The organism is Streptomyces callyspongiae (assembly GCF_047200695.1).
GTDB lineage: Bacteria > Actinomycetota > Actinomycetes > Streptomycetales > Streptomycetaceae > Streptomyces.
This window is the reverse complement of the sequence record NZ_JBJZOM010000025.1, coordinates 1-55,748: the sequence shown is the minus strand read 5'-3', so window position 1 is coordinate 55,748 and position 55,748 is coordinate 1. Positions and strand designations below refer to the sequence as shown.

Here is a 55,748-nt window from a genome sequence, read left to right as displayed (position 1 = left end):
CCTCCGGGTCCCACTTCTCGCGCACCACCACCACGGGGCTGCGCGCGTGGGCGGCCAGTTGGACACCGGTGGAGCCCAGCAGGAGTCCGGTGAAGGCGTTCCGGCCGCGGTCCCCCACCACGACCAGCGAGGCGCTGCGGGATTCCGCTTCGAGCACCGTCAGTGCGTCGCCCGAGGTGGCCACTGGGGTGATGCCGAGGCCCGGTTCGACGACGCGTGCGCATTCCGCGGCGTCGGCGGCGACGACTTCGGCCTGCTTCCGTGCTGCCTGGGGTTCGGTGAGCGGCGGCTGCAGGGCCGGAGGGTGGTACGCGTGCACGACACGCAACGGTGCCCCGTGCAGGCGTGCCTCCCGTGCGGCGGCCTCCACTGCGACGATGCTGGGATGCGAGCCGTCCGTTCCCACGACGACCGGACCGTTCATGGCGTCTCCTCACCTCGGCGAGCCGTGCCACGGGGCTCGGGACGTGCCCGGCCCCTGTCGCGGGGGCGCGGTCGCTCAGGGTTGCGCCCCCGCCGCAGGTGCATCGTCAGCCGCCGGCGGTGTCCCGGCACAGGGGCCGAACGGGCCCTGTGCCGGGACGCTCGGCCGTCGCCGCCCTTCCGTACGCCGTGCCGTGCCGTGCCGTGCCGATCGTGACGGAGGGTCCCGCCCGGTGCTCAGGCCACGCCGTCCAGTCCGCCCCCCTTGGCCTGGTCCACCAGGGAGGCGAACTGGTCCGCGCTCATCTGCACGCGCTGCCCGAAGTCGTCGGTGAGCACCACCCGGCGATCCGCCGGAGCGGACTCGTCGACGAAGAGCTGCGGGCATCCGCAGTCGCACTGGCCGCAGAACGTTGCCACGGGTTCCGCCCCGGTGAGGTCTGCCATGTCCGGTCACCGCCCCTTCTTCTCGCTGTGGAGCGGTCCGCGCCGCCCGTCGGCAGCCCTACCCGGGCGCGAGCGCCGTCAGCCGCGGGTCCCGCGTCGCACGGGAGCACGACCCGCGCACGCGCCGGGGCCGCACGCAGGCGTGAAGGGCATGTGCGCGCGCCGTGCGGGGACGGGAGAACCGGTTGCGGGCCACCCGGGGAAACGGCACTTCCGGGGGCGTGTGCGAGCAGGGCGGACGCCAGTGGCTAACATATGAGCACCGCCTAGCTCGAAAGATTGTGTGACTGTCACCGTGGACTCGTTCACCAACTGGAAGAACCGCGAAGAGACCGCCGAGTCGATGATCCCGATCATCGGGAAGCTGCACCGGGAGCGGGACGTCACCGTCCTGCTCCACAGCCGCTCCCTGGTGAACAAATCGGTGATCAGTATCCTGAAGACTCACCGATTCGCCCGGCAGATCGCCGGCGAGGAACTCTCGGTCACCGAGACGCTGCCCTTCCTGCGCGCCCTGACCACACTGGACCTGGGTCCGTCGCAGATCGACATCGGCATGCTCGCGGCCACCTACAGGACCGACGACCGCGGCCTGACGGTGGAGGAGTTCACGCAGGAGGCCGTCGCGGGCGCCACCGGTCCGCACAAGATCGAGCGCAGCGAGCCGCGGGACGTGGTGCTCTACGGCTTCGGCCGCATCGGCCGCCTGCTGGCCCGGCTACTGATCGAGAAGGCCGGTTCGGGCAACGGCCTGCGGCTGCGTGCCATCGTGGTCCGCAAGGGCTCGGGCCAGGACATCGTCAAGCGGGCCTCGCTGCTGCGCCGCGACTCCATCCACGGCCAGTTCCAGGGCACGATCACCGTCGACGAGGCGACGAGCACGATCGTCGCCAACGGCAACGAGATCAAGGTGATCTACGCCGACGAGCCGGCGGCGGTGGACTACACGGCGTACGGCATCAAGGACGCCATCCTCATCGACAACACCGGCCGGTGGCGGGACCGCGAGGGCCTGTCGAACCACCTCCGCCCCGGCATCGCGAAGGTCGTCCTGACCGCCCCGGGCAAGGGCGACATCCCCAACATCGTCCACGGCGTCAACCACGACACCGTCAAGCCGGACGAGCAGATCCTGTCCTGCGCCTCCTGCACCACCAACGCGATCGTGCCGCCGCTGAAGGCCATGGCGGACGAGTACGGCGTGCTGCGCGGACACGTGGAGACCGTTCACTCCTTCACGAACGACCAGAACCTGCTGGACAACTACCACAAGTCGGACCGCAGGGGGCGTTCGGCGCCGCTCAACATGGTCATCACCGAGACGGGTGCCGCCTCCGCGGTGGCGAAGGCGCTCCCGGACCTGGACGCGACGATCACGGGCAGCTCGATCCGGGTGCCGGTGCCGAACGTCTCGATCGCGATCCTCAACCTGCAGCTCGCCCGCGGCACGAGCCGCACCGAGGTGCTCGAGCACCTCCGGGAGGTCTCGCTCACCTCGCCGCTGAAGCGCCAGATCGACTTCATCAGCGCACCGGACGCGGTCTCCAGCGACTTCATCGGCTCCCGCAACGCGTCCATCATCGACGCCGGCGCCACCAAGGTCGACGGCGACAACGCCATCCTCTACCTCTGGTACGACAACGAGTTCGGCTACTCCTGCCAGGTCGTCCGCGTCGTGCAGCACGTCTCGGGGGTGGAGTACCCGACCTTCCCCGCGCCCGCGGCCTGACACCGCGTCCGCCCTGCCCGCCCGGAGCCCGGCGGGCAGGGCCGCACGGGTGCCGGAAATACGGCGGACCAGGGGAGATTTCCGGCGCGGACGTCACCCCGGGACGTGGCGCCGTGTTGAATGGGACGCATGGACGCGCAGGCCTGGGAGAAGTTCGCCGTCAGCCTGGCCGACATGGCCCGTGTGCTGCTGGCACAGGACTCGGTGGAGCACACGCTCGACGAGATCGTGCGGTACGCCGTGGAGCTCGTGGACGGCTGCGAGCACGCCGGGATCCTCGTCGTGGAGAAGCCGGACCGGGTCCGCACGCTGGCCGCGACCGGCCCGCTCGTGCACAGCTCGGACCGGATGCAGCAGGAGACCGCGGAGGGCCCCTGCTTCGATGCGGCCCGTCAGCCGCACGAGGCCTACCGGGTCCTGGACATGACCACCTCCGTCGAGCGGTGGCCGCGGTACGCGCCGTACGCCCGGGAACTCGGCGTGGGCAGCATGATGGGGTTCCTGCTCTTCACCGAGGACGACGACCTGGGCGCGCTCAACCTCTACGCCACGCGGCCGCGGGCCTTCACCGAACACTCCGAACGCGTGGGCTGGCTCCTCGCCTCGCACGCGGCCGTGGCCTTCTCCAGCGCACGCAGCCACGCGCAGCTCGAGGCCGCACTCGCTTCGCGGAACGACATCGGTGAAGCGCTCGGCATCGTCATGGAGCGGTACAGGGTGGGCGAGGACGAGGCGTTCGCCGTGCTGCGCAAGAGCTCCCAGGACCACAACATCAAACTCCGCGACATCGCCCGCAGCGTGGCCCGGACCGGCGAGATCCCGGGGGCCCGCTGACGCCGCTCCGGCACGGCCCGGATTCCCGGGATTCCCGGGCGTAAGGCGCGCAGGGTGTGGCACTCGTCGGCCATGGACGCACTGGACGTGGGTGTTCGGCTGGCGGTGCAGCGGGACTATCTCATCGGCATCGCGCCGTTCGTGATCGGGCTGCTCATCGTGGGAGCGCTGATCCTCGGCGTCGGGATCGGCATGCGGCAGAGAAGCCGCGGCGACTCGCGCGCCTCGGAGTCGGGTACGCCGGGACCCGGACGACCGAAGGTCTACGAGGAGGGGCGCGTGAGTCCGTCCGAGATGCCGCGCGACGGCCGCCGCCGCTACCCCTACGAGGTGTCGGACTCGGGTTCGGTCGAGTCGGAGTCCGAAGCGGAGGGCCAGGTGCGACGCCGGCGCTGGGACCCGGGAGGCAGCGGCGGCTTCGGGAGCGGCGGGCCGGGCCACACCGGAGGCTGATCGGTGAGCCCTGCACCGGACCCCTCGGCCCGCCCTGCAGGACCGGGCCGCCTCGGCGGGGCGGCTCCGCTCAGCGCGCGGCCGCCCGCTCCAGGCGCAGCTTGCGGTGGCTCCACGCGAGGAGCACGAACAGCACGATGCCGGAGACGATGAGGCTGGCTCCGGTCGTCCAGCCGCTGAACGGCAGACGAGGCACCAGGCCCCAGGCGACGCCCGCACCGATCAGCGAGAGGCCGACCACGATCGAACAGGCGATGCGCCACCAGGAGGACACGCTGTCCTCAGCCGCCTGCATGGCGCGGGCGCGCACCGGTGCGACGTGGCGATGCAGCGAGGGCACAGCCCGTGCGAGGAGCACCATGCCCGCGAAGACGAGCAGCAGTCCCGGTCCGGGCAGCACGAGCAGGGCGATGCCCACGGCGACCAGCGTTCCGCCGAGGACTGCCAGCAGGGCCCGCAGGACCGGGTGGGGAGTGTCGTTCGCCACGTCTTCTCTTCCGTTCCTCACGTCCGCACGCCCGCCCCGCGACCGCGGCGCCGGGTGCCCTGACCAGATGTCGGCGGACAGGGTACCGGGAAGCCGGGGCACTGGATCGGCCGCCCCCGGATGTGCCGGGGAAGGAGGTGCGCGATGAGCCGCACCGGACTGCTGGAACGCCTGCCTCCCGAGGAGCAGCGGCTGCTCGCACCACTGCCGGAGAGCGGTCCGCCGACCGCCCCGATGCTCGCCACGCCGAGCGACCGGAGGGACTTCGGTCCGGGCTGGCTGTTCGAGCGGAAGCTGGACGGTGTGCGGGCGCTGACGGTCCGGGAGGAGGGGAGGGTGCGGCTGCTGTCGCGTTCCGGGCAGCCGTTGAACCGCACGTACCCGGAACTCGTCGAGGCCCTGGAGGGCCAGGCGTGCGAGGACTTCGTCGTCGACGGGGAGATCGTCGCCTTCAGCGGCCGCCGGACGGACTTCGCGCGCCTGCAGCGGCGGATGCAGATCACCGATCCCCGCCGGGCGCTCGCGACGGGGATCGACGTCACCTACTACCTGTTCGACCTGCTCGCACTCGACGGTCTGAGCACCACCCGTCTGCCGCTGCGGGTCCGCAAGTCCCTGCTGCGGCGGGCCCTGCGTTTCGCTCCGCCGCTGCGGCTCACCCCGCACCGCAACCGGGGCGGCCCGGAGCTCCTGGAGCAGGCCTGCGCCCGGGGGTGGGAAGGACTGGTCGCCAAGCGGGCGGAGGGCCGTTACCGGCCGCGCCGCACGCCCGACTGGCTCAAGCTGAAGTGCACCCGTGGTCAGGAGTTCGTGGTCGGCGGCTTCACGGAGCCGACGGGCAGCCGTGCCGGGTTCGGGGCGCTCCTGGTCGGCTACCACCGGGAGGGCCGGCTCCGCTACGCCGGCAAGGTCGGTACGGGCTACGACCGGGCGACGCTGTCCGCGATGCGCGGGGCGCTCGACGCGCTCGAGGCGGAGACCTCGCCGTTCGCCGAGACCGTCGGTGAGCCCCGGGTCCACTGGGTCCGGCCCCGGCTCGTGGCGCAGGTGGCGTTCACGGAATGGACGCGGGACGGCATGCTGCGGCACCCGCGCTTCCTCGGCCTGCGCACGGACAAGGAGCCGGCCGACGTCGTCCGCGAGACGTCCCTCCGGCCCGTGCCGGTCTCCCCGGCCGCGGAGGGGCGGAAAGGCCGGGACGGGCCGGTTTCGGCCCGCCGCCGCAGGTGACCCGGGGAAGCATGACCGACCCGACCCCGTCCGGCCGCCCTCCGACGCCGGACTACCACGCGCTCTCCGTGGGGGACATCGCGTACCGGGTCCGGTCGCTGTCCGCCGCGGAACTGGAACGGCTCCTGGAGTACGAGCGGTCGCACGCCGCCCGGGCTCCCGTGCTGGACCTGCTGTCGGCCCGGCTGGCCCAGCTGGAAGCCATGGGAGAAGGCACCACGTCGCCCCACGGCAGCGGGAACCCCCGCGGCCGTTCCGGCACGGGTGGGAAGGCGCACCGTCCGTCGCGCGGCGTCCCCCAGCGGTCCGGTCGGCCCGAGGGGGACGAGAAGCGTTGACCCGGGATCCGCTGCGCACGCCTCCGGTAATCGCCCCTACGAGTATGCGGCCCGCACCCGGTGTGCGGGACCGTCGGGATGGACGGCCATGAACAGCGGGTACACGGGCTCCGACGATTTCGGCCGGGACGCGCTCGGCGAATTCCTGGCACGCTACTTCGGCACGGGTGGCTCCGGGTCGGGCGGAGGCCCCCGGCCGGACCCCCGCTACCACGACTTCATGCGGCTCATGAGCGAACCCGCCCGGGACCTGCTCACGCAGGCGGCCCGTTTCGCCGCACAGCACGGCGACGCGGACCTGGGCACCGAGCATCTGCTGCGCGCGGCCCTGAACATCGAACCGACACGCACCATGGTCGGCCGTTCCGGGACGGACCCGGACGCCCTGGCCGCGGAGATCGACAGCCGCGCGGGCGGCGGCCCGCCGCGGAACTCCATCGCCGTGAGTCCGGCGGTGAAGCGGGCGCTGATCGACGCCCACGACATCGCCCGATCGCGGGGCGCCTCCTACATCGGTCCGGAACACCTGCTGGTGGCCCTGGCCGCGAACCGCGACTCGACGGCGGGACAGTTCCTCGGAGCCGCGCGTCTCGACGCACCGGGCGGCTCCCGACCGGCCGGGTACGGGCCGCCGGGCTACGACGGGACGGGGATCGGCGGGCCGCGGGCCGGCGCGGGAACCTCCGAGGGCGGGCCCGGGCGGGGAGCAGGGCAGAGCAGCACCCCCCAGTTGGACACGTACGGCACCGATCTGACCGACGCCGCCCGTCAGGGCCGCGTCGATCCGGTGATCGGCCGGGACGACGAGATCGAGCAGACCATCGAGGTGCTGGCCCGCCGGGGGAAGAACAACCCGGTACTGATCGGTGAGGCGGGCGTGGGCAAGACGGCCGTGGTGGAGGGGCTCGCGCAGCGCATCGCCGACGGCGACGTACCGGACAGCCTGCTCGGCCGACGGGTGGTACAGGTCGACTTCTCCGGTGTGGTGGCGGGAACGCGGTACCGCGGCGACTTCGAGGAGCGTCTGGGCGCACTGATCGACGAGATCCGTGCGCACTCGGGCGACCTCATCGTCTTCATCGACGAGGTGCACACCGTCGTCGGTGCCGGCGGGAGCGGCGCGGAGGGCGGCTCGATGGACGCCTCCAACATGCTCAAGCCTCCCCTGGCCCGCGGCGAGCTGCACGTCATCGGTGCGACCACGCTGGAGGAGCACCGACGCCACATCGAGAAGGACGCCGCGCTGGCCCGCCGCTTCCAGCCCATCCTGGTCTCCGAACCGTCCGTCACGGACGCGGTCGAGATCCTGCGAGGGCTGCGCGACCGCTACGAGGCGCACCACCAGGTGCGGTACCGCGACGAGGCGCTCGACGCCGCGGTCGAGCTGTCGGACCGCTACCTGACCGGGCGCCACCTGCCGGACAAGGCCATCGACCTGATCGACCAGGCCGGGGCCCGCGTACGGCTGCGTTCCGTCACCCGTGGTACCGACGTGCGGGCGCTGGAGCGCGAGGTCGAACAGGTGCAGCGGGACAAGGCGCAGGCCGTGGCGGCGGAGGACTACCAGCGGGCGAAAGAGCTCAAGGACAGGTTGGGCGATCTCCAGCGGCAGATCGCCGAGGGACGCGGAAGGGCCCCGACGGGCGATCGCATCACCGAGGTGACGGTGGAGGACATCGCCGACATCGTCTCGCGGCAGACGGGCATTCCGGTCAGCAGCCTCACGCAGGAGGAGAAGGACAGGTTGCTTGGACTGGAGGCGCGACTGCACCGGCGCGTGGTCGGACAGGACGAGGCCGTCACCGCGGTCTCGGACGCGGTGCTGCGCTCCCGTTCGGGGCTGTCCAGCCCGAACCGGCCGATCGGGAGCTTTCTGTTCCTCGGCCCTACGGGAGTGGGCAAGACCGAGCTGGCCCGGGCGCTGGCCGAGGCACTGTTCGGCAGCGAGGACCGCATGGTCCGGCTGGACATGAGCGAGTACCAGGAGCGCCACACCGTGAGTCGTCTCATCGGCGCCCCGCCCGGCTACGTGGGGCACGAGGACGCCGGGCAGCTCACCGAGGCGGTGCGCCGCAACCCGTACTCCCTCCTGCTGCTGGACGAGGTCGAGAAGGCGCACCCGGACGTCTTCAACATGCTGCTGCAGGTGCTGGAGGACGGCAGGCTGACCGATGCGCAGGGCAGGACGGTCGACTTCACCAACGCGGTCGTCGTCATGACCTCCAACCTGGGGTCGGAGGCCATCGCGGGCCGCGGCACCGCTCCCGGCTTCGGCACCGGCGGGGAGGAGTCGGAGGAAGCGGCGCGGCGCGATCGGGTGTTGAGGCCGCTGCGCGAGCACTTCCGTCCCGAGTTCCTCAACCGCATCGACGAGATCGTCATCTTCCACCAGCTGTCCGCCGACCAGCTGCGACGGGTCACGGACAGGCTGCTCGACGAGACCCGTCAACGGCTGCGGGCCCAGGAGATCGAGATCGACTTCTCTCCCGCCGCCGAGGAGTGGCTGGTCGAGCGCGGCTATCAGCCCGAGTACGGCGCGCGCCCGCTGCGGCGCACCATCCAGCGGGAGGTCGACAACCGGCTGTCGCGCATGCTGCTGAGCGGGGAGATCACGGCCGGCTCCCGGGTGGAGGTCGAGGTGGCGGACGGCGAACTGACCTACCGTCCGCACTCCTCCTCCGACTCCTCCGACGGCAACACCTGACGGGCGCGGCACCGTGCCACGGAGATGAGGGCGTCCGTGGCACGGTGCCGCGAGGGCATCCCTCAGCCGATCAGGGCTTGTCAGGGCTTGGCCGTCAGGCGGGTGGCGAGTTCGCGTGCCCTGCCGCCGTGCGGCAGGCGCGAGGTCAGCGGCGGGGTGGCCATGCCGCTCGAGGTGCGCAGCCCGAGCAGGAACTCCTGGAACGCCTCGGTGCTGGTGCGCAGTGGACGCCAGTTGAGCTCGTCGCGCGCGCGGCTCCAGTCCATCAGCGGCAGGCGCAGGGCGGCGTCGAAGAGCTGGGGCGACGCCGGCAGCAGGCGGGTCAGCCAGGCGCCGTGGATCGCGGCACGGACGGCTCGGGCCGGGATCCGCACGGTGCGGGCCCGCAGCACCTCGGCGAGGACGTGTGCGTCGACCACCGGTTCCGAGGCCAGGTTGAACGCACCGCGGGCCGTGCCGGTGACGGCGTCGAGGAACGCCTCGGCCACGTCGTCGGTGTGCAGGAACTGCATGCTCAGGCCCGGCACGTCCGGCACCAGCGGAGCGGTGCCGCTGCGGACGAGGCGGCTGGGCAGCAGTGGTCCCAGGAACAGCCTGCGCTGTTCGGAGGCCGATTCCTCCTTGAACATGAACGCGGGCCGCATGCGCACCACGCGGATCCAGGGATACTTCTGCTCGTAGCTGTCCAGGTACCGCTCGAGGTAGGCCTTCTCGCGGGTGTAGGCGGCCTCCGGCCAGCCGTGGGTGGGCCAGCTCTCGTCGACCCTGCGCAGCGGATCGTGGACCGGTCGCGGCGAGTAGGCGCCGATCGAGGAGGCGTGCACGACCGAGGCGGTGCCCACGTCCGCTGCGGCCCGGAACACCCGCAGGGCGCCCAGCACGTTGGTGCGCCAGGTCAGGGCGGGCCGGTGCGTGGGCTGGAACAACCAGGCGAGGTGGACGACGACGTCGACCGAGCGGAAGATCTCCGCCAGGTCGGTCTCCACCCCTTCGCGGGTGACGTCGCACGGGATCCATCGGGTCTTCGGCGGCTGCCAGTCGGGGATCCGCCGCGCGAGTCCGAGGACCTGCGCCACGCGCGGGTCCTCGGACGCCGCTCGCACGATGCTGGTGCCCAGGTTTCCCGTGGCTCCCACGACGGCGACCGTGTGGCCCTCACGGGGACGCGCGCTGCCCTCGTCCATCCTGCTGCCTCCCTCGCTGCCGGGTGTCTTCGGCCTGCGGCCCGGCGGATGTGTGCCGCGCCTCCGGTCCGGGCGCCGTCACCCCGTGGGGGCGGGCGCCCGGGTGCGCCGCCGTTCCGCGTCCACCCGTTGATGTATGCGCTCGCAGGTGCGGTGGATGAGGCGCGACACGTGCATCTGCGAGATGCCGAGTTCCTCCGCGATGCGACTCTGCGTCATGTCGCAGAAGAAGCGGAGGTAGAGGATGCGCCTCTCGCGCTCCGGCAGTCGCGAGAGCTGCGGCTTCACCGCCTCCCGGTACACGACCAGGTCGAAGCCCGTCTCGAGGACGCCGAGGGTGTCCTGCAGCGAGTAGCCGTCGTCGGCGGCGGAGAGCTCTGCGTCCAGGGACAGCGCACTGTAGGAGTCCAGCGCCTCCATCCCCAGCAGGACGTCCTCCTCGCTCAGCCGGCTGTGCTCGGCGATCTCCGCGACCGTGGGTGAGCGTCCGCCCAGTGTGAGGGTGAGTTCTCTGCGGCTGGCACGGACCTGGGTGCGCAGTTGCTGGACGCGCCGCGGTACGTGCAGGTCCCAGGTGTGGTCGCGGAAGTGGCGCTTGATCTCTCCGACGATGGTGGGCACCGCATAGCTCTCGAACGCCGAGCCCCGCCCCGGGTCGTAGCCCGCCACCGCCTTGACGAGTCCGAGGGCGGCGATCTGCTGCAGGTCCTCCAGCGACTCCCCCCGGTTCCGGTACCGCCCTGCCAGGCGATGGGCCATGGGGATCCAGGCCTGCACGACCTGCCGTCGCAGCTCCTCCTTCTCCGGCCCGTCGGGGAGGGCGGCGATGGCGGCGAACGCCTCACCGGTGTCGGGGGCGTCGTCGTGCGGATGGCGTGCACGCTTGGTGCGGAAGGGGGTCGTGCTCATGACTGCGCTCTCCCGGTTCGCTGCGGCGTGATAGAGCGGTCACCGCGGGAGCCGGACCGGGTACGTCCGGGGCGTTCACGGCGCTTGTCCGTGCCCTCCCGCGGATGTGCCTACAGGTCCGAAGCACTGCGTTCACGCTACCCGTCCGGAGGACAGCGCGCGATCCGGGCGGCCCCGGGCAGCGGGAGCCCGCTCCCCGCGGGCGGGGCGCCCGGGTACCTCCGCCGCCCGTACCCGAAACGGGCGCCGGAGCGGACGTACTCCCGGGGCCCACGAGGGACTGACCAGTGCTGTGACCTTCCCGGGCACAGCACTAGAGTCGGGGGCATGGCTGCTGAAGAGGGCACCGTGCGGGTGGACAGCTGGATCTGGGCCGTACGGCTCGCGAAGACGCGGTCCGCAGCGGCGTCCGCCTGCCGGGGCGGTCACGTGCGCGTCAACGGGGAGCGGGCCAAGCCCGCCCAGCACGTGAGGCCCGGGGACGAGGTACGGGTGCGCCAGGCCGGGCAGGAACGGATCGTCGAGGTCACGCGGCTGCTCCGGAAACGTGTCGGCGCCCCGGTGGCGGTGGAGTGCTACATCGACAGGAGTCCTCCCCCACCGCCGCGCGTCGACCCGTTCCGTGCCGGAGTGCGGGACCGCGGCGCGGGCCGGCCGACGAAGCGCGACCGGCGCGAGATGGAGCGGCTGCGCGGGATGCGGGACTCATCCCGGTAGGCGCCGCTCAGTCCGGCAGCCCGGTGACGCGCAGCGTGAGGTTCAACCTGCCGCCGCGCAGCCCGGTCGCGGGGTCAGCGGTACCGCGCCGGACACGGGGTACGCCGTGGTGGGCGAAGCGGGAGGGGCCGCCGAACACGAAGAGGTCCCCGGAGGCGAGTTCGACGTCGGTGTACGGCCGGCCACGCGTCCCGGTGTTGCCGAAGCGGAAGACGCAGGTGTCACCGATGCTGAGCGAGACGACGGGCGCGTCGGACCGCTCGTCGCGGTCCTGGTGCATGCCCATCGTGGCGCCCTCGCCGTAGAAGTTGACCAGCGCCGCGTCGGGAACGTAGGCGGCCCCGGTGCCCGCGTCGTCGTAGGCGTCGGCGACGGCGCGTTGTCCGAGCGCCACGAGCCAGGCAGGCAGGGGTGCGACCCGCTCGCGGTTCACGTCGTCCGCGGTGCGCGAGTACCGGTAGGGCTGCCAGTGCCAGCCGAGGCACACGGTCTGCACGGACATCACGCCGCCGCGCGGCAGCCTGGTGTGCCTCATCGGCACCGGGCCCCGCGCCCAGCGCCGTGCCGCGGCCACCAACTCCCGCTGCTCCTCGGGTGGGAGCCAGTCGGGGACGTGCACCGCGCCGGGGGCGACGGTGGCGCGCGGGCGGGGGAACAGAGGTGTCACGTGGTCCATCCTGCCGCGCGGTTGCCGTGATCGCCGCAGGTGGCGGGTGCGGGAGGCCGGTCACCAGGTCAACGGCTCGTCCCGGCGCTCGGGCACCGCCGGTTCGAGCACCTCCCGCAACCGCTCCATGTCCTGCGGAAGGTCCCGTCGCCAGCCGAGGGTCACTATCGGAACCAGCAGCAGCATCCCGCCGTAGAGATGGATGTCCACCGTCATGCGGAGCGTGGTGCCGCGCTCCCCAGGGCGCACGCGGAAGACGTAGCCGACCGACTGGATGCCCAAGGGGGTCCACATGGGCTGACCGCGGAACCCGATCAGGGACGGTGCCCGGTAGACGCTGCATTCGAGGTGGTGGAAGCGGTGACGGCCCGGGAACCGGTACCGGTACCGCGCGCCCTGGTGCGCAGGGCGGGGGCGCTCGTCGCCGAGTTCGGCGACGCCCGAGTTCCAGCGTGGCATGTTGCGTGCATCGGCGAGGAAGGCGAAGACCTCGGGCGGCTCCGTCGACAGGTCCTGCGTCACCGAGAACGTCGGCATCGTCTCACCTCCGGCTGCGACGCGTCCGGGTCACCGGCTGCGTGCTGACGGCCTTGGTCCCAGGGTCTTCGCCCGAACGCCGTACCTCACGTCGGCGGGAGCCGATCGGGTGAGGAGGCGGACCGTGTGCTGCGGTTCTCCCCTGACAACGACATACCCACCCAGAGCACCACAGGCACATCCCCGAACGGGACTTCGGCTCCGGATCACTCTCCCGGTGGCGGTCCGGACGGGGTCAGCACGCGCGCGAGGTCGTAGCCGACCGGCTCCTCCAGCTGCGCGTAGGTGCAGGAGGCGGGATCCCGATCGGCGCGCCAGCGGCGGAACCGGGCGGTGTGGCGGAACCGGTCGCCCTGCATGTGGTCGTAGGCGACCTCGCACACCCGCTCGGGGCGCAGCGGCACCCAGGAGAGGTCCTTCGTGCCGGTCCAGCGACTCGGGGCGCCGGGCATGCGGCTCGTGGCGTGGGCCTCCTCGTGCTGCCAGTCGGCCCACGGGTGCCCGGCCACCGACGGCATGCGCAACGGCTCGAGCTCCCGGACCAGTTCCTCGCGGCGCCGCATCGGGAAGGAGGCGCAGACCCCGACGTGCTGCAGCACTCCCGAGGAGTCGTGGAGCCCCAGCAGGAGCGAACCCACCACGGGCCCGCTCCTGTGGAAGCGGAAACCGGCCAGCACGCAGTCCGCGGTGCGCTCGTGCTTGACCTTCGTCATCAGCCGCTGGTCCGGCCGGTAGAGGAGCGACGGACGCTTCGCCATGACACCGTCCAGTCCGGCCCCCTCGAACTGCTCGAACCATCGCCGGGCGGTGTCGACATCCCGCGTCGCGGGCGCAATGTGGACGGGCGCCGCGACGTCGCGCAGCTCACGGAGGATCAGCGCACGACGCTCCTCCAGAGGAGTGTCCAGCAGCGCCCGGTCCCCGAGCGCGAGTACGTCGAAGACGACGAAGGATGCGGGAGTGTGCTGTGCGAGCATCCGGACCCGGGAGTCGGCGGGATGGATGCGCTCCAGCAGAGCGTCGAAGTCGAGCCGCCCGCCGCGGGCGACGACGATCTCACCGTCCACGACGCAGCGCGGCGGCAGTCGGCTCCGGAGGGCGTCCACGAGCTCGGGGAAGTACCGCGTCAGCGGTTTGGCGCTGCGGCTGCCGATCAGGATCTCGTCGCCGTCCCGGAAGACCAGGGCCCGGAACCCGTCCCACTTGGCCTCGTAGTGCGAGCCGGGAGGAATCTCCGCGGCGGGCTTCGCGAGCATCGGTTTGACGGGCGGCATCACCGGGAGGTCCATGGTGCGCAATTGTCCCGGCGGACGGCCGCGCCCGCCTGGCGGCGCGGCCGCGCCCACGGCGCCGGACCGGGTTAGCGTTCTGGCATGGGCGAGGCACGGGAGCTGGACGTCGGTGGACGCACGGTGCGGATCACCAATCCGGACAAGGTCTACTTCCCCGAGCGCGGGTTCACCAAGCTGGACGTGGCGCGCTACTACCTGGCCGTCGGGCCGGGAGTGCTGCGCGCGCTGCGCGACCGGCCGACGACCCTGCAGCGTCACCCCGACGGCGTCACGGGCGAGTCCTTCTTCCAGAAGCGTGCCCCCCGCGGCATGCCCGACTGGATCCCCACCGCCCGGATCTCCTTCCCCTCCGGACGCCACGCGGACGAGATGTGCCCGACGGAGGAGGCTGCGGTGGTGTGGGCGGCGAACCTGGGCTGCCTGACCTTCCATCCGTGGCCGGTGCGGCGCGACGACACCGAGCACCCCGACGAATTGCGCATCGACCTGGACCCGCAGCCGGGGACGGACTACCGGGACGCGGTGCGGGTCGCCCGGGAGCTGCGCCCGCTCCTGGACGAACTCGGGCTGTCCGGCCGGCCGAAGACCTCGGGGGGCCGCGGCCTGCACGTCTTCGTGCCGATCGTGCCCGAGTGGACGTTCGCCGAGGTGCGGCGTGCGGCGATCGCCCTCGCCCGCGAACTGTCCTGGCGGCATCCGGAACGCGTCACGGCCGCGTGGTGGAAGGAGGAGAGGGGGGAGCGGATCTTCGTCGACTACAACCAGACCGCCCGCGACCGGACCATCGCGAGCGCCTATTCGGTGCGCCCCCACCCCCGGGCGCTGGTGTCGGCCCCGCTGGACTGGAGCGAGACGGAGGACGCGTCTCCGGAGGACTTCGACCTGGCGACGATGCCCGGGCGGTTCGCACGCCTCGGTGACCTGCACGCCGACATGGCGGAGCGTCCTTGCCGGCTGGACGCCGCGCTCGAACTCGCGGATCGGCACGAGCGGGACCGGGGTGCCGGCGACATGCCGTATCCGCCGGACCACCCCAAGGCACCGGGCGAACCCCGGCGGGTGCAGCCGAGCAGGGCCCGCGACCGGCGGCGGGACACCTGACGGCGGAATCTCTCAGCTTCCCCTGACCACCAGGGAACCGAGGAGTTCGCGCGTCGCGTCGGTCACTTTGTCCACTGCTGCACCGAATGCGGCCTCGTTGTGCGAGGCCGGCGAGCGGAAGCCGGAGACCTTCCGGACGTACTGCAAAGCGGCTGCCCGGATGTCGTCCTCGGTTACCGACTCGGCGTACGGGGGACGAAGTGTCTTGATCGATCGGCACATATCACGACCGTATACGGACGGAGGCCGGAATGACCCTGCTGATGGCGGACGAAGTACGGGATGCGATGGAGCACGGGCGTCCCGTGGTCGCACTGGAGTCCGCACTCCTCGCACACGGCCTGCCGCGCCCCGGGAATCTGGAGACGGCCCTCGAACTGGAGGACCTGGTACGGGAGGGCGGGGCGGTTCCGGCCACTGTCGCCGTCCTCGACGGGCGCGTGCGGGTGGGCCTGGACAAGGCCGAACTGGAGCGCGTGGCCACCGACGAAAAGCTGCGCAAGCTCGGCCACCGGGACCTGGCACCGGCTCTTGCGGACGGCGCCTGCGGCGCCACCACCGTGTCCGCCACGGGCTTCGTCGCCTCGAGGACCGGGATCAAGGTCCTGGCCACCGGCGGTCTCGGCGGCGTCCATCGCGGCTGGTCGCAGTCCCAGGACGAGTCGGCGGATCTGCGCATGCTGGCCTCCACCCGGATCACGGTGGTGTGCTCGGGGGTGAAGTCGGTCCTCGACGTGCCGGCGACGCTCCAGCGCCTGGAGACCCTCGGCGTGACGGTGATCGGGTACGGCACCGACACCTTCCCCGGGTTCCTCATGACGAGTTCCGGTCGGCCGGTGGGCTGGACCGCGCACGATCCCCGCACGGTCGTCTCGGCGATGCGCGCCCAGGAGACCCTGGGCGGCCCCTGCTCGGCGATGGTCGTCGCGCATCCCGTGCCGGAGGATCGGCAACTCGCCCCGGACGTCCACGACCGCGTGCTGGCCGACGCGCTGGCCGCCTGCGAGCGGGCGGGCGTCACCGGCCCGGAGGTCACGCCCCACCTGCTCGACCATCTGATGCGCCACACCGGCGGTGCGGCGCTGGAGGCCAACCTGGCGGCCCTGCGGGGCAACGCTCGCCTCGCCTCCCGCATCGCGGCGCTGTGGACGGCGACGGCGCACACCTGACGCCCGGCGCGGCCGGCCCGGGCGGCTTCGCCACCGGGCGCCGGTGGCGCACGGCTCACCTCGCCCGGTTGCGCCACTCGGGCTCGACCCGGGCCCAGGCACGTTCCCAGGCCTCGGCCCGCTGCCGATCGAGGCGGGAGCGGACGCCGGCCCGGCCGGCACCCACCGGAGCGACGAACGCGCCGGCCGCGAGAGCAGCGCACAGCGCGGCCTCGACCTGCGAGACGACCGGACCGCCGGGCGGAGCGGTCTGCTCGCCGTCCGGAGCGATCCACACCGGCACGGAAGTGCCGGCGCGGCTGCCGTCCGCCACCTCGGTGGTGCCCCGGCGCACTGAACCGTCAGGAGCCGTCCACCGGATCGGGACTCTGGTGACTTCCGCGTTCGGCGCCTGGTACGCCTGGTGCAGGGCCTCACGCCGTTCGCGGTCGGCGTCGTCGAGCAGCACAGCGGGGACACGCTGCCGTTCGGCGCGCTGCTCCCGGGCCGCGTCCGTGGTCGCGGTCCACGTCAGCACCGCGACCGCGAGGCCGCCGAGGGTGCTGAGCAGGAGGGCGAGCAGCACGACCCACGCCTCCACCCGGTCCGAGGTGCGCCGGAGAGGGTTGGCGCGCCACCGCCACAGCCGTACGCGGGGCGTCGGCGCCATGACGCCCACCCCCTTCCGTCGCGGCCGGGGCCATCCCTGCCCGACGGACGGGTCCCACGGCCGGGGCGTCCCACACGTTCCGGGATGCGACCGACGGTGGCGTCGGCGCGCCCGAGGTCAGCCATTGTGGTCGCAGTCCAGCGTGTCCCCGGTGGCGGGAGCCCCCTCGACACTGCTGCGGTCGTGCACCACGGGCACGACGCGTGCGCCGTCGCGACCGGGCCGGACCTCGATGACGCCCGGGTGGCCCTCGGTGGGGCGCAGCCGGGCATCCGGGAGGGCGGCGGCCAGCGAGGCGGCCCGGCGTTCCTGTCCGGGCGCGAAGACGATCCGGGTGCGGCGGGGAGCAGGGGTGCCCGCGGTGCCGTACCGGGGTGGACGGACGTCGAAGCCCTGTGCGCGGAGGTCCTGTTCCAGTCGTGCCGCCTGCTCGCTGCGGGAGGAGGCCGTGGCGACCCGGACACGGACGTCCGCGGGATCCCAGCCGACGGGGGTTCCCGGGCCGGGCAGCGCGTACGCCTCGCCGTCGGTCAGCGGCCGGTCCTCGCGCAGGGCGGCGAAGAGGCGCTCGGCCCGCTCGGCATCCCACACCAGAGTGGACCCCCACCCGGGCACGGCGTGGTCGAAGTCGGCGATGGGCACGGTGGCGAACTCGGTTCCGGCGCTTCCAGAACGGCGGAGAGCGCGGCCGAGTGCCACCAGGTCACCGGTGGTCAGTTCCTCGTCCGCCCGCAGGGTGCCGAGGACGTCGCCCGCGGTCCGGGCGAGTGCCGCCGGGTCGTCGAGCAGGCCCCGGTCGGCGAAGGTGTCCGCGAGTTCGGCGAGCATCCGCTGCTGGCGCCGGACCCGTCCCAGGTCCCCCGACGGGGGGATGTGCCGGGCCCGCACGTACTGCAGGGCGTGCCGCCCGTCGAGGTCGTGGGTGCCGGCGGGCAGGTCGAGACCGGCGTTGGCGTCGTGGAGCGGCTTCGCGGTGCACACCGTGACGCCGTCGATCCGGTTGACGGCGTCGACGAACGTGGCGAAGTCCGCTTCGAGGTAGTGGTCGACCCGCACGCCGGTCGCCTGCTCGACGGTGCGGACGGTGAGGGCCGCGCCGCCGAGCCGGTGTGCGCTGTTGATCTTGCCGGCCTCGGGTCGGGCTGCGCGGGACTGCTGTACGTGCCCGGTCCGGTAGGCGAAGCGCACGTAGGAGTCGCGCGGCAGGGAGACGGTGCTGACCCGGTCGCCGTCGGCGGAGACGTGCAGCAGCATCAGCACGTCGGTGCAGTCGCAGGCGTCGTTGCCCACGTGGAGTCGGCGCCTCTGCTGTTTCGTGAGGACGGAGCGGCTGTCGAGGCCGGCGAGCAGATAGGTGGTGCCCGGGCCGTCGGCGGGGCGCCGGTCCGCAGCGGCGAAGACGTCGGTGCGCGGTACGGCCAGCGCAACCGGCAGCCGGCTGCCGCCCTGCGTCAGCCCGAGGGTACCGGCGGCGAGTCCGGCGCACACAGCACCGCTGACCAGAGCACGGCGGAGACGGGCACGGCGAAACACGGACACGGCAGGACCTCCCGCTCGACGGCGACGCCCGCAGACTAGGCAGCCGTGACGGTGCGACGGCCGCGGGCGCGCCGCCCGGAGGGTCCCCGCTCACCCGCCCGGATCACCGGAGCGGGCTGCTCCCGGCCGAGCCACCGAGTCCGCCCGATGCGGTGGGTTCGTGTCGAACGGCTCCCCGGAACGCGGCGGGAGCGCTACGGTGAGTGCCCCGCGGGGGTGGGTCCGTGTCCTTCGCGCAGAAGAGGTTCCCCATGGGCGTGACGCCGGAGGTTTCACCGGCACGGCACCTTCAGGTCCTGCTGGCGCGCGTGCACAATCCCCGCGCCGTGCCGGGCCGCGTACGGGCGCGGCTGTCGGACGCGCTGCTGTGCGAGGTGGAACCGCAGGGGACGGCGCCCGGGGCGGTGCGCCACGGCACCAATCGGCACACCTTCCTGCTGGCCGACGGCAGCGTGGAAAGCCTCTGGGAGCGCTGGCAGTTCGACGCCGACCACCCGGCCGGCGGCCCTCGGTTCGAGGTCCGACTCCGCGAGGAGGAGTTTCGCGCCCCGGGAGGCCGCCACTCCGGGGAGCACGCGCCCTCCGCCGCCGTGCGGCGGCGCCCGTGGTCGTGCCGCGGTTCCTTCGATCATGCACGGCGCCTGTTACGGCGCGCCGCCAATCCCGGTCGGCCGGGTGAGGAGACGCTGCGGACACTGTCCGGCGCCTGCGGCCACGCCATCACGCAGCTCCCGGGGCTGCGCGGCTGCCCTCCGGCACGTCACCCGTGGTGCACGCTGTACGAGCACGCGTTCCTCCTCTCCGACGGGGCGGAGGTCTGCCTGTACGAGCTGGAGCACGATCTGACCCTGGACGGAGAGCTGGTGTGCGAGGTCTATCCCGACGTCGCGGGCGCGGGGAGGGCAGTGGACCGCCACGCCCGCGCGCGCAGTGTCGAGCCGTGAGCGGGCGCCGCCCCAACGTCGTAGTGGTGCTGACGGACCAGCAGCGCTGGGACACCACCGGCGTGCACGGCAATCCCACGGGCGCGACCCCGGTGTTCGATCGGATGGCACGCACCGGCACCCATGTGGAGCAGGCGATCACCCCGCAGCCGGTATGTGCTCCCGCCAGGGCCTCGCTGCAGACCGGTTGCTTTCCCACGACGACCGGCGTCTTCCGCAACGGACTGGCCCTCGATCCCGCACTGCCGACGCTCGCGACCTGCCTCGGCGGTGCCGGATGGGCGACGGGGTACCTCGGAAAATGGCATCTGGCCGGTGAGGCGGGCGGGCACGGCCCGGTGCCGGAGGAGCGCCGCGGGGGCTACCGGCACTGGCTGGCGAGCGAGATCCTCGAATTCACCTCGTCCGCCCACCGCACGGTGCTGTACGACGAGCGGGGCGAACCGGTCCGGCTGCCCGGCTACCGCTCGGACGCCCTGATCGACGCCGCCGTACGGTTCGTCGCCGATCACCACGACGAGCCCTTCCTGTTGTTCCTCTCCCTGCTGGAGCCCCACCACCAGAACGCGACGGACGACCACCCCGCGCCCGAGGGGTACGCGGAGCGTTTCGCGGGGCGCTGGGTGCCCCCCGACCTCGCCGCGCTCGGCCCCTCGGCGCCACAGGGCGGCCCGTACCGTCACCTGGGCGGCTACCTCGGGCAGATCGCGCGCGTCGACGAGGGCGTCGGAAGGCTCAGGGACGCGCTGCGGAGCCTCGACCTGCTGGAGGACACCATCATGGTGTGGACCTCCGACCACGGCAGCCACTTCCGGACGCGGAACGCCGAGTACAAGCGCAGCGCGCACGAAGCGGCCGTCCGGGTGCCGCTCGCGCTCACCGGACCGGGCTTCGACGGTGGCGGTGCGATCCGCCGCCCCGTCGGCACCCTCGACCTCATGCCCACCCTCCTCGACGCCTGCGGGGTCGCGGTACCGGAGACGGTGCAGGGGCGGTCGTTCCTGCCCCTGGTGGGGGGCGGAACCGATCCCGGCCGCCCGGAGGAGGTGTTCCTCCAGATCAGCGAGTCGCAGGTGGGGCGGGCCGTCCGAACCTCGCGGTGGAAGTACGCCGTGACCGCCCCCAAGGCGCACCCGTGGCGCGACAGCGGCGCCCGCCGTTACGTGGAGTCGGAGCTGTACGACCTGGCCGCCGATCCGTACGAGCTGGACAATCTGGCCGGGCTGCCCTCGCACCGGTCCGTGGCGGACGAGCTTCGGAAGGCTCTGCTGCGGTGGATGGAGCGGGCCGGGGAGGCGGCGCCGGTGGTGAAGGACGCGCCGCGCCGCCGGCGCCCCGGCCGGCGAGCGGAGCCGCAGGTCGGGGAGCTGCCGTGGGAGGGCATCCGCTTCGGGCACCGCTGAGCCCTCCCAGCAGCCCTGCGCATCAGTGGCGGGCCGGGCCGCGGCGTTCGCGGCGGCGGCGCCGCAGGACGGCGATCAGGTCCAGCAGCGAGAGGAACGCGAGGATCGCGCAGACGATCGCCAGAACGCGCAGCGAGTCGCTGCTGGGCACGTCCCGCGGACCGCTCTGCTCCGTCCAGTACCAGAACAGGCCGGTGCCGGCGAGGAACAGCGGCACGAAGACGGAGGACAGCAGGAGGCGCAGCCCGAGCGCGCTGCGTGCCGTCGCCGGCTCCGTGCCGGTCCGCTCCCGGCGTCGCCCGACCCAGCCGGACCGGGACCGGGGCACACCGGGCGGGGGCGTTCGGCCCCCGCGGTCGTGTTGCCCTCCGGTGTTCCGCACGGTGCGCACCTCCTCTCCGGGACCTCCGGTGTCGTCCGGGTGCCCGTGCGCGCCGCGGGTAGTCCCCCGTCCCCTCGGAAACCGCCACGTCTCCCTCCCGGCCGCCGCGGGCTCGCGGCCCCGGAGAGTCGGAGAGTTCTTCAGGGGGCGGACGCCCGTCGAACCCGGTGCCGACGTCGCGTCATACCGGATGCGTACGGTGGTGCTTGAGGGGGCGTCACGCGTGTGGGGGCATCCGGCCGGGGGAGTCCGTCGCGGCAGGAGCAGGATCCGCACGGAGTTCCGTCCCGGGGGGATCCGGTTTCTCCGACTTCGTGACAAGATCCAGTCGTTGAGATGATGATTCCTCGCCACCGTCGACGACGGTCACTAGCCTCTGACCCGGATCGGCGCCGAAGGAGAGCTGGAGACCTTGATGGAACGTCCCGCCTGGGCCCCACAGGGGATAGACCTGACCGTACCGAGTGTGTCGCGGATGTACGACTACTACCTGGGCGGCTCCCACAACTTCGAAGTGGACCGTGAGGCGGCGCGGCGCGCGATCGAGGCATGGCCGGGTCTGCCGAAGGTCATGAAGGCGAACCGCGCTTTCATGCGTCGCGCCATCCGGTACGCGGTCGAGCAGGGCGTGACCCAGTTCCTCGACATCGGCTCCGGGATCCCGACCTTCGGCAACGTCCATGAGGTCGCGCAGCAGGAACACCCCGACGCGCGGGTCGTGTACGTGGACAACGACCCGGTGGCCGTCGCCCACAGCCGCGCTGTGCTGCAGGACAACGACGCCACCGACGTGGTGTCGGCCGACTTCCGCTCGCCGGGCGACATCCTGGAGAGCACCGAGGTGGCGCGGCTGCTGGACCTGGACAGGCCCGTGGCGCTCATGCTGGTGGCCCTGCTCCACTTCATCGAGGACGCGGACGAACCGTACCGGGCCGTGGCAGCCCTCCGCGACGCCCTGCCGGAGGGGAGCGTCATGGTGATCACGCACGCCTCCGGAGAAGGCGAGTACCGCGTCGCGGACCGTGGCGCCGGGACCTCGGACGTCTACCGGCGTTTCGGATCCGCACTGCTGATGCGCACCAAGGACGACGTGGAGCGCTTCTTCGACGGCTGGGAACTGGTGCCGCCGGGCCTGACGTCCATGCCGCGGTGGCGACCGGACGGGCCCGTCGAAGAGGACGACCCCGTGGTCTTCAGCGGCTTCGCCGGCGTGGGCCGCAAGGCGGGACTCGGCGGGTGAGTTCCGCGCCGCAGCTGGGAGAAACCGCCGCCGACGGGCTGCGGCGCTTCGCGACGATCTGGAGCCGCGCCATCTACCCGGCGACGGCCACATCGATGACGCGCGCGGAGTTCGAGGTCCACCTCCGGCCCCTGGCGACGCGGTTGGGCGAGGCGCTGCACGCACACCCCTTCTCCCCCGCCGCGGGCCGCGAGGTGGGCGAGGCACTCGTCGCGGCGCACTGCACCGATCCGGAAGCGCTGCCGCACATCCTCGGGGTCGTGGAGTCGTACCTGGTGCTGTACAGCACCGCGGGGGAACCGTTGCCCGTCGAGGAGGGCCGGGCCCGCTGCGCCCGGCTCCAGCACGCGATCGCCTCCGGGTTCTCACGCGCCCTGCGGGAGCGCACCCGCGCGGAGCAGGAGGCCCTCTCGCGCGCGGCGCTGGCCGCCCAGGCCGCCGTCGAGGAGGCGCTGCACGCCAGTGAGACGCGGTTCCGTGCCGTCTTCAAGGACGCGACCATCGGCATCGGGCTCGCCGACATGGACGGGCGTGTCATGGACGTCAACGGGGCACTGGCGCGGATGTTCGCGACCTCCGAGGCGGAGATGCGGCGCCGGAACGTCAGCGAGTGGGTGCATCCCAGTGACGCTCCCGAGGTGTGGCGGATGCACCGCGAGCTGGTGCAGGGCGAGCGCGACCACTTCCGGGTGGAGAAGCCCTACCAGCGCCCGGACGGCACGGTGCTGTGGACCAACCTGACGGTGTCGCTGCTGCGGGACGCCGAGGGCAGGCCGAAGTACCAGCTGGCCCTGCTCGAGGACATCACCGAGCGCCGGCTGCTGCACCTGCGGCTGCGGTACGAGGCGACCCACGACGAGTTGACCGGCCTGCCCAACCGGGCCCTGTTCGCCGAGAGACTGGAACGACTGCTGTCCGGGGGCGGTCGCCGCGGAGCGGCGGGCCACGGGCGGTCCGGTGCTCCCGGCGACGGCGACACCGAGGCCGCCTTCGGCCTGTGCTATCTCGACATCGACGGATTCAAGGCCGTCAACGACAGTCTGGGGCACTCGGTCGGCGACCAGTTGCTGGTGTCGGTGGCGGAGCGGCTGCAGTCCTGCGCCTCCGCTCCCCACCATCTGGTGGCCCGTATCGGCGGGGACGAGTTCGTGGCGCTCATCGGCAACCCGTCCGGGCGGGAGGAGGTCGTGGAGGTGGCGCGGCAGGCCCTGGCTGCCCTGGCCACGCCCGTCACGGTCGACGGCCGGGACCTGTCGGTGCGCGCCAGCATCGGCATCGTCGAGGGCCGCAGGGGCGAGTTGAGCCCCGCCGAGGTGATGCGCAGCGCGGACATCACGATGTACCGGGCCAAGGATGCGGGCGGAAACCGCTACGAGCTGGCCGACCCCGTGTCGGACGCCCGGGCGATCGACCGGCACAGTCTCACCAACCACCTTCCCGGCGCCCTGGAGCGCGGCGAGTTCTTCCTCGAGTACCAGCCGCTGATACGGATGAGCGACGGTCGGCTGAACGGCGCGGAGGCGCTGGTGCGCTGGGAGCATCCGGTGCACGGGAGACTCGGGCCGGACCGGTTCATCCCCCTCGCGGAGCACACCGGACTGATCGTCCCGTTGGGCCGCTGGGTGCTGGAGGAGTCGGTGCGGCAGGCCTGTGTGTGGCGCGACCATCCCGTGCTCGGGGCGTGGGACGGGACGCTGCGCGTCAACGTCAACCTCTCCCCGCGGCAGCTGCACCACCCCGACCTGGTGAAGGACACCATGGCGGTGCTGGAGGCCTCGGGCATCACCCCCGAGGCGCTGTGCCTGGAGGTGACCGAGAGCGCGCTGATCGGCGCCGACGAGGACGAGCTGAAGCCGCTGCGGCAGCTCGCCGAACTGGGCGTGGACATCGCGCTGGACGACTTCGGAACCGGCTACTCGAACCTGGCCAACCTGCGCCGGCTGCCCGCGACCACGCTGAAGCTCGACCGCTCCTTCACCCAGGGGTTGCAGCGGCATCCCGCGGACGAGACGGACGTGACCTTCGTGGGAGGCATCATCTCCCTGGCGCACTCCCTCGGGCTGCGGGTCACCGTGGAGGGTGTGGAGACCGAGTCCCAGGCCCGGACCCTGCGCGAGCTGGGCTGCGACACCGGGCAGGGCTGGTACTACGCCCGCCCCACTGCCGCGGACGATCTGGTGGCCGCCTGGGCGGCTGCTTCCTGAGGGAACTCCGCCGGGACCGCTGCCGCGGGCACCGGAGGCTCCCGCGCAGGGGGTGAGGGGCCGGTGGCGGTACGTGGCTGCCGCCGGGAGGCGGACCGAGTCCCGGGCGGGTGCCGTAGGGTCGGCAGGACCCGACGACAGCCACCCGGCCCGGAGGAGAGCACGTGACGGAGCAGCCGAACGAGCCGCAGCTCACCGGAGTGCGCAACTTCCGCGACGTCGGCGGGTTGCCCGCCGCCGACGGCCGGCGGGTCCGGCCGGGGGTGCTCTTCCGCAGCGGCCATCTGGCGCACGCCACCGCCGAGGACGTGGCTTTCCTCGGCGGTCTCGGGCTGCACACCATCTTCGATTTCCGCAACGCGGCCGACCAGGCGCTGGAGGGCCCCGACGCGGATCTGCCGGGCGTGCGGAACCTGAACGTGCCCCTCACGGACCCCGCCGAGGGTGCGGAGTTCTGGCGAATGATCCGCGAGGGGGACATGGCGCAGCTGCGCGCCGCGCTGTCCGAGGGGCAGGGCGAGGCCCGGATGCGGTCCTCGTACCGCGCCCTCGTCCTGCAGCGCACGGCGGAGCACAGCCGGGTGCTGCACGCCGTCGCCGAGGACAGTGTGCCTGCGCTGATGCACTGCGCCGCGGGGAAGGACCGGGCAGGGCTGACGGTCGCGATCACCCTGCTGGCGGTCGGGGTGGACGAGGAGGCCGTCGAGGCGGACTACCTCAGCTCCAACTCGCCGCACCGCCGCTACCGGATCCACCGGGCGAAGCACGCCGAGGGCGGACTGTCGCCGGAGGTGCGGGAGCTGCTGGCTCCGTTGTTCGACGCCCGCGCCGCGTACCTGGCTGCCGCCTACGACACCATCCGGGAGACCTGGGGCGGCGTGGACGCCTATCTCCGGGAGGGGCTCGCACTGTCGGACGGCACCCGCGAGCGGCTCCGGGAGCGGCTGCTCGAGGGCTGACGGCAGGGGCCGCGCGAGACACCGCGCCCGGGTTCAGCGCTTCGCGGCACCCGCCGTGTCCCGCATCGCCCGCAGCGACTCCTTCAGCGATCCCATCGTCGCGAACACCGCCGTCGGCTCGTAGCCGCAGTGCGCCATGCAGTTCGCGCAGCGGGCGTCCCGGCCCCGTCCGTAGGCCTCCCAGTCCGTCTCCTCCACCAGCTCCCGGTACGTCGTCACGTAGCCGTCGCTCATCAGATAGCACGGGCGCTGCCATCCGAACAGCGAGTAGTTCGGGATCGCCCAGGCGGTGCAGGGGAAGTCCGCCCGGCCCTCCAGGAAGTCGAGGAAGAGGGGGCTGTGGTTGAGGCGCCAGCGGCGGCGGTTGCCCCCGGCGAACGCCTTGCGGAAGAGTTCCCGGGTCTGCTCGACTCCCAGGAAGTGCTCCTGGTCAGGTGCCTTCTCGTAGGCGTAGGCGGGAGAGATCATCATCTCGTCCACGCGGAGTTCGTCGTTGAGGTAGTTCAGCACGTCCACGACGGTCTGCGGGGTGTCGGTGTTGAAGAACGTGGAGTTGGTGGTGACCCGGAAGCCGCGGCGCTGGGCCTCCCTGATCGCGGCGACGGCCTCGTCGAAGACGCCCTCCTTCGCGACGGACTCGTCGTGGCGCTCCCGCAGTCCGTCGATGTGCACGGCGAAGGCGAAGTACGGCGAGGGGGCGAAGCCGTCGAGCTTCTTGCGGAGCAGCATGGCGTTGGTGCACAGGAAGACGTACTTGCGACGCGCGACCAGCTGCCGCACGATCTCGTGGATCTGCGGGTGCATGAGAGGTTCGCCGCCCGCGATGGAGACCATGGGGGCACCCGACTCCAGCACGGCGCCGACCGCCTGCGCCACGGGCATGCGCTGTTTGAGGACTCCTGCCGGGTGCTGGATCTTGCCGCATCCCTCGCAGGCGAGGTTGCAGGCGTAGAGCGGTTCGAGCTCGACGATGAGGGGGAACTTCTCCCGCCCTCGGAGCTTCTGCTGGGCGAGGTAGGTGCCGATGCGGACGGTCTGACGGAGCGGCATGGCCATGGCGGCTCACCTCCGGGGGAGCTGCAGGGATCGGTGCCAGGCGAGGAGTGCCGGCAGGAGCGTGCTCAGAACACGGAACGCCGATATCCCTCCCCCGAGGGTGCCGACCCGCAGCAGTTCGTGGCCGGGAGCGTCCACCACCACCCGTACGGCCGTCACCGGGCGCTGGGGAGCGGTGTCCGCGGCCGTGCCGAGGGTGGCCGCCGACTCCATGTCGACGGCGAGCGCTCCGCTCCGGCGCAGGGCGGCACGCTCGGCGCCCCGCACCACGTGGTCGGTGCCGGCGAGCGTTCCGGTGTGCAGGGTGCCGAGCGGGGCCAGGGCCTCCGTGAGCGCGGCGGTACCGGTACAGGGCACGACAGTCCCGCCGTCCCGGACCTCCTCGGCGAGCACCAGGTCGCCCGGGCGCATCCCGGGCACGAGGCCCGCGCAGAATCCGGTGGCCGCCACAGCGGTCCGGACGGAGGCACCCTCCCCGGACACCCCGGACTCCCCGGAGAGCGCGCGGAGCACACCGCGCCGGGCGGCCCGCGGCCCCATGCCGGTGCGGAGGATCCGCGTGCCGTCCTCCGGCCGCGCTCCCCGTCCCAGGGCGAACCGCTCGATGCGGAGCGCGCAGGTCACGAGCAGGGGCCCCGGCTCGGTGCGGTGCGGTGCCGTCATGCGGCGGTCCGGGACTCCGGGGTGCCGTGCAGGTACCGGCCCAGGGCGTTGAGCGGGAAGACCTGCCGGTAGAGGTGGTAGTTGATGGAGAAGTCCCAGGGGAAGCCGGTTCCGGTGAAGTACGGCTCGTCCCAGGAGCCGTCCTCGTTCTGCGTGGCAGCCAGCCACCGCACACCGCCACGGACCGCCTCGGAGTCGCGCTCGCCCGCGGCGAGCAGGGCCAGCAGCGCCCATCCCGTCTGGGAGGCGGTGGAGGCGCCGCGTCCGACCCACTCCGGTCCCCGGTAGGAGCGCAGGTCCTCGCCCCATCCGCCGTCCTCGTTCTGTACCGTCTCCAGCCAGTCGACCGCGCGGCGCACGGCGGGATGCTCCTGCGGAATCCCGGCAGCCGTCAGGGCGGGTACGACGGCCCCTGTGCCGTAGAGGTGGTTGACGCCCCACCTCCCGAACCAGGAGCCGCTCGCCTCCTGTTCGGCGAGCAGCCGGCGGACGGCTCTGCGCGTCGCCGGGTGTCCCGCGTGTCCCTCCGCGGCCAGCATCTCCACCACGTGGGCGGTGACGTCCGCCGACGGCGGGTCGATGACCTCGCCGAAGTCGCAGAACGGCAGACGGCCCGGCAGGCTGCTGGTGTTGTCCGCGTCGAAGGCGCCCCAGGAGCCGTCCCGCGACTGCATCCCCAGGCACCAGCGCACCGCTCGGGAGACCGCCGCGTCCACCCGTGCCGGGTCCGGGTGCCGCAGCCGCCGCAGGGCCAGCACCACTTCCGCGGTGTCGTCGAGGTCCGGGTAGGTCTCGTTGTGGAACTCGAAGGCCCAGCCCCCGGGCGCCAGCCGGGGACGGCGAACGGCCCAGTCCCCGCGGCGGGTGACTTCCTCGCCGAGCATCCAGTCCGCGGCCTTCAGCAGTGCGGGATGGTCGGCGGGCAGCCCCGCGTCGGCGAGGGCCAGCGTGGCCAGGCAGGTGTCCCACACCGGTGACTGGCACGCCTCGACCATGCGGACGGAGCCGTCCGGACCGTCCCGCAGCACCGCGAAGCGGTCCAGCGAGTCGAGGCCGGCGCGGAGCACCGGGTGGTCCAGGTCGTAGCCGAGGAGGTGGAGCGCGATGACCGAGTAGACGGCCGGGGGCTGGATGCCGCCCCAGCAGCCGTCGTTCTCCTGGCGCTCCACGATCCAGCGGCCCGCGGCGCGCAGGGCGGCCCGCCGCAGGGGCCGCACGGCGACGTCCCGGTAGGCGTGCAGGGCGCGGTCGATGCGGTGGAAGACGCCGTCCCAGGTGAGCCCCGACGGGCTGCGCCCCGGGGCCGGGTACGGGTCGGCGGGGTCGCTGTGCAACTCGTCCAGTGCGAACGGCCCCGGCCGTACGGGGCGGTGTGCGGAGACCACGGTGAGCGGAACGATGGTCTGCCGTGCCCAGCTGCCGAAGTCGTAGATGTTCAGCGGAAACCAGCGGGGCAGGTAGATCATCTCCGGCGGGAGCTCCGGCAGGTCCTCCCACCGCCACCAGCCGAAGAGCGCGAGCCAGATCCTGGTGAACACGCGGGTCGCGGCGATACCGCCCTGCGCGCGCACCCAGTCCGACGCCGAGGACATGTGCGGCGCGTCGGGGGCGTCACCGGCCAGGCGGAGGGCGACATAGGCCTCCACGGTGGTGGACAGGTCGCCGGGCCCGGCGTGGAACGTCGCCCAGGTGCCGTCCGCGCGTTGCCGGGAGCGGATCCAGCGCGCGCTTCTTTCGGTGGTGGCGCGGTCCCGGATGCCGAGGAACTCGCGCAGCAGGAGGTCCTCGGCATCCATCGTGACGTTGGTCTCGAGGTCCCCCTTCCACCATCCCTCGGCGTGCTGCCGGGCCAGCAGGTGTTCGACCGCCCGTGAGGCGGCCGTCGCGGCCGCCTCACGCACGGGGGTGCCGTGGATATGCGCGAGGCTCCCGGCAGTCGGCGCACTGCTGCCGGGCCCGGCTGTGGTGGTCATCGCTTCACCTTCCTCACCCTTGCCTCACGACCACGAAGTCGGCGAGCGCGGTGAACTGCTCGCGCACGTCGTGCGGCATGTCGACACGGTCCAGTGCGGCGATCGCTCCGGCATGCTGGCGACGCGCCTCACGGGCGGTCCATGCTCGGCCGCCCGCCTCCTCGATCAGGGCGGCCCGCGCGGCGAACTCGGCCTCGTCGAAGTCCTCGAAATCTGCCTGGCTCTTCTTCGCGTCGGCCGTCATGATCTCCGCGAGTTTCCGGGCTGCCTCACCCGGTGCCGCGAGAGCGGCGGAGACGGGCAGGGACTTCTTGCGCTGCCGCAGATCGCTCCAGGCCCGCTTGCCGGTGGCGGCCGGGTCGCCCCAGATGCCCAGCAGGTCGTCGACGGCCTGGAAGGCCAGCCCGAGGTGGAAGCCGTAGTCCTCCAGCGCGTCCGCGGTGGCTTCGTCGGCTCCCCCGAGCACGGCACCGATCGCGGTGGAGCAGGCCAGGAGTGCCCCGGTCTTGTTGCCCTCCATGCGCAGGCACTCCTCCACCGTCACCTGCTCGCGGTGCTCGTAGGAGATGTCCTGCGCCTGACCGTCGATCAGCTTGCGGCTGGCTCCGGCGAGGCGCCGCGCGGCCCGGCCGGCCTCCGCGGTGCCCGGCTCCAGCAGTATTTCATTGGCGAGGGCGAACAACGCGTCGCCCACGAGGACGGCCTGGGCCGGTCCGTGCACCTTCCACACCGTGTCCCGGTGGCGGCGCTGCTCGTCGCCGTCCATCAGGTCGTCGTGGAGCAGTGAGAAGTTGTGCACCAACTCGACTGCGACGGCTCCCGGGAGGGCCGCCTCCGCGGGCGCGCCGACCGCTTCTGCCGCCAGCAGGACCAGGGAGGGCCGTACGGCCTTGCCGCCGTCGGACTGCGAGGCGGCGCCCTGGGCGTCGATCCACCCGAAGTGGTAGGCGGCGACGGTGTCCATGGGCGGTGCCAGCCGGTCCACGACGGTGCGCAGCATCGGCGTGGCAAGGGTGCGGCCACGCTCGAGCAGCGCGTCGACCCGCGCCGTGTCCTCGGGAGCCGGTCCCGCCGGATCCGTCCCGTCCGCCCGGACTCCCCCGGTCGCCGCCGTCGCGGCGTCTCCTGCGCGTTCGGTGGTGGCGCTCATGCCACGGCCCTTCTCTCGATGCGGTGCGATGTTTCGGCGTCGCGCGGACATCCTGCAACCTCGAGAGCCGTTCGTGCAGCGGTAATGCCGCTCCGTACGGCACTCTCCATGGTCGCCGGCCAGCCAGTATCGGTCCAAGCACCGGCGAGGTGGACACCGGGCAGGTTCGTACGGCTTCCCGGCCGCAGCCGGGCCGTCCCCGGAGCGGGCGCGAAGGTGGCCCGCCGTTCCCGGGTGACGAAGAAGTCCCGTACCCGTGCGCCGTGCGCCGCCGGCAGCAGGTGCTCCAGTGCGGGCAGGTAGCGGCGGCGGAGCACGGAGACGGGGCTGTCGATCTCCTGATGGGCGGCCGACTGGGAGAGCGCGAGGTACTGCCCCTCTCCTGTGAGTCCGGAGGGGGCCGTGCGGTCGAACACCCACTGCACGGGGCTTGCCAGCGCAGCCAGGAAGGGCTGGTGGAGCACCCGGCGGTCGTACACAACGTGGATGTTGAGGATGGGCGAGGACCCGAGTCCCAGGATGCGGTCGGGCTCCGTAAGCGCGCCTTTGGGGAGGAGCCGGTGGGCCTCGGTGTGCGGGACGGCGAGGATCACGGTGTCGGCCGGTACTCCGGTGGCGCCGCCTCCGGCCGTGGCGGCCGACACGCGCCAGCCGGTCGAGCCGGCCGAGCCGTCCGTCGGCGTGATCGAGTGCACCCGGGTCCGCAGGTGGGTGCGTACACCTGCCCGGTCCAGAGCCGCGCGGGCGAGGGTGTCGTGGAGGGTTCCGAGGGGTGTCCGGGCGACGCCGATGTCGGCCGCGCCGGGCGCGGACAGCAGGCCGGTACGGAGCACCATGACGGCGAGTGCCAGGGAGGCCTGCGGGGCGCGGGCGTTGAGTGTGGCCAGGCCGATGAGGTCCCACAGCGCCTCGACGGCACGCGGGGTCTGGCGCTGCCGGTGCAACCAGCTCGCGAAGTCGGTGCCGTCCAGCCCCGTGTCCGCGGGATCGAGGCTGTGGAGAGCCAGTGCCGCGCGGGCGGCGCCGGCACGCTCCGCGTGCGTCAGGTGCGGATAGCGGGCGAGTCCGGCGGCCAGGTGGAGCGGGACGGGCAGCCGGGTCCGGCGGATGCGGCCGAGCCTGCCTGTCGCGGCGTCGAGTACGGGAACGTCGAGGCGCCGCTGGAGCGGAGCCTGCTCCGAAGCGCCGATGCGTTCCAGGAACCACTGGTAGGCGGTGCAGCAGCGCAGGTGGACGTGCTGGCCGTTGTCCACGGTCAGCGATCCCGCGGCCGAGTCGCGCCGGAAGGAGAAGGCGAGTCCGCCCAGCCTCGGCCGGGACTCCAGCAGCGTGACGTCCGCCCCGGCGTCCGCCAGGCGCAGAGCGGCCGTGGTCCCCGCGAGACCGCCGCCCACGACCACGGCTCGCCTGCGGCGGCCGGGCGGCGTGGTGCTCGGGGGGTGCTCGTCAGTCACCGGGCCGCCTCCAAGGGGGCGGTGCGCCGGGCGGCGTGACGGGCGTCGCTTCCTGCGAGGCCGCGCAGTGCGACGTAGGCCTTCTCCCGGGAGGGCAGGGAGACACGGCCGCGGAGCACGGCGAGCGGATCGCGGGAGATGCGGTCGAGCAGGCGGTGGTAGATGCCCGCCATGGCGGCGACGCAGGCACCGGAGCGGCGGTCGAGCATGGGCAGCAGACGATACCCCTCGTCGAAGAGTGTGCGGGCGCGACACACCTCGAAACGGACCAGGCCGGCGATGTCGGCGTCCGGCTGCGGCGGGTGGGAGAGGAGGCCGCCGGAGCACCCGAACTTCTCGAGGTCCTCGGCGGGCAGGTAGGAACGTCCGCACCCGGCGTCCTCCCGCACGTCGCGGAGAATGTTGGTCAACTGCAGAGCCAGTCCCAGGGTGTCGGCGTACTCGGCGGCGCGGGCGGCCTGCCGGGCGCCGTCCGCGCCCTCGGCGACCGCGGGCGGTCCCGGGCCCGTGGCGGTGCCGAAGACACCGAGCGAGAGGCGTCCCACCGCACCGGCGACGCAGCGGCAGTACTCGCGCAGTTCCTCCCAGGAGCCGTAGGCGCGGCCCCGGACGTCCATGAGCACGCCGTCGATCAGCTCGTCCAGTGCGGAGAGCGGCACGGGATACCGGTGGGCGGTGTGTCCGAGTGCGACCGCCACCGGGTCGGTGTCGTCCTCGTCCACCAGACCGGCGCGGACACGGTCGAGCAGGGCGCGCGCGTCCGCGAGTCGGGCCTCCTTCTCCTGCCGTGCCAACGGCCCGTCACCGACGTCGTCGACGCGGCGTGAAAAGGCGTAGAGAGCGGACATGGCGCGCCGCTTCCCCGGCGGCAGGAGGCGGATGCCGTAACTGAAGTTCCGCGCCTGCGCCCCTGTGACGGCCTCGCAGTACGTGTACGCCGCGAGGACGGGCGGGGGCAGTTGCTGCTCGGACCGGTCCCTGACCACGCTTCGGTCACCCCTCTCTTCGCAGTGCCGTCCCGACACCGCGCAGCAGCCCGGCGGTGGTGGGCTTCGGAGGTCCGGGAAGGACGTCGTAACCCGCCCGGCGGATCGCGGCGAGCGTGGCGCGCCCGCCGCCGACGTATCCGGCGAGCAGCAGCCGCAGTCGGCCCTCCACCGTGCGCACCAGCGGGCTGCCCTGCCCGAGGAGCCGCTGGGCGCGGGCGCACTCGTAGGCGATCAGCGCACGGAGGGAGGCACCGGCCGAGGGAGCTCCCAGGTCGGCCTCGGACACTCCGAAGCGGGCCATGTCCTCACCGGGAAGATAGATCCGGTCGCGGCGCAGGTCCTCGGCCACGTCCTGGAGGTGTTCGACGACCTGCAGCGCGGTGCAGATCGCGTCCGAGTGCCGGACCCGCTCGGGTGTGGCGGTGCCGGTGACGGCGAGTACGAGGCGCCCGACGGGGTTCGCGGAGAGTTCGCAGTAGCGGACGAGGCCGGCGAAGGTCTCGTAGCGGCGCACCTTCTGGTCCTGCCGGTTGGCGTCGATGAGAGCGAGGAACGGTTCGCGGGGAACGCCGCGCTCGCGCACCGCGGGCTCCAGCGCGGCGAGGAGCGGGTGCCGTGGCCCGCCCCGCGCGCGGCCGGTGGCGTCGAAGACGCGGTGGAGGTCGGCCTCGAGCGCGTCGAGCAGTACGAGTCGGTCGTCGGCCTCCGCGGACGTGAGGCCGAGGACCGCTGCGTCACGCCCGCCGGGGGCGAGGTCGCCGTCGCCGATGTCGTCGACGAGCCGGGCGTAGCCGTAGACGGCCATGAGGTCGCGCCGCCACGCCCGCGGAAGCATCCGCGGGGCCACGGGGAAGTTCTCCTGCGCAGCCTTCTCCAGCACGGCGCGCACGTGCTGGTCCGCTTGCGCGGTCACTGCGGGCTGCCATGATCCGGAACCGTCACGTGTCCGTTTTTACACCCTCATGGCTAAATGACCCATTTGGGACACGCCGCCCGGGGGACCCGTCGCCGGCTGCTCCCCGGGCCGCGCATCAGCCCTTCCGGTTGAACTCCCGGTACGCCTTCAGGACCTCCTCCGTCGGGCCGTCCATGCGCAGTGCGCCGTGCTCGAGCCAGAGGACGCGGGTGCACGTGGCCCTGATGGACCGGTTGTTGTGGCTGACCAGGAAGACGGTGCCGGCCTCCTTGCGCAGCTCCTTGATGCGTCGCTCGGAGCGCTTGCGGAACCGGGGGTCACCGGTGGCGAGCGCCTCGTCGATCATCAGCACGTCGTGGTCCTTCGCGGCGGCGATGGAGAACCGGAGCCGGGCCGACATGCCGGAGGAGTAGGTGCGCATCGGCAGCGTGATGAAGTCGCCCTTCTCGTTGATCCCCGAGAAGTCGACGATGCCCTGGTAGCGCTCCCGGATCTGCTCGCGCGTCATGCCCATCGCGAGACCGCCGAGGACGATGTTGCGCTCACCGGTGAGGTCGTTCATCAGCGCGGCGTTCACTCCGAGCAGCGAGGGCTGGCCGTTGGTGTAGACCCGCCCGCTCTCGGCCGGGATCAGGCCCGCCACCGCCTTGAGCAGGGTCGACTTGCCGGACCCGTTGGAGCCGATGAGCCCGATGGCCTCGCCGCGACGGGCGGTGAAACTCACGCCGCGCACCGCGTGCACCTCGCGGGCACCGGCCTCCTCGGTGCGCCGGAGCATGCGGTTCAGCGCGACCGTGGCACCGCCCTTGCCCTTCGGCGCTCCGTTGACGCGGTAGACGATGTGCAGGTCGTCGACGACCACCGTCGGCTCACCCAGCTCGGTGACCTCGGGGACCTCGGAGTCCGCTGTCTTCTCCCGGTGCTGCTCAGCCACGGCCATACCGCTCCTCCGCCCTCCAGAAGAACACGAATCCGAAGACGCCGACCAGCAGGGCCCAGCCGACCGCGGCGAACCACGCGTTCGGCGCGACGTACCCCATCGTGTACTCCTCGATGAAGGCGCGGCGCATCAGGTCCATGTAGATCGCGGCCGGGTTGTACTGCAGCAGCTCGGCGATCCACACCGGTGCGTTGGCCCGCTCGGTGATCATGTAGTGCAGCGGGAAGAGCACACCGGAGCCGTACATGAGGGTGCGCAGCACGAACGGCAGCAGCTGCGCCAGGTCCGGGGTCTCGCTGCCCAGCCGGGCCATGGTGAGCGCGAGACCCGTGTTGAAGACGAGCTGGGTCGCCAGCACCGGGACGGCGAAGAACCACGACCAGTCCGGGTACTCGCCGAAGCCGACCATGATGACGCAGAGCACGATCATGGAGTACAGCAGCTGCTGCAGCTGCTGCAGCGCGAAGGAGATCGGCAGCGCCGCCCGCGGGAAGTGCAGGGCCCGCACCAGGCCCAGGTTGTTGAAGATGGAGCGCGCCCCGCTGAGCACCGAGGTCTGGGTGAAGGTCCACAGGAACACGCCCGTCACCAGGAACGGGACGTAGTTCTCCTTCCCGCCCGGCACACCCTGCCGGCCGCCCAGCAGCATCCCGAAGATCAGGAAGTAGACGCCCGCGTTGAGCAGCGGGGTGGTGACCTGCCAGAGCTGCCCCAGCTTCGCGTTGGCGTACTGCGCGTGCAGCTTGGCCCGGGAGAAGGTGAGGATGAAGTGGCGCCGGGCCCAGAGCTGCCGGACGTACTCCGGCAAGGGGGGCCGCACACCGCTCACCGTCAGGCCGTACTTCGCCGCCAGCTCTGCCGGGGACAGGCCGTCGTCCGGTGATGGCGGGGGGTTCACGGCGACCGCACCGTCGTGCGTTGTCTCGCTCACGTTGAAACTTCGTCCTCACACTCTGCCAGTGGTGGCCCCGGCCCGATGCTCTCAGACCGGAGCTTGTCAGATCACCGGTGGTCGGCCCAGCCGGGTCATGCGCCACACCGTCCGCCACCGCAGCGGGCGACGCGGACCGCACGGTGTGGTCCACCCCTCCCGGAACCCGCCCAGCCAGGCCCGCAGCGCGGGGCGGGACGGCCGCCGCGCCAGGGTCAGGAGCAGCCACACGGCCAGGTAGACCGGGACGAGCGGCGCCGGCAGGTTGCGCCGGGCCAGCCAAACACGGTTGCGAGCCACCATACGGTGATACACCGCATGTCTGCTCGGCAGCGTCGTCGGGTGGTACAGCACCATGTCCGGCCGGTAGTCGATCGCCCAGCCCGCGTCCTGGGCCCGCCAGGCCAGGTCGGTCTCCTCGTGGGCATAGAAGAAGTCGTCCGGAAGGCCCCCGACCTGCTGGAACACCGCGGTACGGACGGCATTCGCGCCGCCCAGGAACGTGGTCACACGAGAGGGGCGCAACGGGTCCGAGGCCCGCAGCCTGGGCACATGGCGGCGCTGCGTCGCGCCGGTGTCGGGATCGGCGATGCGGAAGCTGATGATGCCCAACTCCCGGTCGGCGGCGAACGCCTCGCGGCACAGCCGTGCGGTGTCCTTGCGGGCCAGCAGACCGTCGTCGTCGAGGAAGAGCAGGATGTCGACCTCGCATCCGCCCGGCCCGAACGCCTCGATCCCGACATTGCGGCCACCGGGGATACCGAGGTTTTCCGGAAGTTCGACCGTCCGTACACCTGCGGGCAACGTGGGCAACGGTGCGCCGTTACCCACGACCACGACCTCGATCGGCGCACCCTCCTGCGCGGCGACCGACGCGAGCAGCGCACGCAGTTCCTCGGGCCGGTTGCCCATGGTGAGCACCACCGCGCCGACCGACGGTTCGGCCTCCACCGGACGCTCCTCCGGCGCGCTCACGCGAGCCTCTTCGAGGCCAGCACGGAGACCAGGTGCAGCAGGGTCTGCAGCAGCGCGATCGCGGCCAGGACGGCGACACCGAGCCGGGTGAAGAACAGGTCCCCGCGGACGGCGTCGAGGAGCGCGGCGAGCAGCACGAACAGCGATGCCTCGATCCCCAGGATCAGCCGGTGGAACTTGAGCGCGGCCGCGGCCCTGCGGGCCGTCGCCATGCCCGAGGAGCGCGGCACCGACGCCGCCTCCTGCACCGGCGGCAGGCCGCCCTGGTGCCGGGCGACACCGACGAGGTCGGTCTCCGCCTTGACGAGAACGGCGCCGAGCGCGGCGAGCGTGCCCAGGAAGGCCCACAGCCAGTCGACCGGTCCCGCGCCCCAGGGGTCGGCGGCGCGCAGGCCGAAGCCGACGAGCACCGCGGCGTCGCACAGGTAGGCACCCACCCGGTCCAGGTAGACCCCGCTCAGCGAGAACTGCTTCTTCCAGCGGGCGACCTCGCCGTCGACGCAGTCGAGCAGCAGGTAGAGCTGCACCATCACCACGCCCAGGACCGCACCCGGGATGCCCGGGAGCAGCAGTGCGGGAGCGGCGAGGACACCGGCGAGCGTCATCAGGTACGTCAGCTGGTTGGGCGTGATCCGCGTGTTCACCAGGTGCCGGTCCACCCGCAGCGACACCTCGCGCATGTACAGGCGGCCGGCCCAGTGCTCGCCGCTGCGGCGGTCCTTCACACCCTCGGGGTGGACGACCGGCCGGAGTTCAGCTGCTGATGGTTTCGGCATAGTCGGCGTACGCGTCCCTGATCTGGTCGGTGGACAGGTCGAGGTGCTCGATGATCGTGTAGCGGCCGGGTCGGGTCTGCGGCGCGTACTCGACGGCGCGGACGAACTCGTCCACGTCGAAACCGATCTCCTCGGGCAGCACCGGCAGGCCGTGGCGGCGCAGCACGCGTGCCATCAGGGCCGACTCCTCGCGGGCACCCCGCAGGTGCATGGCGAAGGCCGCACCCAGGCCGCACTGCTCGCCGTGCAGCGCGGACCGCTTGGGGAAGAGCAGGTCCAGAGCGTGGCAGATCTCGTGGCAGGCGCCCGAGGCGGGACGGCTGTCCCCCGCGATGGACATCGAGATGCCGGTGAGCACCAGCGCCTCGGCGTAGACCACCAGGAAGTCGTCGTCGCCGATGCCGCCCGGGTGGCGCAGCACCGAGTCGCCCGCACTGCGCGCCATCGCGGCGGCGAGGCCCTCGAACGCCTCTCCGGTCTCGCGGTGCGACAGCTCCCAGTCGGCGACGGCCGACAGGTTGCTGATGGCGTCCCCGATACCGGCCCGGACGAACCGGACCGGGGCCTCGCGGATCACGTCGAGGTCGATGACGATCGCGATCGGGTTGGGCACGCCGTAGCTGCCCCGTCCCGCGTCGTTGTCCAGGGTGGAGACCGGGGAGCACAGGCCGTCGTTCGCGAGGTTCGTCGCGACGGCGACCATGGGAAGGCCGACCCGGGCCGCGGCGTACTTGGCGGAGTCGATGACCTTGCCGCCGCCGAGTCCGACCACGGCGTCGTAGCGCCCGGACTTCTTGATGGCGTCGGCGAGCCGGACGGCCCCGTCGATGGTGCCGTCGGCGTCGTCGAACCAGTCGGCGCCCGGAAGCGCCGGAGCCAGGCGGTTGCGCAGCGCCTGGCCCGAGCGCGGGCTTATCGCGACCGCCAGCCTGCCCGAGGGAGCGATGCGCTGGTCGGCGAGCAGGCCTTCGAGGTCACCCAGTGCCCCGGCCCGGATGTCGACCGTCAGCGGGGACGGGATCAGACGCGTCAGTACCGGCATGCGATCTCCCGCCCCTTGGCGAGGTCGTCGTGGTTGTCGATCTCGACCCAGGCGACATCGCCGATGGGGGCCGTGTCGATCCGGAAACCGCGGTCCGCCAGCTCCTGGTAGCCGTCCTCGTAGTAGAGGTCGGGGTCCCGCTCGAAGGTGGCCCGGAGCGCGTCGGCCAGTTCCTCGGCGGCTTCCGGCTCGATGAGGGTGACGCCGATGTACTCGCCGGTAGCCTCCGCCGGGTCCATCAGCTTGGTGATGCGCCGCATGCCCTCGGCCGGGTCCACGACGACCTTCATCTCCTCGTCCGCCAGTTCCTTGACGGTGTCGAGGGCGAGGATGATCTTCTGGCCGCTGCCGCGGGCAGCCAGCAGATCCCTCTCGACGGAGACCGGATGCACGGTGTCGCCGTTGGCGAGGAGTGCGCCCTGCTTCAGCACCTCACGCGCGCACCACAGGGAGTAGGCGTTGTTCCACTCCTCGGCCTTGTCGTTGTCGATGAGCGTGAGGGTGACGCCGTGCTTCTTCTCCAGCTCGGCCTTCCGCTCGTACACGGCCTCCTTGCGGTAGCCCACCACGACGGCGACGTCGGTCAGGCCGACCTCGGCGAAGTTGGCGAGGGCGATGTCGAGCACGGTCCTGTCGCCGTCGACCGGCACCAGTGCCTTCGGCAGGGTGTCGGTGTAGGGGCGCAGACGCCGTCCGGCGCCGGCAGCCAGCACGAGGCCGATCATGCGGGTTCTCCTGTTTCGTCGTGTACGGCGGGCGCCCCGGAGGACGCCCAGAAGCGGATGCTCTCCCCGAGCACCGCCACGGCGATGACCACGGCCAGCGCGGTCAGCGCGAGTGCGAATCCTTGGCCGGAACCCCCCAGGAGGAGCGCCGCGGCGAGCGTGACCGCCAGGGTCCTCCCCTCGTACCCCCCTGCCGCACGCACCAGCCAGGCCGGCGGCGCACCGGTGCCGCCGCGGATGCGGTACACCGTGTCGTAGTGATGGTAGGCGACCGCCGCCACCAGCCCGAAAGCAGCGGGCAATGCGCCGTTCACCTCCGCCCGCGCGGCGAGCACCAGCACGGTCGAATACTCCGCCGCCCGCAGCAGCGGCGGGACCAGCCAGTCGAGCGCGCCCGTGAGCGGGGCTGCCACCGCCAGGCCGCCGAGGACGGCGCAGCACGCGGCGGCGAGCAACGGCCACCAGCTGCCCGTCGGCGACCACAGCGCGACGCCCACCACGCCCGCTGCCCCCACCGCGGCGAGGACGGGCGGCAGTCCGGGGCGGGGACCACCGCGGACCGCACGGGCGACTCCCCCGGCGAGCGGACCGGTGTCGGCGAGTTCGGCGAGCGCACGGGCGGCACGATCGGTGCGCTCGGCCCTGCGTGTCACCGAGCGGAGCACCCGGCCCGCCGTCGTGTAGCAGGCGGCCAGCGCGCAGCCGACAAGCAGCACCAGGAGCGTGATCCGCGGGCTGGTGCAGGCGGTCAGGACGGCTATCAGTGCCCAGCGTTCCCCGATCGGCAGCACGATCATCCGCCGGAGCCAGACCGTCCAGCCGACGGCATCCAGGCGGTCGGAGAGCGCCGCGGTGGGGCTGGTGTTGGCCCGCGCGTCGTGGCTTGCCTCGGTGAAGGAGAAATCGACGACGTGGCGCACGGTCTGCAGCACCATGGCCCCCAGGGCGAGCGACCACACGTCGTCGCCGCCCCGCGCCGCACCGAGCGCGAGACCGGCGTAGAACGCGTACTCCTTGGCGCGGTCGAAGGTCGCGTCGAGCCAGGCCCCGAGCGTGGAGTACTGCAGCGAGTAACGAGCGAGCTGGCCGTCGGTGCAGTCCAGCACGAACGACACCAGCAGCAGTACGCCCGCGGAGACGAACCCGGTGCGGGTTCCGGACGCGGCGCAGCCGGCGGCGATCAGGGCGGTGATCAGGGATGCGGTGGTGACCTGGTTCGGCGTGAGGTTGCGGCGGGCGCACCAGCGGGCGAGGTGGCGGGAGTAGGGGCTGACGGCGAAAGTGGTGAAGAAGCCGTCCCGCGACTTCACCGCGGAACGCAACCGCACCTCTTCTCCGTCGACACCGGCCACCGCTTCTGCCGCACGGCTGCGTGCGGGTGCGTCGCCGGGCACTGCCGCCACGAGGACGCCGAGCTCCGGGCGCTGCACGGCGACGCCCTTCTCCCGCAGTCGGGCGGCGACCGCGTCGGGCAGGTTGGGTTCGACGACGGGAGCGGCCGTGGGAGTCGCGCCGTGCTCCCGCGGGGCCTGCTCCTCCACGGGCGCGTCCGTCTCGGATGCCCCGATGCCGCGTTCGGCAGCCGGGGACGGGAGCGAGGCAGTGTCGGGGGCCTGCCCGCGCTCGGGGGCGTCCGGTTCGCGTGCCGCACCGGCGGAGCGGGGGCGGACGACGGCCGCCGGGCCCACTGTCGCGGCAGCCGAGCCGGGCACGACGGGCGCGGAGGCCGGGACGGTGTCGTCCAGCGCGCGCTCCAGTGCGACGCGGGCGGAGGCCTGGACCGTGACGGCGCCCGGAATCGCGGCTGCCGGGAAGCGGGGGTCGGTCAGTACGAGCCGGAGGCTCTGCAGATGGCCGACGAAGCGGGAGTCGATCAGCGCGAGCCGCTCCCCTGCCGGGCAGTGGTCCACCTCTGCCCGAGCCCCGGCGGCGTCGGCCGCGGTCCGGACGTCGAAGCCGAGAGCTGCGAGATCGCGCTCGAGCGGCGAACCGTCGACCGGTGGACCGGTGAGGATGGCGGTCGGCAGCGGAACTCACTCCTTGGAACGGGCACGTCGCGGCGCCGGGCGTCGGGGGCTGCGGGCAGCGCTCGGGCGCGGCACTGCCGTGGGACCCGGTCGGGCCGCGCGCGAGCCATGAGGCTATCGGATGGGCGACAGCCGCCGTTCGGCACGCGTTCACCGGCATCGGGTTGCCCGGGCGGGCGCCAGCATGGTCGATCATGAAGGACGGCACAAACGGCGCCCGCGGTTCCGCCGGATAGGGTTCCGGCATGACGTGGTTGATCACAGGCGGTGCCGGCTACATCGGAGCGCACGTGGTGCGCGCGATGCGGGGTGCCGGGGAGCGCGTGGTGGTACTGGACGACCTGTCCGGCGGGCTCGCGGAGCGGCTCCCCGGCCAGGTTCCGGTCGTGACCGGATCGGTCCTCGACCGCGCACTGCTGGACCGCACTCTCGCCGAGCACGGGGTGCGGGGTGTGATCCACCTCGCCGCACGCAAGCAGGTCGGCGAATCGGTCGAGGAACCGCTGCTCTACTACCGGGAGAATCTGCACGGCCTGACCGTGCTGCTGGAGGCCGTGGCCGGAGCGGGCCTGGACCGCTTCGTGTTCTCCTCCTCCGCCGCGGTGTACGGCATGCCGGACGTGGACCTGGTCACCGAGGACACGCCGTGCGACCCGATGAGCCCGTACGGCGAGACGAAACTGGCGGGCGAGTGGCTGGTGCGCGCCGTGGGCAGCAGGCACGGCCTCGCGACGGCCTGCCTGCGCTACTTCAACGTCGCGGGGGCGGCGGAACCCGCGCTGGCCGACGTCGGCGTGGCGAACGTCATCCCGCTGTTCTTCGACGCGCTCTCCCGGGGCGAGGCGCCACGCATCTTCGGGGACGACTACCCCACTCCGGACGGCACCTGCGTCCGCGACTACGTCCACGTCGAGGACCTGGCGGAGGCGCATGTGGCCGCGGCCCACCGGCTCGCGGCGGCGGCGGAGGCGGGCGAGGCGGCCCGCGACCTCACGCTGAACATCGGCACCGGCCGTGGCGTCTCGGTGCGGGAGATCGCCGACACCGTCGCGGAGGTCACCGGCCTGCGGGAGCCGGCGCCACGAGTGGCCCCCCGCCGGGCGGGCGACCCCGCACGCGTGGTCGCGGCAGCCGACCGGATCGCGCGGGAGCTGGGGTGGACGGCGACCCGTGACGTCCGTGACATGGTGTCCTCCGCCTGGGAGGGCTGGCAGCACCGCGCCCGCTGAAACCCGGCAGCAGCTGTGCGGGACACGAAACGCCTGGTCAGGGAGATGACAACGGTGTTCAGCGTCGCGTTGCCCCTGTCGGCCGCCCGTAGTTCACTGGGCACCGCCGCGGGACAGCGGTCGAGTCGGGCACGGGAGGCAGAGCATGGGCGCGGGGCACGAGCACGGGACGCTTCCTCCCGGAGGCGCGCCCACCGCGTCGGCCGCCCACCGCACGCGGCTGCGTATCGCCCTGGGCATCACCCTGACGATGACCGCGGTCCAGGTCGCGGGCGGCATGCTGGCCGACTCGCTGGCCCTGCTGGCGGACGCCGGCCACATGGCCACCGACGCCCTCGGCCTGGGCATGGCGCTGCTGGCGATCCATTTCGCCAACCGTCCCGCGGACGAGCAGCGGACCTTCGGTCTCGCGCGGGCGGAGATCCTCGCGGCGCTGGCGAACTGCGTACTGCTGCTGGGGGTCGGCGGCTATGTGCTGTACGAGGCCGTGCAACGCTTCGTGAGTCCGGCGGGGACCCATGGCGGCCTGACGCTGGTGTTCGGCGGGATCGGTCTCGCGGCGAACGCGGTGTCCCTCACCCTGCTCCTGCGGGGGCAGCGGGAGAGTCTGAATGTGCGCGGGGCCTTCCTGGAGGTGCTGGCGGACACGCTGGGCTCGTTCGCGGTGATCGTCGCCGGTCTCGTCGTCATGCTGACGGGTTGGCAGGCGGCCGACCCGATCGCCTCGCTCCTGATCGGGCTGATGATCGTGCCCCGGACGGTACGTCTGGCGCGGGAGGCGCTGGAGGTACTGCTCGAGGCGGCGCCGCGCCACGTGGACATCGCCGAGGTGCGGGAGCACATCCTCGCGGTGCGCGGTGTCGAGGACCTGCACGACCTGCATGTGTGGACGATCACGTCCGGGATGCCGGTGCTCTCCGCCCATGTCGTGGTCAGCCAGGAGGTGCTGGACACGATCGGCCACGAGCGGGTGCTGCACGAGCTCCAGGACTGCCTCGGCGCGCACTTCGACGTGGAGCACTGCACGTTCCAGCTCGAGCCGCGCGGACATGCAGCCCACGAAGCCAAGCTCTGCCACTGAGGTGGGGCACACTGGGCATGCAGCGGGATATCCCTACGAAAAGGACCAAAATGGCGAACAGCTCAGCGGCACCCATCCTGCTCGAACTGGTCGACGAGAACGGCACGACGACGGGCACGGCGGAGAAGTTGTCCGCGCACGCGCCTCCCGGGCGGCTGCACCGGGCCTTCTCGGTCTTCCTCTTCGACGACGCCGGCCGCCTGCTGCTGCAGCGTCGCGCTCTGGGCAAGTACCACTCCCCCGGCGTCTGGTCCAACACCTGCTGCGGTCATCCTTATCCGGGCGAGCCGCCGTTCGCCGCGGCGGCACGTCGCGTGGGCGAGGAGCTCGGGGTGGCGCCGTTCCTGATGCGGGAGGCGGGGACGGTCCGCTACAACCATCCGGATCCCGCCTCGGGGCTCGTGGAGCAGGAGTTCAACCATCTCTTCGCCGGCGTGGTGCGCGGCGAGCTGCGCCCGGACGCCGAGGAGGTGGCGCAGACGGCGTTCGTGACGGCGGCGGAGCTCGACGAGCGGCAGGCTGCGGGGGCGTTCTCCGCCTGGTTCACCACGGTGCTGGACGCGGCGCGCCCGGGCATCCGCGAGCTGACGGGGTCCGCGGCGGGCTGGTGAGCCCGCCGGAGCGGCCGGCGCTTCGCGACGGGTGAGGGCCTCAGGCCGTCCCGGGCAGCGGCAGCGCCGCCCAGATGATCTTCCCGCCGCTTCCGGTCTGCTCGACGTCGCAGAGCCCGCCGGCCTCTGCGACGATCGTCTTCACCAGCAGGAGGCCCCGCCCACCGGTGTGCTGGTGGGCGGGGTCGGCCTCCAGCGCCTTCGGACGGTAGGGGTGTGCGTCCTCGACGGCCACGCGCACCCACCCGGAGCCGATCGAGACCTCGACGCCGATCTCGGGCGAGAGGAGGGCGGCGTGCTTCACGGAGTTCGTGACGAGTTCCGAGACGATCAGGAGCAGTCCCTGCAACATCTCCTCGGCAACCGGCGCCTGCTGGCGCCGCACCAGATCCCGCACCGCGTGGCGCAGTTGCGGGACGGAGGAGTCGGTGGCGGGGGCTGTCAGGCGCCAGGTACCCCCGGACACCCTCGACTCCTCGCGCTCCTGCACCGGCGTTGCCACCTGAGTACCACCTTCCGCTGCCGGCGGACCGCTCCCGCGGACGTCCATCTGCCGCACCCCGCTTCCCTCACCGTTCTTGCACCTGTACTTGCATCGAGTGTTGGGACCTCACACCTCCCAACCCGCCGGCTGACCGCAAGTCGGCACTTATCGATGGCATGTGACAGATCGGGTTCGAGCCCATCCGTTCCGCGACAGAAGTTGTCGCAGCCTCTCGGCGAGAGATGACAGCAACGCGGATACGATCGGATCCATGCAGCTCCGCACCGAGTGCAACGACGGCGTCGCCACCGTCACCATCGACCACCCGGCCAAGCGGAACGCGATGACGCCCGACATGTGGCGGTCCTTCCCTCCGCTGCTCGACCGACTGGCCGCGGACACCGCGGTGCGGTCCCTGGTCCTGACCGGCGCACAGGGGACCTTCTGCGCCGGTGCGGACATCGCCACGCTCCGGAGTGACGGCGACCCGCGCGCCACGGCGGTGACGGGGCAGGGACTCGCGGTGGCGGCCGAGGAGGCCCTCGCCGCCTTCCCCAAGCCGACGCTCGCCCTGGTGCGCGGGCACTGCGTGGGAGGCGGCTGCCAACTCGCGGCGGCCTGCGACCTGCGATTCGCCGCGGAGGACGCGTGGTTCGGCGTCACCCCGGCCCGGCTGGGCATCGTCTACCCGGCCTCCTCCACCGAGCGGCTGGTACGCCTGGTCGGCCCCTCCACGGCCAAGCACCTGCTGTTCTCCGCGGAGCTGATCGACACGGAGCGCGCGTTGCGCTGCGGCCTGGTGGACGAGGTCCACCCCGGGGACCGTCTGGACGGCCGGGCCGCCGATTTCACCCGCACCCTGGCGACGCGGTCGCCGTTGACCCAGGCCGCGGCGAAGGAGTTCGCGGACGGCCGCGGCGATCGCGCGCGTGTGGCGCACTGGGAGCGCGAGGCCGCGGGGAGCGACGAGGCAGCCGAGGGCGTCGCCGCGTTCCTGGAACGCCGCCCACCGGTCTTCACCTGGTCCCCGTGAGACCTTCCGGGGCCCGCCCGTGCCGGGGCGGACACGTCGGGCATCGCTTCCCTCCGTGATTACCAGTGGGTAGCGTGCGGGGTATGACGACGACACTCCCCGACCGGGCCGGACGGCACTGCCACAACGCGCTCAATCCGCTCCACTCCGCGGCCTACTTCGCCCCCGACTTCGCGAAGGAACTGGCGCCGTACGGCATCGAGGACCCCCGAGCGCTCTATCTGGCCGGACGGGCCGCAGCCCTCGGAGCCGTCTCGGCGGGGACCGTCACGGCCACCTTCTACAACTTCGACCACGGCCTGGTCGCCCGCCACATCCCCGCCGTGTGGGATCTGGCCTCGCCGCAGACCGTGCTGGACGCCCGGATGCGCGCCGTGGACGCCATGATGCGGCGGCTGCTCGGCGAGGACGGCGTCACGCAGCCGACCGTGCGCGAGGCGGCGGACCTGGCACTGCGCGCGGCCGAGGGATGCACCCGGGCGGGACGCCCGCTCTACGCGGCCCACGCGGACCTGCCGGTCCCCGGAGAGGCCCATCTCGCGCTGTGGCACGCGGCCACCCTCCTGCGCGAGCACCGCGGCGACGCCCACATCGCGATCCTCCAGCACGCGGAACTGGACCCCTTGGAGGCCCTGGTCAGCCACACGGCCTCGGGACGGGGCATGGCTCCCAAGTGGGTGCTGGCGACGCGCGGTTGGGAGCAGTCCGACTGGGCCGCGGCACAGGACCGGCTGCGGAGCCGCGGCCTCCTCGACAACGACGGCGAACTGACCGACGACGGGCTCGCCCTGCGCAAGCGGCTGGAGGACGAGACCGACCGGCTCGACCGGCGGCCGTATTCACACCTGGGCGCGGAGGGCGTCGCACGGCTGACCGAACTCGCGGGCGGCTTCACCGCAGTGGCCCTCGGCAACGGAGCCTTCCCGGAGGACCTGCTCGGCAAGGAGTGACCCGCTCCGTCCACGGACGGCGAACCCGGCGTCGGGGACGCCGGGTTCGCCGCTGCGAGGAGCAGCCCGCCCCCTGGGCTGCCGCGCCGAGCGCGTCCGAGCAGCGCTCCGGGGCCGGCACCTGCCAGAATGCCTATCTCACCCGGCTGTACACCGGGTGCGGACCAGCAACGGACGGCGGAACGGATCAACGTGACGACCACCATCGAAGGCAGGATCGCCGAGGAGCTCGGCGTACGCGAGCGGCAGGTGAGGGCCGCGGTCGAGCTGCTCGACGGCGGTTCGACCGTGCCCTTCATCGCCCGGTACCGCAAGGAAGCGACCGAGATGCTCGACGACGCGCAGCTGCGCGCCCTCGAGGAGCGGCTGCGCTACCTCCGGGAGCTCGAGGAGCGGCGGGAGGCGATCCTGGAGTCGGTGCGGTCGCAGGGCAAGCTGGACGAGGCACTGGAGTCCCGTATCCGGGCTGCCGAGTCGAAGGCGCGGCTGGAGGACATCTACCTCCCGTACAAGCCGAAGCGCCGCACCAAGGCGCAGATCGCCCGCGAAGCCGGACTGGAGCCGCTGGCGGACGGCCTGCTGGACGACCCGTCGGTCGAGCCCGAGGCCGCGGCCGCCGCGTACGTGGACGCCGGGAAGGGGGTCGCGGACACCGCCGCAGCGCTCGAGGGCGCCCGCGCCGTGCTCACCGAACGGTTCGGCGAGGACGCCGACCTCATCGGCGAGCTCCGTGAGCGCATGTGGGAGCGGGGCAGGGTCGCCTCCTCGGTGCGCGAGGGCAAGGAGCAGGAAGGGGCGAAGTTCAAGGACTACTTCGATTTCGCCGAATCCTTCACGAGGTTGCCCTCGCACCGCGTGCTGGCGCTGCTGCGCGGCGAGAAGGAGGAGATCCTCGACCTCGCCCTCCAGCCGGAGGACCCGGCCGACGCACCGGACGACGGGACGCCCACCTCGTACGAGCGGACCGTCGCCGATCGTTTCGGCATCCGCGACCAGGGGCGGCCGGCCGACTCCTGGCTGGCGGACACCGTCCGCTGGGCGTGGCGCACCCGGATCCAGGTGCACCTGGGCATCGACCTGCGTCAGCGGCTCCGTACCGCGGCCGAGGACGAGGCCGTGGGCGTGTTCGCGTCGAATCTGCGCGATCTGCTGCTGGCCGCGCCCGCGGGGACACGGCCGACGATGGGCCTGGACCCGGGGCTGCGCACCGGTGTCAAGGTCGCGGTGGTCGACGGCACCGGGAAGGTCGCGGCGACCGACACCGTGTACCCCCATGCGCCGCAGAAGCAGTGGGACGCCGCGCTGGCCACGCTGGCAGCGCTCGCCGAGCAGCACGGTGTCGAACTGATCGCCGTCGGCAACGGCACCGCGTCCCGCGAGACGGACAAGCTCGCCGGGGAACTGGTGGCGCGGCTGCCGGAACGGAGGATGACCAAGGTCATGGTCTCCGAGGCAGGCGCCTCGGTCTACTCCGCCTCTCCCTACGCCTCCCGGGAACTGCCGGACTTGGACGTGTCGTTGCGCGGCGCGGTCTCCATCGCCCGCCGCCTCCAGGACCCGCTCGCGGAACTGGTGAAGATCGATCCGAAGTCCATCGGCGTCGGCCAGTACCAGCACGACCTGTCCGAGGTGAAGCTGTCGCGTTCGCTCGACGCGGTGGTGGAGGACTGCGTGAACGGTGTCGGCGTCGACGTCAACACCGCCTCCGCGCCACTGCTCTCGCGGGTCTCGGGCATCGGGAGCGGACTGGCGGAGAACATCGTCGCCCACCGCGACGCCCACGGCCCTTTCTCGAACCGGAAGGCGCTCAAGGACGTCACACGCCTCGGCCCGAAGGCCTTCGAGCAGTGTGCGGGCTTCCTGCGCATCCGGGGCGGGGACGACCCGCTGGACGCGTCCGCCGTGCACCCGGAGGCGTACCCGGTGGTGCGGAGCATGGTGAAGGCGGGGAGCACGGACGTCGGATCCCTCATCGGCAACACCAAGGTGCTGCGTTCCCTGCGTCCGGACGACTTCGTCGACGACGACTTCGGCCTGCCGACGGTGACCGACATCCTGCGCGAACTGGAGAAGCCGGGTCGGGATCCGCGTCCCGCCTTCCGGACGGCGACGTTCAAGGAGGGCGTGGAGAAGATCGGCGACCTCGCCCCGGGGATGGTCCTCGAAGGCGTCGTCACCAACGTGGCGGCCTTCGGGGCCTTCGTCGACATCGGCGTCCATCAGGACGGCCTGGTCCACGTGTCCGCGATGTCCCGGACCTTCGTGAAGGACCCGAGGGACGTGGCGAAGCCCGGCGACGTCGTGAAGGTGAAGGTGCTGGACATCGATGTGCCGCGCAAGCGCATCTCGCTGACGCTGCGCCTGGAGGACGACTCCTCGGGCTCCTCGGGCTCCGGCTCCTCGAAGGAGAGCGGCCAGGGGCGCCGGAGCGGCCGCGGGTCCGGCGGCCGGAGCGGGGCGCCCCGCCAGCGCCAGGGGGGCCGCGGCGGGAACGGCGGCCGAGGCGAGGACGGCGGCCGCCGCCGCGACCAGGCGCCGGCCAACAGCGAGATGGCGGAGGCGCTGCGCCGGGCCGGCCTGCGCTGACACGGCTGCGGAGTCCTACGGCTCCTCGCTCCTGACGGGAGGGTCCGCGACGGGCCCTCCCGTCGGCTTTCGGGCACCGACGGCGGGACAGCCGGCAGCCGACGCCACCGCGCCACCGGAGGTGTCCGTCACCCGCCCCCGACGCGCCGTGCACGAACAGTGGCACCCGCTCGCGCGCAAGGCGGGTTCCCACAAATCGGAGCGTCGCACCTGGTCGCCGGACCCCCCTTGCCCCGCCCGACGGTAACAACTTACGGTCTCGTAACCTACGGATCCGTAGGTCGAACCGCCCCCGTCGTCAGGAGCCTCTGTGACCGTCATCACCACCCAGCACACCGGTACGGACGGCTGGACCGACGCCCGGCTGCTCCATGCGCTGGAAGAGGTGGTGGAGAAGGAGTTGAACCGCCATCTGGCTGTGGCCAAGGACTGGATGCCGCACGAGTACGTGCCGTGGAGCGACGGACGGAACTTCGACGGCCCCCTGGAGGGCGAGCCCTGGTCGCCGGAGCAGTCCGGCGTCTCCGACATCGGCCGCATCGCCCTGGTGGTGAACCTGCTCACCGAGGACAACCTGCCCTCCTACCACCACGAGATAGCCACCCTCTTCGGGCGCGACGGCGCCTGGGGCACCTGGGTGCACCGCTGGACCGCGGAGGAGGGCCGGCACGGGATCGTGATGCGCGACTACCTGCTCGCCTCACGGGCCGTGGACCCGGTGCAGCTCGAGAACTTCCGCATGTCGCACATGTCGGAGGGCTTCGAGTCCGACAACAGGCACAGCATGCTCCACTCGGTCGCCTACGTCTCGTTCCAGGAGCTGGCGACGCGGATCTCGCACCGCAACACCGGGCACCTGGCGGGCGATCCGGTGTGCGACCGGATGCTCGCCCGCATCGCCACGGACGAGAACCTCCACATGATCTTCTACCGCAACCTGCTGCGGGCCGCGTTCGAGATCGCCCCGGACCTGACCATGCAGGCGGTCCGCGACGTCGTGGTGAACTTCCGGATGCCCGGCCACGGCATGCCGGGCTTCGAGCGGGCCGCGGCGAGGATGGCGATCGGCGGGGTGTACAACCTGCGCATCCATCACGACGACGTGCTCCAGCCCGTGCTCCGGTTCCTCAAGGTGATGGAGATCGACGGCCTCGGCCCCGAAGGCCTAGAGGCTCAGGAGGAGTTGGGCCTCTACATGGAAGGACTCGACAGCGAGGCGCGGAAGTTCGACGAACGGCTCGCTGCACGGGAGGCCCGGCGTGCCGCGCGCGGCGCCTCCTGAGAGGTCGGGCGGCCGTCACGCGGCCTCCGGTTCCTCCCGCAACCAGTAGTCCCCGCCGTCCTTCCGCCGCATCACTCCGTGGTCGACGAGGTACCGCCGGACGGTCACGTGGTCCACCGACGCACCGGTGCACCAGCCGCGCAGGATCTCGTTCACCTCGCGCTCGCTGTAGGCGGCGCCCGCGCGGAAGGACCGCTCGGCCACGTGCCGCAGCACCTCCCGGCGGCGGCCGAACTGCCGGGGCAGGGCCCGCAGGCCTTCGCCGTCCTCGCGCAGGAAGGTGCGCAGCAGGGCTTCGAGGCGTGTGTCACCCGTCCCGTGGTCGACACCCGGAGAGCCGGACGCCTCGGCTGCGGCGGCGGTACGGACCACCTCCTTCAAGTGGTCGGGACGGGCCCGGACGGCGCCGTCGAGGTACTCGACCAGGCCACCCTCGTGGAGCCGGCGCAGAGCCGCTGCGGTCTCCTTCGACGAGAGCCCCGCCGCCCGGGCGATCGCGGACGGGGTGGAGCTGCCGAGCACCACGGCGGAGAAGGTGCGCAACCGCGCGGGCTCGGCGAGCAGACCGACGATGCTGTGCGGGGTCATACGTCTCCCTGGGACGGTTCGATGCCGTCGGACGCCGAAGGCCGGCGCACCCGACCGCCGGGACGGTACGGGAGCCGCCGGACCGTGCGCGAGGGGTTTTCCGTGCCGGGCGCGGACTGCGCACCTCGGTGCCCCTCAGTACGCGGCGAACCGGTCGAGTGCGTCCAGCACGTGACGCAGAGTCCTCCCGTTGCCGAGGTGCCCAGCGTCGGTGACGACGAGGAGTTCGGCGTCGGGCCAGGCACGGGCGAGGTCCCAGGCGGTCTCGGACGGACTGCTCATGTCGAGCCGCCCGTGGACGAGGACGGCGGGTATGCCGGCGAGCCGGTGGGCGTCCCGGAGCAGGGCGCCCTCCTCCAGCCACGCACCGTGGGCGAAGTAGTGGCTGCAGATGCGTACCAGTGCGACACGTGCCGTCGACGGCCGGCCGCCGTAGGGGCGGGAGTTGCCGCCGAGCTCGCCCGACAGGACGGCGTCCTCCCAGTCGCACCAGTCGTTGGTGGCCCGCTCCCGCACGGCCGCGTCCGGGTGCTCCATGAGCCGGGCGTAGGCCGCGACGACGTCGCCGTCGCGGGGCGTTCCGGGTGCTCCGGCGAGGAAACGTTCCCATTCCTCGGGGAAGAAGCGGCCGACACCCCGGTAGAGCCATTCGATCTCTCGGCGCCGAGTGGTGGTGACGCCCGCCACGACGATCTGCGTCACGCGAGCGGGATGCTGCTCGGCGTAGGCCAGCAGCAGGGTGGAGCCCCACGATCCGCCGTACAACAGCCAACGGTCGATGCCCAGATGGGTGCGCAGCCGCTCCATGTCGGCCACGAGGTGTGCCGTGGTGTTGTGCCGCATGTCGGTGCCCGGGTCGCTCGCGTGCGGCGTGCTGCGTCCGCAGCCGCGCTGGTCGAACAGCACCACCCGGTAGCGTTCCGGGTCGAAGAACCGCCGCGCGCCGGCCCGGCACCCCGAGCCGGGACCTCCGTGCACCACGACCGCCGGTTTGCCGAGGGGGTTGCCGCAGGTCTCCCAGTACACGCGGTTGCCGTCGCCGACGTCGAGCATCCCGCTCGCGTACGGTTCGATCCTCGGATACATCCCCGGCCCCCTCCGCCGCCCGTCCCGCTCGGAGCGGCAACCCTCACAGCTCGACCATCACCTCGTCCAGGTCCTTCCGGCGGAGGTCCGGGACGCGTGCCCCGGCAGCCGGATAGCCGACGGGGACGACGTACGCGGCACGTTCCTCGGGAGGCCGGTCACAGACCTCGTTCAGGAACCGCATCGGGCTCGGGGTGTGCGTGAGGGTGGCCAGGCCCGCCTGGTGCAGGGAGGCCAGCAGCAGGCCGACGGCGATGCCGACAGACTCCTTGGCGTAGTAGGGCCGGGGGGAGTTCGGACCCTTGTGGACCTCGAAGACCACGATCACCACGGGCGCCGTCTCCAGGAACGGCTTGTCAGGGTCCGTGCCCAGGGACGCCAGCGCGTCCAGCCACTCCTGCGAGGCGCGGCGCTCGTAGAACGCCCGTTCCTCGGCCTCCGCGGCCTCGCGCAGCCGCCGCTTGCGTGCGGGATCGGTGAGCACCACGAAGCGCCACGGCTGCACGTGCGCACCGCTCGGGGCGGTGGCGGCCGTGCGCACCGCGGCGGCGACGACGCCCTCCGGGAGAGGGCGGGGGTCGAAGTCCCGGACGGTCCGGCGCCGCGCCATCACCTCGTGGAACTCCCGGGCCCGCGCGGCGGCCCGGTCGGGAGGGACGTGCAGCGGACGCAGCGGCACCGTGGGCGGGGGCGTGGCCTGGACCATGCGTTCAGCACAGCACACCCCACGTGCCCGGGCAATACGCGGGCGACGCGCCGGGAAGAAATCCGTTGCGCGCCGGTGACGGGCCGTCCGGCATGGTGCTTGCTGTGCTGCCGCCGAACGGAGAGGGACGTTGCTCGTCTGAGGTCGGAGACACCGTGTGCACCGGCACGAGCCGTGGCTGCCACACGTGCGACCTCGGGAGCGAACCGTCCCGTCCCGACGGAGCCCGCCTCCCGTGCCCGCCCGGTCGCGGCGGGCACCCGGTGTTCTCCATACGTGCCAACCAGTCGGTCCACCTGTCCTTCGCATGGCCGGACGGCACTCCCGTGCTGCACGGCCTCGACCTGTCCGTCGGCCCGGGCCGTACGGGCCTCATCGGTACCAACGGCACCGGCAAGTCCACTCTGCTGCCAATCTGGATCTGCTGAGCGTGCGGCAGCCGGCGGCTGCGCTCCACGCGTACGAAGGGGCACTGCTGGTCGCGCGCCACGACCTGCCGTTCCTCCAGTCGATCGGCATCACCCGGTGGATGCGGCTGGAAGACGGGCTTTCCGATGTGGCGGAGGAGGTGGTGTGAGTATCGTGCCTCCATGCGCGAGGTGCTGATCGTCGGAGGCGGCGTCATCGGGCTGACGACTGCGGTCGTCCTGGCCGAGGACGGCGCCCGGGTGCGGGTGTGGAGCCGAGAGCCGTACGGGAGCTCGACGTCCGCCGTCGCGGGGGGTCTGTGCTGGCCGTACCGCATCGAGCCGGTGGAGCTGGCGGCGACCTGGGCGGAGGAGTCGTTCGGTGTCTTCACCGATCTGGCGGAGTCTCCGGCGCGGACGGGGGTCCGGGTCGTGCCCGGCACCATGTCGGGCGACGGCACTCCGGCACGGTGGTCGGCGCTGGTGGGCGACCGTTCGCTGACGCCTCTCATCGACATGGCGCGGTACCTCCCCTACCTCCACGAGCGGTTGGAGAAGGCCGGCGGCCGGTACGAGCAGCGCTCCGCGACCTCTCCGGCCGCGGCGGCGCAGGAGGCTCCGGTGGTGGTGAACTGCACCGGTCTGGGGGCACGCGAACTCGCCGGGGACGACACGGTGGTGCCGGTCCGGGGCCAGTTGCTGGTCGTCGAGAACCCGGGGCTGGACCGCTGGTACGTGGCCGCGGGCTCGGGCAGTTCGCACTCCACCTATCTGCTTCCGCAGCCGTACGGTCTCGTCCTCGGCGGCACCGCTGAGGAGGGCGCCTGGGCCCTGGAGCCGGACCCGGCGACGGCCGAGGCGATACGGGAGCGGTGCGCCCGCGTACATCCGGCCGTCGGTACCGCGCCGGTGCTGGCGCACCGGGTGGGGCTGCGTCCGTTCCGGCCGGGCGGTGTCCGGCTGGAGGCGGAGCAGGTGCCGGGGGGCGTATGCGTGCACCACTACGGGCACGGGGGCGCCGGGGTCACCGTCTCCTGGGGAAGCGCCCGGGAGGCGGCCCGTCTGGTGAAGGAGCATTTCTCCGTCTGAGCCCACGCCCCGCCCGCACCGCCGTGCTTCCGCGGGCCCCGCATGCGCCATGGACATGACCTTAGTGGTGGCGCTAGACATCCGACACGTGTTCTGCAAAGCCCCCACCGAGTTGGAGGACTCGTGCGTCACAGACTGATCGCACCGGCCGCGGCCGCCGCCGTCCTGCTGCTGGCGGTCCCCGCCGCGGCGGCGCAGCCCTCGCCCGGAGCGCCCGGAGTGGGCGATCCCTACTATCCGACCTACGGCAACGGCGGCTACGACGTCAGCCACTACGATCTGCGGTTGCGCTACCGGCCGAAGAACGACCGCCTCTCCGGGACCGCCACCCTGCTGGCAACGGCGACGAAGGACCTCTCCCGCTTCAACCTCGACTTCGCACTCGACGTGCGCCGGGTCCGGGTGAACGGTCACCGGGCGGAGGTGGCGGCCTCGGGTGCGCACGAGCTGGAGATCACACCGGCCCGCCCGCTGGAGAAGGGCGAACGTGCCACGATCGTGGTCCGGTATGCGGGAACGCCGTCGAAGGTGAAGGTGAACGGCTACACCTCCTGGCACCGCACCCCGGACGGCGGGTTCGCGGCCAACGAGCCCGAGTCCGCCTGGTGGTGGTTCCCCAGCAACGACCATCCGACGGACAAGGCGACCTACGACATGAGCGTCGCCGTTCCCGACGGCACCGAGGCGATCGGCAACGGCACGCTGGAGGGCAAGCGTTCCGTTGCCGGCTGGACCCGCTGGTCGTGGCGTTCCCGCAAGCCCCAGGCGACCTACCTGGCGACACTGGCCGTGGGGCAGTACGACATCACCACCCACCGCACGGCGAGCGGACTCCCGATGCTGAACGCCTACAGCCTCGGCCTGGGCGAGGACGAGGGCGCCGCTCGTGCGAGTCTGGAGCGCACGGGCGAGATCACCGAATGGCTCGAGCGCCGGTTCGGTCCGTACCCGTTCGAGGCCGTCGGCGGATACGTCCCGGACACGGATGCCGGGTACGCGCTGGAGACACAGACCCGCCCGTTCTACAGCCCGCACTTCTTCGACGAGGGCGCGAACACCTACGTGGTGACGCACGAGATGGCGCACCAGTGGTACGGCGACAACGTCTCGGTGCAGCAGTGGGACGACATCTGGCTCAACGAGGGGCCCGCGAGCTATGCCGAGTGGCTGTGGTCGGAGCACGTCGGGGAAGGCACCGCGGAGGAACTCGCTGCCTACGCCTATGCCTCCATCCCCGCGGACGACGACTTCTGGGCCGTGGCGCCGGGTGACCCGGGTGCCGAGAACCAGTTCCACAGCGCGGTCTACACGCGCGGGGCGATGGCCCTGCAGGCGCTGCGCACCCGGATCGGCGACCGGGACTTCTTCGCCGTTCTGAAGGGCTGGCAGCAGCGGTACGGCGGCCGGGACGCCTCCGTGGGGGGGGGGGGGGGCCCCCCCCCCCCGGGGGGGGGGGGG

54 protein-coding genes and 1 pseudogene (1 of these 55 running past the window's edge) are annotated in these 55,748 nt (G+C 72.4%); 25 read left to right on the top strand and 30 right to left on the bottom strand.

The window, feature by feature from the left end; translation table 11 throughout:
• A protein-coding gene (locus ACL06G_RS20300) for a universal stress protein (RefSeq protein WP_412836450.1) crosses the window boundary here: on the bottom strand, window positions 1-424 show its beginning. Its footprint begins 437 nt before the window's first position; the window shows 424 of its 861 coding nt (coding positions 1-424); it begins with the start codon at window positions 422-424; its stop codon lies beyond the left edge, outside the window.
• A gap of 236 nt (window positions 425-660) precedes the next feature.
• Window positions 661-870 (bottom strand): hypothetical protein, encoded by a 210-nt coding sequence (locus ACL06G_RS20295; RefSeq protein WP_412787281.1) that lies wholly within the window; start codon window positions 868-870, stop codon window positions 661-663.
• Window positions 871-1,153: 283 nt separating this feature from the next.
• On the opposite strand from ACL06G_RS20295, the gene ACL06G_RS20290 reads away from it, so the two are divergent.
• The 3 genes from ACL06G_RS20290 to ACL06G_RS20280 all read left to right on the top strand — a co-directional run bounded on the left by ACL06G_RS20290 (window position 1,154) and on the right by ACL06G_RS20280 (window position 3,886).
• A complete protein-coding gene (locus ACL06G_RS20290; protein WP_412787280.1) occupies window positions 1,154-2,599 on the top strand; it encodes a glyceraldehyde-3-phosphate dehydrogenase in 1,446 nt (481 codons plus the stop codon).
• A 129-nt stretch (window positions 2,600-2,728) separates the two neighbouring features.
• Window positions 2,729-3,433, top strand: a complete 705-nt coding sequence (locus tag ACL06G_RS20285) for a GAF and ANTAR domain-containing protein (RefSeq protein ID WP_412787279.1) — start codon at window positions 2,729-2,731, stop codon at window positions 3,431-3,433.
• A 72-nt stretch (window positions 3,434-3,505) separates the two neighbouring features.
• Window positions 3,506-3,886, top strand: a complete 381-nt coding sequence (locus ACL06G_RS20280) for a DUF6479 family protein (RefSeq protein ID WP_412787278.1) — start codon at window positions 3,506-3,508, stop codon at window positions 3,884-3,886.
• Between the two features lie 70 nt (window positions 3,887-3,956).
• On the opposite strand, the gene ACL06G_RS20275 is transcribed toward ACL06G_RS20280, so the two are convergent.
• Window positions 3,957-4,373, bottom strand: coding sequence for a PGPGW domain-containing protein (locus ACL06G_RS20275; protein WP_412787277.1), 417 nt, complete (start codon window positions 4,371-4,373; stop codon window positions 3,957-3,959).
• A gap of 144 nt (window positions 4,374-4,517) precedes the next feature.
• Here ACL06G_RS20275 and ligD (ACL06G_RS20270) point away from each other — a divergent pair, with 144 nt between their 5' ends.
• The 3 genes from ligD (ACL06G_RS20270) (at window position 4,518) to ACL06G_RS20260 (ending at window position 8,645) form a co-directional block, all read left to right on the top strand.
• The gene (gene ligD / locus ACL06G_RS20270) at window positions 4,518-5,603 is read left to right on the top strand and encodes a non-homologous end-joining DNA ligase (protein WP_412787276.1); all 1,086 of its coding nucleotides are present in this window, start codon (window positions 4,518-4,520) and stop codon (window positions 5,601-5,603) included.
• Between the two features lie 11 nt (window positions 5,604-5,614).
• Complete coding sequence (locus tag ACL06G_RS20265; RefSeq protein ID WP_412787275.1) at window positions 5,615-5,941, top strand: DUF8129 domain-containing protein; 327 nt, start codon at window positions 5,615-5,617, stop codon at window positions 5,939-5,941.
• Window positions 5,942-6,029: 88 nt separating this feature from the next.
• The gene (locus ACL06G_RS20260) at window positions 6,030-8,645 is read left to right on the top strand and encodes an ATP-dependent Clp protease ATP-binding subunit (protein ID WP_412836449.1); all 2,616 of its coding nucleotides are present in this window, start codon (window positions 6,030-6,032) and stop codon (window positions 8,643-8,645) included.
• 80 nt (window positions 8,646-8,725) lie between these two features.
• On the opposite strand, the gene ACL06G_RS20255 is transcribed toward ACL06G_RS20260, so the two are convergent.
• On the bottom strand, window positions 8,726-9,829 hold the full coding sequence (locus tag ACL06G_RS20255; RefSeq protein WP_412787273.1) for an NAD-dependent epimerase/dehydratase family protein: 1,104 nt from the start codon (window positions 9,827-9,829) through the stop codon (window positions 8,726-8,728).
• Between the two features lie 78 nt (window positions 9,830-9,907).
• On the bottom strand, window positions 9,908-10,738 hold the full coding sequence (locus tag ACL06G_RS20250) for a SigB/SigF/SigG family RNA polymerase sigma factor (RefSeq protein WP_412787272.1): 831 nt from the start codon (window positions 10,736-10,738) through the stop codon (window positions 9,908-9,910).
• Window positions 10,739-11,065: 327 nt separating this feature from the next.
• Here ACL06G_RS20250 and ACL06G_RS20245 point away from each other — a divergent pair, with 327 nt between their 5' ends.
• Window positions 11,066-11,455 (top strand): RNA-binding S4 domain-containing protein, encoded by a 390-nt coding sequence (locus tag ACL06G_RS20245; RefSeq protein WP_412787271.1) that lies wholly within the window; start codon window positions 11,066-11,068, stop codon window positions 11,453-11,455.
• 7 nt (window positions 11,456-11,462) lie between these two features.
• Here ACL06G_RS20245 and ACL06G_RS20240 read toward each other — a convergent pair whose 3' ends face one another.
• From ACL06G_RS20240 to ACL06G_RS20230, 3 genes are all read right to left on the bottom strand, one after another.
• Complete coding sequence (locus ACL06G_RS20240; RefSeq protein ID WP_412787270.1) at window positions 11,463-12,122, bottom strand: alpha-ketoglutarate-dependent dioxygenase AlkB family protein; 660 nt, start codon at window positions 12,120-12,122, stop codon at window positions 11,463-11,465.
• A gap of 60 nt (window positions 12,123-12,182) precedes the next feature.
• Window positions 12,183-12,659 (bottom strand): SRPBCC family protein, encoded by a 477-nt coding sequence (locus ACL06G_RS20235; protein WP_412787269.1) that lies wholly within the window; start codon window positions 12,657-12,659, stop codon window positions 12,183-12,185.
• 206 nt (window positions 12,660-12,865) lie between these two features.
• Window positions 12,866-13,948 carry an ATP-dependent DNA ligase gene (locus ACL06G_RS20230; RefSeq protein ID WP_412836448.1) on the bottom strand — a complete coding sequence of 361 codons (1,083 nt, stop codon included), beginning with the start codon at window positions 13,946-13,948 and terminating at the stop codon, window positions 12,866-12,868.
• Between the two features lie 84 nt (window positions 13,949-14,032).
• On the opposite strand from ACL06G_RS20230, the gene ligD (ACL06G_RS20225) reads away from it, so the two are divergent.
• Window positions 14,033-15,052 carry a non-homologous end-joining DNA ligase gene (gene ligD / locus ACL06G_RS20225; protein ID WP_412787267.1) on the top strand — a complete coding sequence of 340 codons (1,020 nt, stop codon included), beginning with the start codon at window positions 14,033-14,035 and terminating at the stop codon, window positions 15,050-15,052.
• A 12-nt stretch (window positions 15,053-15,064) separates the two neighbouring features.
• Here ligD (ACL06G_RS20225) and ACL06G_RS20220 read toward each other — a convergent pair whose 3' ends face one another.
• On the bottom strand, window positions 15,065-15,274 hold the full coding sequence (locus tag ACL06G_RS20220; RefSeq protein ID WP_412787266.1) for a DUF2277 domain-containing protein: 210 nt from the start codon (window positions 15,272-15,274) through the stop codon (window positions 15,065-15,067).
• 29 nt (window positions 15,275-15,303) lie between these two features.
• On the opposite strand from ACL06G_RS20220, the gene ACL06G_RS20215 reads away from it, so the two are divergent.
• The gene (locus tag ACL06G_RS20215) at window positions 15,304-16,221 is read left to right on the top strand and encodes a pseudouridine-5'-phosphate glycosidase (RefSeq protein ID WP_412787265.1); all 918 of its coding nucleotides are present in this window, start codon (window positions 15,304-15,306) and stop codon (window positions 16,219-16,221) included.
• Window positions 16,222-16,276: 55 nt separating this feature from the next.
• On the opposite strand, the gene ACL06G_RS20210 is transcribed toward ACL06G_RS20215, so the two are convergent.
• Together ACL06G_RS20210 and ACL06G_RS20205 are read right to left on the bottom strand one after the other, a co-directional pair.
• On the bottom strand, window positions 16,277-16,870 hold the full coding sequence (locus ACL06G_RS20210) for an Rv1733c family protein (RefSeq protein WP_412787264.1): 594 nt from the start codon (window positions 16,868-16,870) through the stop codon (window positions 16,277-16,279).
• A gap of 117 nt (window positions 16,871-16,987) precedes the next feature.
• A complete protein-coding gene (locus ACL06G_RS20205; RefSeq protein WP_412836447.1) occupies window positions 16,988-18,409 on the bottom strand; it encodes an LCP family protein in 1,422 nt (473 codons plus the stop codon).
• Between the two features lie 251 nt (window positions 18,410-18,660).
• On the opposite strand from ACL06G_RS20205, the gene ACL06G_RS20200 reads away from it, so the two are divergent.
• Window positions 18,661-19,353: a DUF6227 family protein gene (locus ACL06G_RS20200; protein ID WP_412836446.1), complete on the top strand. Its 693-nt coding sequence runs from the start codon at window positions 18,661-18,663 to the stop codon at window positions 19,351-19,353.
• Window positions 19,350-20,756 (top strand): sulfatase family protein, encoded by a 1,407-nt coding sequence (locus ACL06G_RS20195; RefSeq protein ID WP_412836445.1) that lies wholly within the window; start codon window positions 19,350-19,352, stop codon window positions 20,754-20,756. Before ACL06G_RS20200 ends, ACL06G_RS20195 begins: the two co-directional genes overlap by 4 nt.
• Window positions 20,757-20,778: 22 nt before the next feature.
• Here ACL06G_RS20195 and ACL06G_RS20190 read toward each other — a convergent pair whose 3' ends face one another.
• A complete protein-coding gene (locus tag ACL06G_RS20190; RefSeq protein WP_412787260.1) occupies window positions 20,779-21,138 on the bottom strand; it encodes a DUF6343 family protein in 360 nt (119 codons plus the stop codon).
• A gap of 415 nt (window positions 21,139-21,553) precedes the next feature.
• Between ACL06G_RS20190 and ACL06G_RS20185 the strand changes: the two genes are divergently transcribed.
• The 3 genes from ACL06G_RS20185 to ACL06G_RS20175 all read left to right on the top strand — a co-directional run bounded on the left by ACL06G_RS20185 (window position 21,554) and on the right by ACL06G_RS20175 (window position 25,541).
• Window positions 21,554-22,378 (top strand): SAM-dependent methyltransferase, encoded by an 825-nt coding sequence (locus ACL06G_RS20185; protein ID WP_412836451.1) that lies wholly within the window; start codon window positions 21,554-21,556, stop codon window positions 22,376-22,378.
• Window positions 22,375-24,582: a putative bifunctional diguanylate cyclase/phosphodiesterase gene (locus tag ACL06G_RS20180; protein ID WP_412787259.1), complete on the top strand. Its 2,208-nt coding sequence runs from the start codon at window positions 22,375-22,377 to the stop codon at window positions 24,580-24,582. Before ACL06G_RS20185 ends, ACL06G_RS20180 begins: the two co-directional genes overlap by 4 nt.
• Window positions 24,583-24,746: 164 nt before the next feature.
• The gene (locus tag ACL06G_RS20175; protein ID WP_412787258.1) at window positions 24,747-25,541 is read left to right on the top strand and encodes a tyrosine-protein phosphatase; all 795 of its coding nucleotides are present in this window, start codon (window positions 24,747-24,749) and stop codon (window positions 25,539-25,541) included.
• Between the two features lie 33 nt (window positions 25,542-25,574).
• On the opposite strand, the gene hpnH is transcribed toward ACL06G_RS20175, so the two are convergent.
• From hpnH to ACL06G_RS20105, 14 genes are all read right to left on the bottom strand, one after another.
• The gene (gene hpnH / locus ACL06G_RS20170) at window positions 25,575-26,597 is read right to left on the bottom strand and encodes an adenosyl-hopene transferase HpnH (protein ID WP_412787257.1); all 1,023 of its coding nucleotides are present in this window, start codon (window positions 26,595-26,597) and stop codon (window positions 25,575-25,577) included.
• 6 nt (window positions 26,598-26,603) lie between these two features.
• Window positions 26,604-27,260, bottom strand: coding sequence for a phosphorylase family protein (locus ACL06G_RS20165; protein ID WP_412787256.1), 657 nt, complete (start codon window positions 27,258-27,260; stop codon window positions 26,604-26,606).
• Window positions 27,257-29,233, bottom strand: coding sequence for a squalene--hopene cyclase (shc, locus tag ACL06G_RS20160; protein ID WP_412836444.1), 1,977 nt, complete (start codon window positions 29,231-29,233; stop codon window positions 27,257-27,259). Before shc ends, ACL06G_RS20165 begins: the two co-directional genes overlap by 4 nt.
• Before the next feature lie 13 nt (window positions 29,234-29,246).
• Window positions 29,247-30,383, bottom strand: coding sequence for a polyprenyl synthetase family protein (locus ACL06G_RS20155; protein ID WP_412787254.1), 1,137 nt, complete (start codon window positions 30,381-30,383; stop codon window positions 29,247-29,249).
• The gene (hpnE, locus tag ACL06G_RS20150; protein WP_412836443.1) at window positions 30,380-31,837 is read right to left on the bottom strand and encodes a hydroxysqualene dehydroxylase HpnE; all 1,458 of its coding nucleotides are present in this window, start codon (window positions 31,835-31,837) and stop codon (window positions 30,380-30,382) included. The genes ACL06G_RS20155 and hpnE overlap by 4 nt, the downstream gene beginning before the upstream one ends.
• Window positions 31,834-32,823, bottom strand: a complete 990-nt coding sequence (gene hpnD, locus ACL06G_RS20145; protein ID WP_412836442.1) for a presqualene diphosphate synthase HpnD — start codon at window positions 32,821-32,823, stop codon at window positions 31,834-31,836. Before hpnD ends, hpnE begins: the two co-directional genes overlap by 4 nt.
• 7 nt (window positions 32,824-32,830) lie before the next feature.
• Window positions 32,831-33,739: a squalene synthase HpnC gene (hpnC, locus tag ACL06G_RS20140; protein WP_412787251.1), complete on the bottom strand. Its 909-nt coding sequence runs from the start codon at window positions 33,737-33,739 to the stop codon at window positions 32,831-32,833.
• 118 nt (window positions 33,740-33,857) lie between these two features.
• Window positions 33,858-34,676, bottom strand: coding sequence for an ABC transporter ATP-binding protein (locus ACL06G_RS20135; protein WP_412787250.1), 819 nt, complete (start codon window positions 34,674-34,676; stop codon window positions 33,858-33,860).
• Window positions 34,669-35,613 carry an ABC transporter permease gene (locus tag ACL06G_RS20130; RefSeq protein WP_412787249.1) on the bottom strand — a complete coding sequence of 315 codons (945 nt, stop codon included), beginning with the start codon at window positions 35,611-35,613 and terminating at the stop codon, window positions 34,669-34,671. The genes ACL06G_RS20135 and ACL06G_RS20130 overlap by 8 nt, the downstream gene beginning before the upstream one ends.
• 66 nt (window positions 35,614-35,679) lie before the next feature.
• Window positions 35,680-36,525: a glycosyltransferase family 2 protein gene (locus ACL06G_RS20125; protein WP_412787285.1), complete on the bottom strand. Its 846-nt coding sequence runs from the start codon at window positions 36,523-36,525 to the stop codon at window positions 35,680-35,682.
• A 59-nt stretch (window positions 36,526-36,584) separates the two neighbouring features.
• Window positions 36,585-37,364, bottom strand: a complete 780-nt coding sequence (locus ACL06G_RS20120; protein ID WP_412787248.1) for a CDP-alcohol phosphatidyltransferase family protein — start codon at window positions 37,362-37,364, stop codon at window positions 36,585-36,587.
• Window positions 37,342-38,406, bottom strand: coding sequence for an iron-containing alcohol dehydrogenase family protein (locus ACL06G_RS20115; protein ID WP_412787247.1), 1,065 nt, complete (start codon window positions 38,404-38,406; stop codon window positions 37,342-37,344). Before ACL06G_RS20115 ends, ACL06G_RS20120 begins: the two co-directional genes overlap by 23 nt.
• Window positions 38,394-39,131, bottom strand: coding sequence for a phosphocholine cytidylyltransferase family protein (locus tag ACL06G_RS20110; protein ID WP_412787246.1), 738 nt, complete (start codon window positions 39,129-39,131; stop codon window positions 38,394-38,396). The genes ACL06G_RS20115 and ACL06G_RS20110 overlap by 13 nt, the downstream gene beginning before the upstream one ends.
• Entirely contained in the window at window positions 39,128-41,041 is a 1,914-nt protein-coding gene (locus ACL06G_RS20105; protein WP_412787245.1) for a DUF5941 domain-containing protein, read from the bottom strand. Before ACL06G_RS20105 ends, ACL06G_RS20110 begins: the two co-directional genes overlap by 4 nt.
• A gap of 362 nt (window positions 41,042-41,403) precedes the next feature.
• On the opposite strand from ACL06G_RS20105, the gene galE reads away from it, so the two are divergent.
• The 3 genes from galE (at window position 41,404) to idi (ending at window position 44,079) form a co-directional block, all read left to right on the top strand.
• A complete protein-coding gene (gene galE, locus ACL06G_RS20100; RefSeq protein WP_412787244.1) occupies window positions 41,404-42,387 on the top strand; it encodes a UDP-glucose 4-epimerase GalE in 984 nt (327 codons plus the stop codon).
• A 145-nt stretch (window positions 42,388-42,532) separates the two neighbouring features.
• Window positions 42,533-43,468 carry a cation diffusion facilitator family transporter gene (locus ACL06G_RS20095; protein WP_412787243.1) on the top strand — a complete coding sequence of 312 codons (936 nt, stop codon included), beginning with the start codon at window positions 42,533-42,535 and terminating at the stop codon, window positions 43,466-43,468.
• Between the two features lie 50 nt (window positions 43,469-43,518).
• On the top strand, window positions 43,519-44,079 hold the full coding sequence (idi, locus tag ACL06G_RS20090; RefSeq protein WP_412787242.1) for an isopentenyl-diphosphate Delta-isomerase: 561 nt from the start codon (window positions 43,519-43,521) through the stop codon (window positions 44,077-44,079).
• 40 nt (window positions 44,080-44,119) lie between these two features.
• Here the strand turns inward: idi and ACL06G_RS20085 are convergent, their stop codons facing one another.
• Window positions 44,120-44,629: an ATP-binding protein gene (locus ACL06G_RS20085; RefSeq protein WP_412787241.1), complete on the bottom strand. Its 510-nt coding sequence runs from the start codon at window positions 44,627-44,629 to the stop codon at window positions 44,120-44,122.
• A gap of 205 nt (window positions 44,630-44,834) precedes the next feature.
• Between ACL06G_RS20085 and ACL06G_RS20080 the strand changes: the two genes are divergently transcribed.
• From ACL06G_RS20080 to ACL06G_RS20065, 4 genes are all read left to right on the top strand, one after another.
• Window positions 44,835-45,596, top strand: a complete 762-nt coding sequence (locus ACL06G_RS20080; protein ID WP_412787240.1) for an enoyl-CoA hydratase/isomerase family protein — start codon at window positions 44,835-44,837, stop codon at window positions 45,594-45,596.
• An 83-nt stretch (window positions 45,597-45,679) separates the two neighbouring features.
• Window positions 45,680-46,546, top strand: a complete 867-nt coding sequence (locus ACL06G_RS20075; RefSeq protein ID WP_412836441.1) for an SCO6745 family protein — start codon at window positions 45,680-45,682, stop codon at window positions 46,544-46,546.
• Between the two features lie 192 nt (window positions 46,547-46,738).
• Window positions 46,739-49,132: a Tex family protein gene (locus ACL06G_RS20070; RefSeq protein ID WP_412836440.1), complete on the top strand. Its 2,394-nt coding sequence runs from the start codon at window positions 46,739-46,741 to the stop codon at window positions 49,130-49,132.
• Between the two features lie 310 nt (window positions 49,133-49,442).
• Entirely contained in the window at window positions 49,443-50,414 is a 972-nt protein-coding gene (locus ACL06G_RS20065; protein ID WP_412787237.1) for an acyl-ACP desaturase, read from the top strand.
• 15 nt (window positions 50,415-50,429) lie between these two features.
• On the opposite strand, the gene ACL06G_RS20060 is transcribed toward ACL06G_RS20065, so the two are convergent.
• The 3 genes from ACL06G_RS20060 to ACL06G_RS20050 all read right to left on the bottom strand — a co-directional run bounded on the left by ACL06G_RS20060 (window position 50,430) and on the right by ACL06G_RS20050 (window position 52,794).
• Window positions 50,430-51,002, bottom strand: a complete 573-nt coding sequence (locus tag ACL06G_RS20060; protein ID WP_412787236.1) for a DUF2087 domain-containing protein — start codon at window positions 51,000-51,002, stop codon at window positions 50,430-50,432.
• Window positions 51,003-51,137: 135 nt separating this feature from the next.
• Window positions 51,138-52,088 (bottom strand): prolyl aminopeptidase, encoded by a 951-nt coding sequence (gene pip, locus ACL06G_RS20055; protein ID WP_412787235.1) that lies wholly within the window; start codon window positions 52,086-52,088, stop codon window positions 51,138-51,140.
• Between the two features lie 43 nt (window positions 52,089-52,131).
• A complete protein-coding gene (locus ACL06G_RS20050) occupies window positions 52,132-52,794 on the bottom strand; it encodes a nitroreductase family protein (RefSeq protein ID WP_412787234.1) in 663 nt (220 codons plus the stop codon).
• A gap of 263 nt (window positions 52,795-53,057) precedes the next feature.
• Between ACL06G_RS20050 and ACL06G_RS20045 the strand changes: the two genes are divergently transcribed.
• The 4 genes and pseudogenes from ACL06G_RS20045 to ACL06G_RS20030 all read left to right on the top strand — a co-directional run.
• Window positions 53,058-53,222, top strand: a complete 165-nt coding sequence (locus tag ACL06G_RS20045) for a hypothetical protein (protein WP_412787287.1) — start codon at window positions 53,058-53,060, stop codon at window positions 53,220-53,222.
• A pseudogene (locus tag ACL06G_RS20040) lies at window positions 53,207-53,371 on the top strand (ABC transporter ATP-binding protein); the annotation flags it as partial. The gene ACL06G_RS20045 and the pseudogene ACL06G_RS20040, both read left to right, overlap by 16 nt.
• Before the next feature lie 13 nt (window positions 53,372-53,384).
• Window positions 53,385-54,290 carry an FAD-dependent oxidoreductase gene (locus tag ACL06G_RS20035; protein WP_412787233.1) on the top strand — a complete coding sequence of 302 codons (906 nt, stop codon included), beginning with the start codon at window positions 53,385-53,387 and terminating at the stop codon, window positions 54,288-54,290.
• Window positions 54,291-54,413: 123 nt separating this feature from the next.
• A partial coding sequence (locus ACL06G_RS20030; protein WP_412836439.1) for a M1 family metallopeptidase occupies window positions 54,414-55,748 on the top strand: 1,335 nt, incomplete at its 3' end.

Excerpts from the sequence above, each read along its gene's own strand:
- ACL06G_RS20295 (WP_412787281.1), bottom strand. The coding sequence starts at position 870 with ATGGCAGACCTCACCGGGGCGGAACCCGTGGCAACGTTCTGCGGCCAG.
- ACL06G_RS20285 (WP_412787279.1), top strand. The coding sequence starts at position 2,729 with ATGGACGCGCAGGCCTGGGAGAAGTTCGCCGTCAGCCTGGCCGACATG.
- ACL06G_RS20280 (WP_412787278.1), top strand. The coding sequence starts at position 3,506 with ATGGACGCACTGGACGTGGGTGTTCGGCTGGCGGTGCAGCGGGACTAT.
- ligD (WP_412787276.1), top strand. The coding sequence starts at position 4,518 with ATGAGCCGCACCGGACTGCTGGAACGCCTGCCTCCCGAGGAGCAGCGG.
- ACL06G_RS20265 (WP_412787275.1), top strand. The coding sequence starts at position 5,615 with ATGACCGACCCGACCCCGTCCGGCCGCCCTCCGACGCCGGACTACCAC.
- ACL06G_RS20260 (WP_412836449.1), top strand. The coding sequence starts at position 6,030 with ATGAACAGCGGGTACACGGGCTCCGACGATTTCGGCCGGGACGCGCTC.
- ACL06G_RS20255 (WP_412787273.1), bottom strand. The coding sequence starts at position 9,829 with ATGGACGAGGGCAGCGCGCGTCCCCGTGAGGGCCACACGGTCGCCGTC.
- ACL06G_RS20250 (WP_412787272.1), bottom strand. The coding sequence starts at position 10,738 with ATGAGCACGACCCCCTTCCGCACCAAGCGTGCACGCCATCCGCACGAC.
- ACL06G_RS20245 (WP_412787271.1), top strand. The coding sequence starts at position 11,066 with ATGGCTGCTGAAGAGGGCACCGTGCGGGTGGACAGCTGGATCTGGGCC.
- ACL06G_RS20235 (WP_412787269.1), bottom strand. The coding sequence starts at position 12,659 with ATGCCGACGTTCTCGGTGACGCAGGACCTGTCGACGGAGCCGCCCGAG.
- ACL06G_RS20230 (WP_412836448.1), bottom strand. The coding sequence starts at position 13,948 with ATGGACCTCCCGGTGATGCCGCCCGTCAAACCGATGCTCGCGAAGCCC.
- ligD (WP_412787267.1), top strand. The coding sequence starts at position 14,033 with ATGGGCGAGGCACGGGAGCTGGACGTCGGTGGACGCACGGTGCGGATC.
- ACL06G_RS20220 (WP_412787266.1), bottom strand. The coding sequence starts at position 15,274 with ATGTGCCGATCGATCAAGACACTTCGTCCCCCGTACGCCGAGTCGGTA.
- ACL06G_RS20215 (WP_412787265.1), top strand. The coding sequence starts at position 15,304 with ATGACCCTGCTGATGGCGGACGAAGTACGGGATGCGATGGAGCACGGG.
- ACL06G_RS20210 (WP_412787264.1), bottom strand. The coding sequence starts at position 16,870 with ATGGCGCCGACGCCCCGCGTACGGCTGTGGCGGTGGCGCGCCAACCCT.
- ACL06G_RS20200 (WP_412836446.1), top strand. The coding sequence starts at position 18,661 with ATGGGCGTGACGCCGGAGGTTTCACCGGCACGGCACCTTCAGGTCCTG.
- ACL06G_RS20185 (WP_412836451.1), top strand. The coding sequence starts at position 21,554 with ATGGAACGTCCCGCCTGGGCCCCACAGGGGATAGACCTGACCGTACCG.
- hpnH (WP_412787257.1), bottom strand. The coding sequence starts at position 26,597 with ATGGCCATGCCGCTCCGTCAGACCGTCCGCATCGGCACCTACCTCGCC.
- ACL06G_RS20165 (WP_412787256.1), bottom strand. The coding sequence starts at position 27,260 with ATGACGGCACCGCACCGCACCGAGCCGGGGCCCCTGCTCGTGACCTGC.
- shc (WP_412836444.1), bottom strand. The coding sequence starts at position 29,233 with ATGACCACCACAGCCGGGCCCGGCAGCAGTGCGCCGACTGCCGGGAGC.
- ACL06G_RS20155 (WP_412787254.1), bottom strand. The coding sequence starts at position 30,383 with ATGAGCGCCACCACCGAACGCGCAGGAGACGCCGCGACGGCGGCGACC.
- ACL06G_RS20125 (WP_412787285.1), bottom strand. The coding sequence starts at position 36,525 with ATGGGCAACCGGCCCGAGGAACTGCGTGCGCTGCTCGCGTCGGTCGCC.
- ACL06G_RS20120 (WP_412787248.1), bottom strand. The coding sequence starts at position 37,364 with ATGCCGAAACCATCAGCAGCTGAACTCCGGCCGGTCGTCCACCCCGAG.
- ACL06G_RS20115 (WP_412787247.1), bottom strand. The coding sequence starts at position 38,406 with ATGCCGGTACTGACGCGTCTGATCCCGTCCCCGCTGACGGTCGACATC.
- ACL06G_RS20110 (WP_412787246.1), bottom strand. The coding sequence starts at position 39,131 with ATGATCGGCCTCGTGCTGGCTGCCGGCGCCGGACGGCGTCTGCGCCCC.
- galE (WP_412787244.1), top strand. The coding sequence starts at position 41,404 with ATGACGTGGTTGATCACAGGCGGTGCCGGCTACATCGGAGCGCACGTG.
- ACL06G_RS20095 (WP_412787243.1), top strand. The coding sequence starts at position 42,533 with ATGGGCGCGGGGCACGAGCACGGGACGCTTCCTCCCGGAGGCGCGCCC.
- idi (WP_412787242.1), top strand. The coding sequence starts at position 43,519 with ATGGCGAACAGCTCAGCGGCACCCATCCTGCTCGAACTGGTCGACGAG.
- ACL06G_RS20085 (WP_412787241.1), bottom strand. The coding sequence starts at position 44,629 with ATGGACGTCCGCGGGAGCGGTCCGCCGGCAGCGGAAGGTGGTACTCAG.
- ACL06G_RS20080 (WP_412787240.1), top strand. The coding sequence starts at position 44,835 with ATGCAGCTCCGCACCGAGTGCAACGACGGCGTCGCCACCGTCACCATC.
- ACL06G_RS20075 (WP_412836441.1), top strand. The coding sequence starts at position 45,680 with ATGACGACGACACTCCCCGACCGGGCCGGACGGCACTGCCACAACGCG.
- ACL06G_RS20060 (WP_412787236.1), bottom strand. The coding sequence starts at position 51,002 with ATGACCCCGCACAGCATCGTCGGTCTGCTCGCCGAGCCCGCGCGGTTG.
- pip (WP_412787235.1), bottom strand. The coding sequence starts at position 52,088 with ATGTATCCGAGGATCGAACCGTACGCGAGCGGGATGCTCGACGTCGGC.
- ACL06G_RS20050 (WP_412787234.1), bottom strand. The coding sequence starts at position 52,794 with ATGGTCCAGGCCACGCCCCCGCCCACGGTGCCGCTGCGTCCGCTGCAC.
- ACL06G_RS20035 (WP_412787233.1), top strand. The coding sequence starts at position 53,385 with ATGCGCGAGGTGCTGATCGTCGGAGGCGGCGTCATCGGGCTGACGACT.